We start from the raw sequence: 56,767 nt of genomic DNA, 5'->3' as shown, positions 1-56,767 counted from the left end.
AGCTTTCTGCAACAGGAGCTTCTGAGCGAGGCTGGCGGCCACCTGTTGGTGAAGCGTCCAGAGCTCGTCGAGGGAGAGCGAATTTAAATGCTCGGTGTTCATGGTTCGATCCAAACTCTTGGGTGAGGCCCAGGCAGACAAGTCGGGAATGACGAAGCACACAAGCGGTCAGTTAAAGTTTGTCGTACAATCCACATTTAAAACGAGGGAGGTTGCAGGGAGAAAGGCACGACAGCGGTAATATCGTGGCGAAGCATTTAATTTGATGCGAGTTGCGAAACGCAGATGGCTCGGTTGATTGCGCGCGCCGGGTGTCGCGCCCCAAAGGTGCTGGATGGGCTGATTAATTCGGCGAGGAGCACAATTAATCCATCTCGCGGTCAGATTTGGGCCGGACGCGGGCCCATGTTGCCGCGAAGGCTTATGCCCGGTTGGGGGGGCGCAACATCGGGAGAGTTTTCGATGTCCGGTCATTTGCGATCCTATTTCTCCTGTTTGGTCCTGGTTGGAAGTCTTTCGGCGGCACCTGCGTGCGCGAACCCTTTTGCTGACTTGTTCAACATTGCTCCTCGCGAGCCCGCAGCAACCCCGTCGGCGCAGCCGGAATGCATGCCGAGGCCCGGCAATTCGCCTGGTGTAGGCCAGCGCTGGGTGTATCGGCGCGACGGTCACCGCAAATGCTGGTTCCTGGCTGAGGGCATCCCAACGGTACGAAAGCCGGTTCATGGTCGTGTGACCAACCGCGCCGCCAGTCTAGACGACGAGGCCGCGCGGCGAGGGCGGAGCCCAATGATCGATGCGCGCGCGGAGTTGCCGAGCTCTTCGCCGGCTGAGAGGGCTCCGACGCCGCCGGTAGGCGAAGTCAAGGTGGCTGACGCCTCTTCTGTCTTCGATGCTGGCACGCCGGCCCTGATGCCGGCGGCACCCGTCACGGATCTTCCCAGCGGCCAGCTCACGCCCGAGCGCGCGGTGCCGCTCCTCGTGGAGGTGGAGAAGCTCTCTGAGTCCGCGAGAGCTGACTCACCAGCTGTGCCAATGGGTGCGCGCGATGAAGAGGTGCATGACGACGCGCGCAGCAGGATGGCAACCTGGCTAGGTGTGCTGCTGATGACGGTCGGGGGCTTCTCAATGTTGAGCTCGAGCCGCGCGCTTCGGCACGCAGTGAGATTACGGCACTGACGCGCTCAGCGCGCGACCGGTGAGCTCACGCTGGTATAGCCGAATTGCCACACGTACAATGTTCCGCCAGCCTGCAGTCAGTTTGTCACTGCCTGAGACAGACATTCGACTATGATGATGGTCCCCTTTGGGTGGGACGGCCATCATGCGGTACAAAGTGTTCGTGGTGGACAGCAACCGGCGAGTGATCTGCGCCGCAAAGCTTGACTGCATTGACGAAGAGGCGGCGAGACGTCGAGCGGAGCAAATGCAGGGCGAGCACGACGTGGAACTTTGGGCAGGTGATCGGCTCGTTGCGGTTTTTCAAGGTGCAACGTCGAACGCAAATCGGTGCAACCGCCTGTCCTGAGCGGACGGCCGGTCTCGCTGCCGAATTAGTTCACCGCTCTTGCTCTGCTGCCCGGACCGGCAAGCCGTCTTCTGCCGATTTTTCTCTCCTCTACACGTCGGAGCTTGCTTCGAAGCTTCTTCACTTCTATCAGCGCCGCCACGAGCGCTTGGCGTCGTTCACTCAGAACGGCACGGGCATAGATCTGACGCATACTGGTCATGACAGATCTCAATTGACTTAGAAGTCGACAAGAATGGGGAAGATAAATCGCTCGGCCGAACCTCAGTGATCCGAGGCGGCAGCCGCCAGATGCTCCCAATACTCTGCCTCAGCGAGCAGTTTCCAGCTTCTCTCCGGTTGGAGCGCAGCAGTCTGTCGGCAAAGCAACGCCATCGCGCGAAAGCGGCGGGCAGTTTCCATTCCAGCCTCCCATGTTTTGCCCAGCATATTTTTTAATTCTGTGATTGAGTCATCATGATTATCTCCTATAATCAAATTATAATCGAAGAGGCAGTTAATCAGCCTTTCGTTCCACGCGGCTGCAAGTAATTACTTTCGGTTGACCCTTGTCTCGAATGCTGCGTTACAAGGAGCTGTTGCGTTTTCCAAACGCGTTTCCACACAATCGCCTCGTGTCGAGTGCGCACGAAGCAGCAACACGATTGTGCGAAGCTATCGGAGGTAGAGCCCGTCCGTAAGCGTCCGTTCATCGCGGCTTAGCGCGACCATGGCCATGCGAACGACGGTTGCGGTTTTACAGCTTGTGGCTTGGCAATTGGCGCAGGCTTTGGCGCCTGGGCGACATTGGCCGACTGCCGCGGACGCGGCAATGGTATTTCAGGCATGACCCTTGGCTTTTCTGAGATCGTGTTCGTGACCTCAGGCATCATCTCCTTTGGCGCTGAGGCATTGGCCGTGACGCGGTCGAGTTGCTCTTGGTTTGCGTCGAGGCGATCGTTGAGCGTTTGGCTTTCGCGTGCCATCTGGGTCTGGATCGCTCTGACCTCGTCGATGACACGGCTGCTACCTGCGATTTCTTCCTGGCTCGCCCTAAGTTGGCGCGCGACATTTTCATTGTCGTGGGCCAATTTCTCTTGCACCACCTTCAGCTGTTCGACCGCTGTCCTCAAGGCAGCGAGATCGCGCGTCATCGACTGAAGCTGCTGCGCCAAGTCGGAAACCAACGCGATTGCAGACGGCGCCGCGTCTTTCGGCGGCGCGGCTTCTCCGGGGCCCCGCGTCAGAGGTGCAGGGTCCGGGGGTGCCGTCATCGCCGGATGCGCGGAGGACGACCACCACCACCAAGCAGCAATGGATGCTGCCAACAGAGAGCAGACGAAAGCCACGGGAGGCTGTTTCAGCGATTGATGGTTCTTTGTCGGCTGGGCGCGAGACGTCTCCATGGGCTGCCGGACCAAGGGACCGTCTTCCGCCTTGCGCGCCAAGTGCGAAAGTTCCTCCGCGATCTGCCGTTCCGCGACGCTGTCGTCCCGCGTGGAAGCCATTTGGTGCTCCATATGAATTCTTGACGACGGTGCCGAGTTTTATTTTTTAACACAATTTTAATCGCCGCGCTCGGGCTAGGCGTCGTCGGCAAATGGGTCCGATCGCCGAAAGTTCGAGGCCGATCGAGGGGAAAAGCGCCTAAACTGGCCCAGAATTCAATTGCGCTTTTGCTCCACGGACGAAGACGCCTCGGTTCGAGCCGAGAAGCTTTTAGGTCCACATCCTGCTGTCGAGGTCTAGGCGGGACCTCGAAGGGTCATCTGCGTAGTCTCGCGACTTGCGGCGGAGGAGGTGGCTTGAGGAGTAAGCCGCTACGTTTGGGGTGCAGCGGAGAGTCCCACACCTCGGCCGGTCAAACGCGACTGAGACACCCCTTCCGCCACGACTTGGAATGTCCAGCCCGGACACCGGTTCTTCGATCGTCACGACGCTCCGGTGAAGCAGCCCGATTGCGAACCAGCGAGACCGCGCGTCCGCAGTCATTGACTCTAGGCAGCCGGCTCCCGGGGCGGGGGCACCATGGCGAGCTGGTGTCTCACGCTCGGCCGCTGCTGCATTCTCGCGTACCAGGCCACAAGCGCCTCGCACTCGACAGGGACCGGCAGCTTCACAAGGCTCGCAAAAATCAGGCCGCCGACGACGGTGATGTCGGCCATCGAGAAAGCCTCACCGGCGACGAAGGGCTGTTGCCGCAGGACGGAATCGAAGTAGCGCATCCCCCTCACGGCCTTGTCGCGCTGACGCAGGCCCCATTCCTCGTTCTGGTAGATCTCAACCTGCGGGCCGAGCCCCGGCGTCGCGTGGTGGAAGTAGACGCTGATGGCATCCAGCAGCTCCAGCTCGGCACGCTTGTTCATCATGTGGATCACGCCCCTGTCACGCGGCGTAGTGCCCGTGAGAGTCTGGGCCGCATCGAGCGCGTCCAGATATTCGGTGATCGCCGTGCACTCGGCAATCAGCGTGCCGTCGTCAAGCTCGAGCACCGGAAGCGTGCCGGAGTAGTTTTTGGTGGCGAGGAAGTCGGCGGTCTTGTGCTCGCCTTTCCGCAGATCGACCGTCACGAACTGGACGGCCGATTGCAGGTTCTTCTCGGCCAGAGCAATGCGCACGCGGGCTGGATAGGGACCGGTCGGCCAGTCGTAGATCTTCATTAGAGCTCTTTCTTGTCTACCTGTCACTTGGTAGGTAAAGCTAGGCCTTGGGTTTTGTGGGGTCAAGCTCTATCTGTCAGTTGGTAGGCTGCTTCAAGCCGATGTGAGGAGACATGAGTTCAAGTGCCAAGGAGGCCATCCTCGCAGCGGCCAAGCAGACAGCGCAGGCCCACGGCTATGGCGGCCTGAATTTCCGCGATCTCGCCGAAGAGGTCGGCATCAAGGCCGCGAGCATCTACCATCACTATCCGAGCAAGGCCGAACTCGGCGCAGCGGTGGCAAAACGCTATTGGGAGGACACCGCGGCTCAACTCGAAGCGATGCTGAGTGACAGTCCCGATCCGCTACAGTGCCTCAGCCAATATCCAGGCCTGTTTCGCAAGGCCCTGACGCGCGACAATCGCATCTGCTTGTGCAGCTTCATGGCGGCCGAATACGACGACCTGCCGGCTGCAGTGAGAAAAGAGGTGCAGGCATTCGCCGAAGTCAACGTGGCGTGGCTGGTCAAGGTTCTGTCCGCTGCGGCCGTAGTTGGTCCGGAACATATCCAGGCGCGCGCTCGCGCCATCTTCGCAGCTGTGGCCGGCGCGCAGCTCATGGCCCGAAGTCGCTCGGATATCGCGCTGTTCGATACCGTGATCGAAAGCTATCGCGCCGCGGGCTTGTTGCCAGCATAGTTCCAAGGCAGCAGAGTGAGCGATGCGATGCGTCCGCCACCGCGACAATCGGCCATATCGCGATTGTTTCCGAATGTTTCGCGATCGTGTTAGCCAACGTGCACAATCAAAAATGTGCCGGGCCCACCCGAATGAAATTCGTCAAGAGAGTAGGGCGCAAGCTGTTCAAGCCTCGCGACGTCATCGCGGGATATGAAAACCCGGAACTGGTCGAAACGATCTTTCTCAAGACGGTCAACTACAAGCCGAGCAGCTCCGCCTGGCCGCTCGTCGTCGGCGCAAAGACGGTTCTCGATTTCGGAGGGGGCGCCGGTCTGCATTACAAGCTCGCGTGCCGGCAGTCCCAGGACATTCGATGGGCCGTGGTCGAGACCCCAGCCATGGTGCGGCGTGCGCGGGAGCTTGCCACCGACAGGCTGATGTTTTTCGACCGTATCGAGGAAGCGGCGGACTGGTTGGGCGGTGTCGACCTCGTGCATTCGAACGGGGCCATACAATACGTCCCGGACCCGCTGGAAACCGTCAAAGCGCTCTGCTCCGTCCGGCCGGCGATGTTGGCTTGGCATCGCGTCCCGATCAGCGACGAGATCAGGCGCGAGGTCCAGACCTCGTATCTGAGCGACAACGGTCCGGGAGAGGCACGCGCGTCAAAAGAGAAGCTTGTCAGATACGAGCGGACTTGGATCTCAGAGCAGGCGTTCATTGGAGCTCATGACGGCTTTCGTCTCACCGAGCAGAGTTCGGATCCCACGGAGCGGGGCACTCAGCAATTCAAGTTTGCGCGTCACGTACGTGCGGAGTGACTTCCTCGGTAGTGCCTCGCGCAGCGATCCCGCCCGGAAGATCGCTTCCTGACCACGCGTCCGGAGACGCCGATAACATGCCGGGCGCAGCAGGAACGCAAGCGGATCAGAAAACTTAGCCCGCGACGAAGCTTCAGAGCGGGCGACCATGTTCTTCCTTTTATCGAATCGTCTGGGATGTCTCGGCTCGCTGCTGATCTCCGGATTGGTCACCGTCGCGCTTCTTTTCCTGTTCGGGATCGTTCGGTTCTAAGCGCCAGCGCGTGCGTCCATTGATCCTGCGCGCCTTTGGGAACACTTCGGAAGCTTCAGGAACTTGCCTCTTTCTCGCCTGTTGTTCGCATTCTCGTCCATCCAGGGAGGGCGCTTTGGAAAGTACGATCATCGGGGAATTCGACACGCGCCGCGGCGCCGAGCTTGCGGTTGAGCATGTCGTGCAGGAATGCGGCGTGCCGCGAGGCGACGTCTTCGTCCAGCCCGTCGGCAACGCGAATACGGTGGGAACGCAGCCGTCAGGCAGTGACGTCAAGGCTGCGCCGACACCGGAGGGGCGACAGAAGCTGGAAGGTCCGATTGAGGTCTCCGTGGATTTTCACGGCGATGCTCCTGAGAAAATCGCGGACGCGTTGAGGAGTGTCGGCGCGAAGACTGTCCGCACTAGATGATGCCGATGCATCATGTGCCGGGATTCGGCAAACCTCTCGCATCCATACGCATTGAACCGCAGCCTTGAACGCTGGGAACCCCTTGAGCATCCAGCGCGTTTAGACGCAAACGCGATTTCTTGCGAGGTCATCCTGCTACAGAGTGCATCGACCCTGATTCCCGGCAACACCGTCTGGCGGCGGTGCAGGGCGCAGCGCGTCGCGGTTTTGAACGATGCTGCCGCCTATTTCGGCGCGTTGCGGGAAGCGCTGTTGGAGGCGCAGGAAATCGTCTACATCATCGGATGGGACATCCACAGCAGGACCCGGCTGGTCGGAGCGTCCGGACATGCGGATGACGGCTTGCCCGAGGAGCTGGGTCCGTTCCTGCGGGCGCTCGTTCAGCGCCGGCCCGCCTTACGCATCAACATTCTCGCCTGGGACTTCGTCTCGTTCTATGCCTCGGAGCGGGAGTGGAATTCGGCGGCGAAGTTCACCGCCGACACGGATGGCCGGGTGCGCTTTCATCTGGACGCTTCACTTCCGTTTGGTTCGGCCCAGCACCAGAAGATCGTCTGTGTCGACGGTTCACTGGCGTTCGTCGGTGGGCTCGATCTGACGATCAGGCGCTGGGACACCAGTGACCACCGCGCTGACAACTCAATGCGCTGCGATCCCCAGCGCAAGCCGTACCCGCCGTTTCACGACGTTCAGTGCCTGGTCGACGGGGACGCCGCAGAGCAGCTGTGCGAGCTCGTGGAGCAACGCTGGCGTGCGGCAGGCCAAAAGGTTGATGAGCGGTCTGCACCCAAGAGCAGTTGCTGGCCGGCGAGCCTGCCTGTCGAGGCCGAGCACGTGCCGGTGGGGATCGCCAGAACGGAGGTGGTCTGTCCTGCGGGATCGACGATCAGGGAAGTCGAGCGCTCCTTCATTGCGGCGATCCGCGCGGCGACGAGCTTCGTCTACATCGAAAATCAGTTCACCAGCGCAACCAGGATGGCGCGCGAATTGGCGGAGCAGATGTGCCGCGTGCCATCGCTTCGGGCCGTGATCGTCGCACCGAAGCTGCATTCCTCGTGGCTGGAATCCCAGGCCATGCAGAACGGCCGAGGTGCCTTCATCGACTGCTTCAGCGCGGCGGGTGTGGCCGATCGCATCCGCTTCGTCTACCCGGTCGCGCGCAGCGGGCATAAGGAAACCGCGGTGATGGTGCACAGCAAGCTCATGGTTGTCGACGACCGGATCTTGCGGATCGGCTCGGCCAATTTGAACAATCGCTCGATGGGCGCCGACAGCGAATGCGACCTGATCTTCGAAGCTGAATCCGAGGAGCATCGGGATTTCATCGCGTCGGTCCGCCGGCGCCTGATCGCGCATTTCTGCGACCTCGACGAACAGGCCATCACGCAGAACGAGCATCGGCTGTTCGCTCTGCTGGACGAGGTGTCGAAAGCCGGTGGAGCGAAGACACTGCGGAACGTGGAATCCTCGGTCCTGACCAGCACGCTGGCCAGCATGGTTCAGCCGGTGGCGGACCCGGAGTTGCCGCTCCATCTGGAGCGCGCGGCATCCCGCATGTGGAATACGAAGGCGATCATCGGGATCGCCTCGATCGCCGTGGCACTTTTTGGACTGGCGCTAGCCTGGTCGTACACGTCCTTGAGCGACTACGCCGACACTGGCCATATCTCGGCGCTCCTGTCGGCCTATTCGCAGTCCGTCTGGGGACCGCTATTTGCGATCGCAGCCTTCGTCCTCGGCGGACTGGTCATCTTTCCGGTCCTCGTGCTCATCGCGGCTACGGCTGCCGCACTTGGGCCATGGCTTGGCTTCGTCTCCGCAATGGCGGGCGTCCTGCTCAGCGCCCTGACCCTGTTTGCGATCGGGCGGTTCCTGGGCCGAGAACGCCTTCAGCGTTTGCTGGGACGACGTGCCGCGCGCATCCAGGAACGCGTCGTCGGCAAGGGGATTTTGGCCGTCGTCGTCATCCGGATGATTCCGATCGCACCGTTCTCGCTGGTGAACGTCGTGGCTGGCGCGAGCACGCTGCCTCTGCGTGATTTCATGGCCGGAACGCTGCTCGGCATGATGCCCGGTATCCTCGCCATGGCCGTTCTGGGCGCGCAGATCGCAGACCTCGCCCGGAATGCGTCCTTGAGCAGCATATTGCTGCTCGCCGTGGCGTTCCTGGGATGGCTTGGGGTCTGCGCCGGTGCGCAATTCGTCGCGACCTGGCTCGCCGGGAGACGCTGATGGCGCCGGTGCGCTTCATGACGTGGAATGTGCATGGCACCTTCAATCTCAATCCGAAGTTCGATCTGGAGGGGGTGTGCTCCATCCTGCGCAAATGGACGCCCGACGTCGTCGCGCTCCAGGAGGTGGATTCGCGGTCGCGGTCGGACGATCCGTTTGCGAAGCTGGCGAGCGTCGTCGGCGATCACCGCATCCATGCCAAGTCGATCGTCACGGAGGACGGCGACTACGGTCAGATGCTGCTGAGCCGCTTTCCGTTCTCCAGCATGCCCGAGATCGTCGATGTCTCGTATCAGGAGCGGGAGCCACGCCGTGCCATTGCCACGGATTTGCTCACGCCTGCCGGCGATCTCCGCGTGGTCGCCACGCATCTCGGCTTGAGCATCCACGAGCGCTATGCCCAAGCGCGGGCCCTGGTGAGCCTGGTGAAACCGGCAAGGACCGTCGTTCTCGGCGATTTCAACGATTGGTTCTGGATCAAATCGGTGCGGCGGGTGCTCGCGCAGGTCTGTCCGAACCGGACGCGGCTGCGGACGTTCCCGTCGCGCCTACCGCTCATGCGGCTCGATCGGATCTATGCAACGCCCGACAGCCCGATCGCGACGGTTTGGACCGACACCGAGGCGAGGGCCTATTCAGACCATTTGCCCGTGATTGCGGATATCGATATCTCCGCCGCGGGGACATGATCGTCGTGCATGTCCTTGTGCCGATGGTCAAAAACTAACTTAGGAATGTCCGAAGATTGCGAAATGCCACTGTTTTGCCCCACAGGTCAAGCGCGCTCGTAGGCTCCATGGAAAAGCTCTTGTGTTAGAATGGCTTGGCTACTGTGCATGGGGTTGTTTTCGCACACCTATTGAGGTGAAGGCTTTTGCCGCTTGGACGAATGCGGAACTTTTTCCTCGCCGCCAAGTTGTCTCGACATGACTGAAGACCTTTCATTCCGACGCAAACCCCTGACCCCCGAGCAGCGCCAGGCGCGCGATGCGGCACGCCGGATCGAGGCCGAGAAGGCCATGCGCGATCATGAAGAGGCGCAGAAGGCGTTCTACGCCAACAAAGAGCGGCTGAGAGCCGAGCGCCTCGCGCGCGAAGCGGCCGCACCCAAAGGCTGACGCGGCCGCCAATCTAATCTCTCGAAGAAGCCAGTTCTTGCTCCTCACTCGGCGTGCTTGTGCGTCCCGAATCGCCGAGCTTGTCGACATAGGCGATGCCGATCGCCGAGACGACGAAGGTGAGATGGATCAGCACCTGCCACATCACGCCGTTCTCGGTGTAGCCGGCACGGTCGGAGCCGAGATTGCCGGCCTCGATGAACGTGCGCAGCAGCGCGATCGAGGAGATGCCGATGATCGCCATGGCGAGCTTGATCTTAAGCACGCTCGCATTGACGTGGCCGAGCCATTCCGGCTCGTCTGGATGGCCTTGTAGCTCGAGCCGCGAGACGAAGGTCTCGTAGCCGCCGACGATCACCATCACCAGCAGGTTGGAGATCATCACGACGTCGATCAGCGCCAGCACGCTCATCATGATCTGCTGCTCGGTGAGGTCGAGCGCGTGCCAGGACAGGTGCCAGAGCTCCTTGAGGAACAGCGCGATGTAGACGCACTGCGCCACGATCAGCCCGAGATACAGCGGCAGCTGCAGCCAGCGCGAGCCGAAGATGATCATGGGCAGCAGGCGCAGGCGCGGCGAGGGCGGACGGGGTTCGGCGCGGGTCACTGGCTCGACCGACATTCGGGCAGCATCCTCGAAGCGAGATGATCTCGCCGTCCTGTAACCCGGCAAGATGGCCGGCGGAAGACGCAGCGCGCTCCTCTGCATGATGTCGTTTCATGCTACCGTGCCGCGCGGCCGGAAGCGGGAGGTGGGGAGTGTCTTGGAGCGGCTTTGGCAAGGGAGGCGGCGGCATCGCGCTCGCCGTCACGGTCGTGGCCAGCTTCGCCAGCGCAGGGGCATCGGCAGCCGCGCTGACGCCGTTTCGCTACGAGGCGCAGGCGCAGCGCCATTGTCCGCACGATCAGGTGGTCTGGCTCGATTTCAGGAAGGGCGTCTACTACACGAGGAGCCAGAGGCGATATCGCCAGGGCCTTGACGGCAGCTTCGTCTGTCTGACTGAAGCACGCGACGCCCGCTATCGCCGCTCGCTGCTTGGCGTGCGCTGAGCGGCGCGTGGCCGGGGTGCGAAGGCGGGCCGGACTATTTGCGGTTCGGCAGCTTCACCGGCACGTGCGGCGAGGTGCTGATGACCCGGGGGCTTCCATCCGGGTAGGTGCGATCGCCGCGGATCAGGGATTCCAGAACCAGGAAAAACTTCTCGGCAAGCATGGTAAGTCACCTTCGTTGGTGATGGCCTCTTGAAATGTAGGTCGAGGCGCCGAACGCGGAAATTCAATCAACTAAATGGGAGCCGGACAACTCCGGGCAAACACCTGCTCGCGGTGCAATGGTCGTCGTCGGGGAAGACGAGGAGATCTGTCTGAGCTTAGCCGAACGCCAGCGCCACGAGGCTCGAGCAGAGCAGTACGAAGCCGCCTGCGGTCAACACCAGGAAGCCGTCGGATACGAGGTCATGATTGCGCATGGGACACCTGCCGCTCTCGTCTTCGATGCTCGATCGGATCGATTAAATTGTCCGAACGTGTCGCCTTGAAAGAGGTGATGCTTGCCGTCCGCGCGAGTGCCGTCAGGCCCTCGTGCGGTAACCTTCGAACGCATGGGCCAGGAAGATCCCCGCGCTTACCAGACCCATCAGTGCCGAAACCGTCTCGATCATCGTTAACTTCCAAATCCCGCCCTTGCATCCGAGAGAACGCGTGCGGCCTTGCACAGTCAAAAGAATTTCGGTGAGCGGCGCGACAATGGGGGTGGGGTGAGGCTTCGGCGCAACAGAATGTCCAGCCTTGGTACAGAGCTTGGCACAGAGCAGGGGCCGCGCTCCGTAGATCGACGGAGAGAAGCGAACGTCCCGTTTACCATCCCGGCGGGATCGCTGCCGGCTCCCCATTTCCGCCGTGTTCGGGTTGCGTCATCGTTACCGCTTCCGATGCGGTGGTGGGCCGCCTCGGATCAAAGGACCGGACGGCGCTCCCGTAATCGACGCGGGTTGGGCATGCCGCCGGCGGAATGGTATTTGGGGCGAATGGGGATCCGACGGTCAGATTCGGTTTTGCGGGCCGCGCGTGGTGTCGCGGCGGTCGCGACCTGCCTTGCGCTCGCCAATTGCGCCTCCTCGAACAAGTTCGCCAGCCGCGTCGACCCGAAATACGGCGTGTCCTCGAGCCCCCGGGTGGTGGCCTTCGGCGATCCGGTCCCGAAGGGCGGCGGCACCTACCGCGTCGGCAAGCCCTATGTCGTGGCCGGCAAGACCTACGTGCCCGAGGAGGACGTCAACTATCGGGCTGAGGGCATGGCGTCCTGGTATGGCGACGATTTCCACGGCCGCCTGACCGCCAATGGCGAGGTGTTCGACATGACCTCGCTGACGGCGGCGCATCCGACCCTGCCGATGCCGTCCTATGCGCGGGTGACCAATGTCTCGAACGGCAAGTCGCTGATCGTTCGCGTCAATGACCGCGGGCCCTATCACGGCAACCGGCTCATCGACGTCTCGAACAAGGCCGCCGAACTGCTTGAATTCAAAGGCAATGGCGTCGCCAAGGTGCGGGTCGAATATGTCGGCCGGGCGCCGCTCGAAGGCTCGGACGACCGCCAGCTGATGGCGACGCTGCGCACCGGCGTTCCGGCGCCGACACCCTCCATGGTCCGGGTCGCCTCGGCCAAGCCCTTCGTGCCGGAATTGGCCTCGTCGAGCCGCGGTGCCATTCGCGGCGAGGTGCCGATGCCAGAGGGGCGCCCCTATAATCTCGGCAACAGCTCGGCCGATATGGCCTCGCTCAACGCGACCTCGGAAATGTCGGCATCGAGCCGCGGCCGGGGAAGGGCCCTTCAGAATGCCCGCGCGGTGTCCTATGACGAGGACGGCCGCTACGCGACCGAGCGCGCGCCGTCCGCCGCCTACAGCTCCGACGGTGCGGCCGAGGCTCGCAGCATCCTGAGCGGCCGCGGGCTCTACTGAGCCGCGCTTTCCTTCAGGAACGTCACCAGCGCCGCGTTCACCTCCTCGGGCCGTTCCTGCTGGACCCAATGGCCGGCGCCGTCGAGGATCAGCTTGCGCTTGAGATTGGGCAGCACGCGCTCGAGCTCGTTGACCCGCTTGGCCCCGATCAGGCCGGTGATGACGGCATCCTTCGAGCCGGCGATGAACAGCGAGGGCTGATGGATCTGCGCGTCCTGCCAGGGCGCCGTGAGCTCCCAATTGCGGTCGATATTGCGGTACCAGTTCAACCCGCCGCGGAAGCCGGTCTTGCGGAAGCTTTCGGTGAAATAGGCGAGGTCAGCCTCGCTCAGCCAGGCGGGCAGCGGCTCCTCGGCGCCAGCATGGCCGAGAAAGCCCCTGCCTTCCTGCACGAACATGGCCGCCGAGGGATCGGCCAGGCCGCGCCCGCCGAGCACGACGCGCATGGTGCGGGCCACGTCGCGCTCGAGCTCTGCCTCGGCGACGCCCGGCGTCTGGAAATACTGCCAATAGAAGTTCGTGATGCCACCCTGGCGCAGCAGGTCGAGCGGCTTGCCGCGGCCCCGGAACGGCGGCGGCACGCTCAGGCCCGCCACGGCCGTGAAGATGTCGGGGCGGAACAGCGCCGCGTGCCAGGCCACCGGTGCGCCCCAGTCGTGGCCGACCACCATCGCCTTGCTCTCACCCAGCGCCTGGACCAGGCCGACGACGTCACCGACGGTATCGAAGATGGAGTAGGCGGCCACGTCGGGCGGCGCTGCGCTCTGGCCGTACCCTCGCATGTCGGGGGCGACGACACGAAAGCCAGCCGCCGCCAGAGCCGGGATCTGATGGCGCCAGGAATAGGACAGTTCGGGCCAGCCATGACACAGCACCACGAGCGGCCCCTGACCCTGCTCGCGGAGGAAGAGCTCGACGCCGTTGGCTTTGATCATCCGGGTTGAGGACATTTTCGCTTTTCCGCCTTGTTTCAGGGGTTTGGTCGGGAAATGTGATGTGCCACGATAGGGGCGCGACGAGAATCGTGCAATCTCGGGAAGGCGCGGTCAACGCTGTGTTGTTCGCACCTGTTCCAACTGTTAGAACGCCGCTCTCAGGGCTAGGCCATGGCATTTCCTCTTTCCCAGCTTCGTCGCCCACGGCTCACCGCCGGTGCGCTGGCGCGCGGGCTGATCGCGGCGGTTCTGGTCATGGGCATCGGCTGGGGCGGGGCGATCTACGCCGCCAACCAGAGCGTCCAGGGCGCCAAGAAAGCGGAGGACGCAGGTTTCGACGGCGATGCCCCGACTGCGATCCTGATCGAGGCCTCCTCGGGCAGCGTGCTGTTCGAGAAGAACGCCGACGAGCTGCGCGCGCCCTCCAGCATGATGAAGCTGATGACCGCGGAGGTCGTCTTCAACGCCGTCAAGAAGGGCGACATCAAGCTGACGGACGAGTATCGGATCAGCGAGAATGCTTGGCGCAGGGGCGGGGCGCCCTCGGGCAGCTCGACCATGTTCGCCGCCATCAACAGCAAGGTCTCGGTCGACGATCTCCTGCATGGGGCCATCATCCAGAGCGGCAACGATGCCTGTATCGCACTCGCCGAGGCCATGGCGGGCAACGAGCGGATCTTCGCGGCCGACTTCATGACCAAGCGCGCGCGCGAGCTCGGTCTCACCCGATCGACCTTCGCCAACGCGAGCGGCTTGCCAGATCCCGGCAACAAGATGACGGTGCGCGAGCTCGGCATGCTTGCCCGGCATATCATCCTGGATTTCCCCGAGTTCTACAAACTGTTCGGCGAGAAGGAGTTCACCTGGAACAAGATCCGCCAGCCGAACCGGAATCCGCTGCTCAATTCGATGGAAGGCGCCGACGGCCTCAAGACCGGCTTCACCAAGGAAGGCGGCTACGGCATGGTCGGCTCGGCCGTGCAGAACGGCACGCGGCTGATCGTGGTCGTCAACGGATTGGACGATCCTGATGACCGTGCCACGGAAGCCAAGAAGATGCTGGAATGGGGCTTTCGCAATTTCGAGACCCGCACGCTGATCGCGGCCGAGCATGCCGTCGGTTACGCCAAGGTGTTCGGCGGCGAGAGCCGTTCGGTCAAGCTCGTCGCCAAGACGCCCGTGAAGGTGATGGTGCACAGGAACGGCAGCGACAAGCTGATCGCCCGCGTCGTCTATAGCGGCCCGGTGCGGGCGCCGGTCGAGGCCGGCCAGAGGATCGGCGTGGTCAAAGTCTGGCGCAGCGGCAACATTGCGGTGGAGACGCCGGTCTATGCCGCCGAGGCTGTTGGCACCGGCTCGACCATGCGCCGCGCGATCGACGGTGCCAGCGAGCTCGTGATCGGTATGTTCCGCGCAGGCGCCGAGAAGCTCTGACCATGAGTGAAAGTGCGGTACGCTGGCCGTCTGGACGCGGACGCTTCATCACCTTTGAAGGTGGTGAGGGAACGGGCAAGTCGACCCAGATCAAGAAGCTAGCCGATCGCCTCAAGGCGGCAAGGATGCGCATCCTGGTCACGCGCGAGCCGGGCGGCTCGCCGGGCGCCGAGATCATGCGCCATCTGGTACTGTCGGGAATGGGCAAGCTGCTCGGGCCCGAGGCCGAGACGCTGCTGTTCGCCGCAGCCCGCGACGACCATGTCCGCACGGTGATTCAGCCCGCGCTCAACCAGGGCGCCTGGGTACTTTGCGACCGTTTCGCCGACTCGACGCGGGCCTACCAGGGCAGCCTCGGCCGCGTGCCGGCTGGCCTGATCAACGCGATGCAGCGTGTCACGATCGGCGATCTCAAGCCGGACCTCACCATCATCCTCGACCTGCCGGTCGAGATCGGCCTGCAGCGCGCCGCCGCGCGCCGCGGCAGCGCCACGCCCGACCGCTTCGAGGGCGAGAACCTCAAGTTCCACCAAGATCTGCGCGATGCCTATCAGAAGATCGCTGCGGAAGAGCCCGCGCGGTGTGTGCTGATCGACGCCAACTCCGACCCCGATACGGTTGCCGGGCGCATCTGGACGGCGCTGCGCGAACGTCTCCTTCCGACGCCGGCATCGGTGCTATCGCGATGAGTCCGCGTCAGACCGAGCGCGAAACCGCCATTGCGCATCCGCGCGAAACGTCGAGGCTGTTCGGCCATCGCGAGGCCGAGGCGGCGCTGCTCGCGGCCTATCGCAGCGGGCGCATCCCGCATGCCTGGCTGATCGGCGGACCGCAGGGGATCGGCAAAGCGACGCTGGCCTACCGCATGGCGCGCTTCGTGCTCGCCCATGGTCAGCCGCTGGCGCCGTCGGTACAGCACGCAGAGGACCTTGCGATCGATCCCAATGATTCCGTGGCGCGGCAGGTCGCGGCGAGCTCGCATGGCGGCCTGCTGACGCTGGAGCGCACCGCCAACGACCGCGGCGTGATGCGCACCGTCATCACCGTCGACGAGACGCGCGAGACGATCGGCTTCTTCGGCTCCACGGCTGCCGCCGAAGGCTGGCGCGTCTGCATCGTCGACACCGTCGACGAACTCAATCCGAATGCAGCCAACGCGCTGCTGAAGATCCTCGAAGAGCCCCCGCAGCGATCGCTCTTCTTGCTGGTCAGCCACGCCCCCGCACGCGTGCTCGCCACGATCCAGTCGCGCTGCCGCAAGCTGCGGCTTCGCCCGCTCGCCACGGACGATGTGATCGGCGCTGCAGCCTCGGCGGCCGATCTCGATCCGAGCGATCCGGCGCTGCGCGAGGCGGCCGAGGCCTCGGAGGGCAGTGTTGCGCGGGCGCTGACGCTGCTCGGCGGCGATGCGCTCAAGCTCCAGCAGCGCACGGCGGCGCTGCTCGCGCGTCTGCCGCAGGTCGATCCGCGCGAATTGCACACGCTCGGCGATTCGCTTCCCACTAACGACCGCGTCGCGCTCGCGGCCTTCATCGATGGCATCGACCGCTGGATCGCGGAGCGTCTGCATGCGGACGACGCCAACGCCAACCAGAACCTGCCGCGCCTTGCGCGTCTAGCTGAGGTATGGGAAAAGATCGTCCGCGCTGCGCGCGACACCGAAACCTACAATCTGGAGCGCAAGCCCTTGGTTTTCTCGGTGTTCGGCTGGCTGGCGGACGCAACGCGCTAGGCGCAGAGCCGTTTCCAAATTTCGAGAAGCCGGTAAAGGAATTCGTGGTGGCAACGCGAGCTAAGAAAACCGTCAAACGCAAGAGCGGCAAGAAGGCTGCGAAGAAGGCCGCCAAGAAAACCGCGAAGAAGGCTGTGAAGGCGCTCGCGCTCAAAGCTGCGAAAAAGGCCAAGAAGGCTGCTGCCAAGAAGGGCATGAAGAAAGGCACTGCGAAGACGTCCAAGAAGACGGCTAAGAAGCATCCTGCCGCCAAGAAGGCGGTCAAGAAGGCGGCCAAGACACTGGCCAAGACACTGGCCAAGACACCGGCCAAGGCTCCGCCGAAGCAGGTGGCCAAGAAGGCCAGGGCGGCTGCGTCCGCCGTGACGTCCGCTCCGGCTGCCGTCGCTACGCCGCCGGAGACGTTGAAGTCCCAGGTGTCCAAGCCAAAAGTGTCCAAGCCAAAGGCACCCCGTGCGCCAAAGCCCGCTGCGGCTTCGCAGGTCACAGCGCCCGTCGCCGCTCCTGCGCGCGACAACGTCTTCTACATCACGACGGCGATCGCCTATCCCAATGGCAGCCCGCATATCGGTCACGCCTATGAGGCGATCTCGACCGACGTGCTGGCGCGCTTTGCGCGGCTCGACGGCAAGGACGTGTTCTTCCTGACGGGCACCGACGAGCATGGTCAGAAAATGGTTCAGACGGCGGCCGGCGAGAACATGTCCGTCTCCGCGCTGGCGGCCCGCAATGCCGGCCGCTTCAAGGAAATGGACCAGCGTCTGAACGTGTCGTTCGACCGCTTCATCCGCACCACCGAGGAGCAGCATCATCGCTCCAGCCAGGAGATCTGGCGGCGCATGGAAGCGAACGGCGACATCTATGCCGACACCTATGCCGGTTGGTACTCCGTGCGGGACGAGGCGTATTACGCCGAGGACGAAACGCGCGTGAACGAAGACGGCGTCCGGCTCGGCCCGCAGGGCACGCCGGTCGAATGGGTCGAGGAGAAGAGCTATTTCTTCCGCCTGTCGGCGTACCAGGACAAGCTACTGAGGCTTTATGCAGACCACCCCGAATTCATCGGGCCTGACTCGCGCAAGAACGAGGTGGTGAGCTTCGTCAAAGGTGGCCTGCGCGATCTCTCGATCTCGCGGACGACGTTCGATTGGGGCGTGAAGGTGCCCGGCGACGAAGAGCACGTGATGTATGTCTGGGTCGACGCGCTGACCAACTACATCACCGGCGTCGGCTTCCCCGACGAGCAGGACGCGAACTGGCGCTATTGGCCGGCCGACGTGCACATCATCGGCAAGGACATCATCCGTTTCCACGCCGTGTATTGGCCGGCGTTCCTGATGTCTGCGGGGATTCCGCTCCCGAAGCGGGTCTACGCCCACGGCTTCCTGTTCAACAGGGGCGAGAAGATGTCGAAGTCGGTCGGCAACACTGTCGATCCATTCAACCTCGCCGACCAGTACGGTGTCGACCAGTTGCGCTACTTCTTTCTGCGCGAGGTGCCGTTCGGCCAGGACGGCAATTACAACCACGAGGCCATCGTCGCGCGGATCAATGCCGATCTCGCCAACGACCTCGGCAACCTTGCGCAACGCTCATTGTCGATGATCGCCAAGCAACTCGGCGGCGTGCTGCCGGAGCCGGGCGAGTTCAGCGACAATGACAAGGCCATCCTGGCGATGGCCGACGGCATGGTCGCCGCATCGCGCGAAGCCATGGCAACGCAGCAGATCCATCACTGGCTCAATGCCGTGTGGGCGGTGGTCGCAGAGGCCAACCGTTATTTCGCGGGCGAGGCGCCATGGGCGCTCGCCAAAACCGACCCTGCGCGGCAGAAGACGGTGCTCTATGTCACCGCCGAGGTCGTGCGCCAGATCGCGATCCTGGCCCAGCCGGCGATGCCGACGGCCTCGGGATTGCTGCTCGACAGCCTCGGCATCCCCGCGGACGAGCGCAGTTTCGCGATGCTCGGCGGCGCCAAGCGGATCGCGCCCGGCTCGACCTTGCCGGCGCCGACGCCGGCATTCCCGCGCTACATCGAGCCGGCGGCCTGAAGGCGTTCGTGTGATGCTGGTCGACAGCCATTGTCATCTGGATTTTCCCGATTTTTCGGATGATCTCGACGGGATCGTCTCGCGCGCGCGGGCGGCCGGCATCACGCGCATGGTTACGATCTCGACGCGGGTGAAGAAGCTGAACCAGCTCCTGGGCATCGCCGCGCGCTATGACGACGTCTATTGCTCGGTCGGCACCCATCCCCACAACGCGGATGAGGAGGACGGCATCACGCCGGACGAACTGGTCGCGCTGACGGAGCATCCCAAGGTCGTCGCGCTCGGCGAAGCCGGGCTCGATTATTTCTACGACAACGGCTCACCCGACGCGCAGGCGAGGGGCTTTCGCGCTCACATTGCCGCGGCCCGCGCCACCGGCCTGCCGCTGGTGATCCACACCCGCGAGGCGGACGAGGACTGCGCGCGCATCCTCGAAGAGGAGGCCGGGCGTGGATCGTTTCGCGGCGTGCTGCATTGTTACACAGGCGGGCGCGAGCTTGCGCTGAAGGCGGTGGCGCTGGGGCTCTATATCGGTTTCACGGGCATCCTCACCTTCAAGAAATCGGAAGCCCTGCGTGCGCTGGCCGCCGAGCTGCCGTCCGACCGTATTCTGGTCGAAACAGATTCGCCCTATCTTGCGCCCGGGAAGTTCCGGGGCAAACGCAACGAGCCGGCTTATGTCGTCGAGGTCGCCAAGGTGCTTGCTGAAACGCGCGGCGTGTCGCTGGAAGAGATCTCGCGTCAGACCACCGACAACTTCTTCCGTTTGTTCTCCAAGGTGAAGGTTTCGGAAGGCGCATGACGCTGACGCTGACGATCCTGGGATGCGGCTCCTCCGCCGGCGTGCCGCGCCCGGCGCTCGGCTGGGGCGCCTGCAATCCCAACAACCCCAAGAACCGCCGTCGTCGCTGTTCGCTGCTGGTCGAACGCACCTCCGAGCACGGCACCACGCGTATCGTGATCGACACCTCCCCCGACCTGCGCGAGCAATTGCTGTCGGCCGATGTCGACCACATCGACGCCGTGTTCCTGACCCACGAGCACGCCGACCAGACCCATGGCATGGACGATCTGCGCTCGGTCGTCATGAAGATGCGTCAGCGCATCCCAACCTACCTCAATCAGTCGACCGCCAAGGATATCATGTCGCGGTTCTCCTATTGCTTCATCTCACCGGAAGGGAGCGATTATCCGCCGATCCTGACGCAGCATTCGATCGAGGCGGGCGAGAGCCAGACGATCGTGGGGAAGGGTGGTGCGGTGACGATGACCGCCTTTCTGGTGCAGCACGGCAACATTCCCGCGCTCGGCTACCGCATCGGGGATGCCGCCTATACGCCCGATCTCAACGACATTCCGCCTGAGAGCTGGGGCGCACTCGAAAACCTCGACCTCTGGATCGTCGATGGTTTGCGTTACACCACCCATTCCAGTCATTTCAGCGTCAACGACGCGCTGTCATGGATCGAGCGATTCAAGCCGAAACGCGCGGTCATCACCAACATGGCCTACGAGGTCGATTACGAGGTCCTCCGGCTGTCGCTGCCCGCCGGCGTAGTGCCGGCCTATGACGGGCTGCGCCTGGAGACGCGCTAAACCCGCGGCGCCAAGCTAGGCCGAGATCGCCTTCACCGATCCGACCTCGTTACGCAGCAGGAATTTCTGGATCTTGCCCGTCGACGTCTTCGGGATCGGCCCGAACACGATCGCCTTCGGGGTCTTGAATCCGCTCAGATGGGATCGGCAGAACGCGATGATCTCGGCCTCAGTTGCGCTGGCGCCATCCTTCAGCTCGACGAAGGCGCAGGGCACCTCGCCCCATTTCGGATCGGGTTTGGCAACCACTGCCGCGAACAGCACGGCCGGGTGCTTGTAGAGGATGTCCTCGACCTCGACCGAGGAGATGTTCTCGCCGCCTGAGATGATGATGTCCTTGGAGCGGTCCTTGATGATGACGTAGCCGTGCTCGTCGAGCACGCCGAGATCGCCGGTGTGAAACCAGCCGCCCTCGAAGGCTTCCCGGGTCGCCTTCTCGTTCTTGAGGTAGCCCTTCATCACGATGTTGCCGCGGAACATGACCTCGCCGATGGTCTCGCCGTCACGTGGCACTTGCCTCATCGTTTGCGGGTTGATGACGGTGACGGCTTCCTCGAGCGGATAGGGCACGCCCTGCCGGCGCTTCATGCGCGCGCGCTCGGCGGCGGGCAGGTCATCCCAGCCGGGCTGCTCGGCACAGACGGAGGCGGGGCCGTAGACCTCGGTCAGGCCGTACACATGCGTCAGCTTGATGCCGATGCTTTCGGCGCCTTCGAGCACGGCGACCGGCGGCGCAGCGCCAGCGATCAGGCCGACGACCCGGCGCGCGGCGTTGCCTTTGGGCGCATCGGGCGCGTTGATCAGAGTGTTGTAGACGATCGGCGCGCCGCACATATGGGTGACGCCATGCTGCTTGATCAGCTCGAAGATCTTGCTCGGCTCCACCTTGCGCAGGCAGACATTGATGCCCGCGGCCGCCGCAATGGTCCACGGGAAGCACCAGCCGTTGCAGTGGAACATCGGCAGCGTCCACAGATAGACCGGATGCTGGCCGAGATTGCCGGCGAGGATGTTGCTGACGGCGTTGAGGTACGCGCCGCGATGATGGGTGACGACGCCCTTAGGATTGCCTGTGGTGCCCGAGGTGTAGCTCAGTGCGATCGCGTCCCACTCCTCCTGCGGGAGGATCACGGTGAAGTTCGGATCTCCGAGCCCGAGCGCCGCCTCATATTCGATCTCGCCGATACGTTTGCCACCCTTGAAGGCGTCATCGTCCACGTCGATCACGAACGGCTTGGGCCCGGTCATCTGCGCCAGCGCGTCGCTGATGACGCCAGAGAACTCCGGGTCGACCAGGATGACCTTGGCGCCGCCATGATCGAGCTGGAACGCGATAGAAGGCGCATCGAGGCGGATGTTGAGGGCGTTGAGCACAGCGCCGGTCATGGGCACTGCGAAATGCGCTTCGTTCATCGCGGGGATGTTCGGCAGCATCGCGGCCACGGTGTCGCCGACGCCTATACCCTTACCCGCAAGATAGGATGCAAACCGTCGGCAGCGTTCATGAGTCTGCGCCCAGGTGAAGCTGCGGCCCTCATAGACGGTGCTGACGTGATCGGGAAAGACCGCGGCGCTGCGCGCGAGGAAGCTCAGCGGGGTCAGGGGCACATAGTTGGCGGGAGTCTTGTCGAGGCCGATATTGTACTGGTTCTGCCGCTCACTCATCGACACCTCCTGAAAACGCCTCAAAGGAATCCGATCGAGATCCAGGGGAAGATCGCGACGATGATCAATCCCACCAGCAGCGCTAGCAGATAGCCCCAGATCGGCCTGATGCCTTCGGCCGGATCGACGCGTCCGATGGCGCAGGCGGCATAATAGCCGACGCCGAAGGGCGGGGCGAATAGCCCGATACCCATGGCGAGAATGATCACCATGGCATAGTGCACCTCGTGCACGCCGACGGCGCGGGCGATGGGGAACAGCAGCGGCCCGAACAGCACGATCGCCGGGATGCCCTCCAGCACGCTGCCGAGAATGACGAAGGCCAGGATCGAGACGGCGATGAAGGTCGCCGGTCCCCCGGGCAATCCCGTCATGGCTGCCGCGAGCGAGCGCGAGAAGCCCGATTGGGTCAGGCCCCAGGCCATGCCGGTGGCGGTGCCGATGATCAGCAGGATCGCGCCCGACAGCGCCGCGGTCTCGACCAGCATCGGGAACAGCCGCCGCCAGTCGAAGCGTCGGTAGACGAGAAGGCCGACCACGGCGCCGTAGACGATGCCGATGGTGGAGACTTCAGTCGCGGTCGCGATGCCTTCGACGACGGCGTAGCGGATCACGAAGGGCAGCGCGAGCGCGGGCAGGGCGATGACGAAGGTCCTGCCGATCTCGGATGCCGTGGCACGGCGGACGTGGCTCATGTCCTCATGGCGGTAGCGCCACCACACCAGCATGCACAGCGTGATCGCGAGCACGACGCCGGGCAACAGGCCGCCGGTGAAGAGGGCGGCGATCGACACGCCGGTGACCGAGCCGATCGTGATCAGCACGAGGCTCGGCGGGATGGTCTCGGTCTGGGCACCCGTTGCCGCCAGAAGCGCGACGAGGTCGCCGGGCTTGGCGCCGCGCTGCTTCATTTCCGGAAATAGCACCGGCGCGACCGCGGCCATGTCGGCCGCCTTGGCGCCGGAGATGCCGGAGACAAGGTACATGGCACCGACCAGCACATAGTGCAGGCCGCCCCTGATATGGCCGAGCAGGCTGGCCAGGAACGCCACCATGGCCCGCGCCATGCCGGTCATCTCGATCAGCAGGCCCAGGAACACGAACAGCGGGACCGACAGCAGGATGAGGTGACTCATGCCCTCGTCCATCCGCCCGACCAGCACCATCACCGGCGTCCGCGTGGTCAGCGCCAGATAGCCGAAGATCGCAAGCCCAAAGCCGAACGCAATGGGAACGCCGGCAAAGACGCAGAAGCCGGCGACGCCGACGAAGAAGATGACGAGGTTGAGATTGCCGAGCGGCCGCAGCAGCGGCTCCGCCAGCCAGAACAGGCCGACCAGGACCGCGACCGACAGCACGGCGGCGGCGACCATCCGATAGTCGGCCGCGCGCAGCAACCGCAGCAAGGCAAAGGCCACCATCAGGCCGATGCCGGCCGGCAGCGCGGCGGCGCGCCACATGTTGGAAATCTGCAGCGCTGGAGTCGTGATGTAGCTTTCCTCATAGGCATAATCGCAGGACGGCCAGACGATCAGCGCCAGGAACGCCAGCGCCGCCGAGGTCGCGACCAGATCGAGATAGGCCCGCGTCGCCGGCCTGGCACTGGCGACCACCGCGGTCATGCGCATGTGCTCGGAGCGCCGGAACGCCACCGCCGCTCCCAGCATCGCCAGCCAGAGGAACAGGATCGAGGCCAGCTCGTCCGACCATATCAGCGGCCGGTGGAAGCCGTAGCGCGCGACCACGCCGGCGAACAGGATCACGATCTCGGCGACGACCAGGGCCGCCGCCGGAATCTCCACGAGAAGACCGAGTGCGCGCTCCAGCGAGCCCAGCAATGAAGGTCGGCGAGGGGACTGATTAGTCGCCTCGCCCGCTACGTTGATCACCTCGACCTCGGCATGAGCCATGACGGCCCCGACGCGCTACGACAGCTTGCCCACGGCCTTTTCCAGGTGGCCCCAGGCCTGGTCGCCATATTTGCCCTTCCACTCGGCATAGAAGCCGGCGGTGCGCAGCTTGTCGCGGAACGGCGCCACGGCTGGTTGGTTGAAGGCCAGGCCCTTGCCGGCGAGCTCCTGCTGGAGATTGGCGTTGAGCTTGGCGGTATCCTCGCGCTCCTTGACCGCGGCGGCGTTGATGTTCTTGGCGACGACGGTGCGCACGTCCTGGGGCAGCTTCTCCCAGGCTCTGCGGTTGGCCAGGAACCAGAAGCCGTCCCACATGTGGTTGGTCAGCGAGCAGTATTTCTGCACCTCATAGAGCTTGGCGGTCGAGATGATCGCCAGCGGGTTCTCCTGGCCCTCGACGATCCTGGTCTGGAGCGCCGAATAGACCTCGCTGAAATTGATCGAGGCGGGCGCCGCATCGAAGGCCTTGAACATCGAAGTCCACAGCGGCGACACCGGCACACGGATCTTGAAGCCCTTGAGGTCGTCGGGCCCTGTGATCGGCTTGCTCGACGACGTGGTCTGGCGGAAGCCGTTGTCCCAGATCTTGTCCATGACCTCGAGGCCCGCCTTCTTGATCTCGCCGCGGACATGGGCGCCGAGATCGCCGTCCATGGCCTTCCAGACCGTGTCGTAGTCCGGGAACGCGAAGCCGATGCCGTTGATCGAGGCCGCCGGCACCAGGGTCGACAGGATCAGGCCCGACAGCGTGAAGAACTCGACGCCGCCGGAGCGGATCTGGCTCAGCATGTCGGTGTCGGAGCCGAGCTGGTTGTTCGGGAAGATCTGGAGGTCGAACTTGCCGTTCGTCTCGGTCTTGATCGCCGCTGCCATCTCCTTGGCGCGCACGTTCAGCGGATGGGTGTCAGGCAGGTTGTTGGCATATTTGTAGGTGAACTCGGCGCTCTGAGCGCGGGCCACATGGGGCGCACCGATGCCGCCCAGAACCGCGGTCGCGGCGGAGGCCTTGAGAAGCGTGCGGCGGGAAAAGCGCGTTGAAAAGACCATGGGTCTGCTTCCTCGGAAGTTTGTTGTTGTTCTGAGATGCAAACCTATACGGACGCCAGGTCAGAAGGTCATCTGCGATCTCGCGAGGCCTCGCTTATTGCAGCCGGACAAGGTCACGGCAATATCGGCGTTCGCAGACTTGGGCGGATCCAAAACCTGAAAAACAACCCCATGCACAGTAGCCGTCAAGACCGCAGGCGACGATCGAGGCGCGAACCAGAATCTGGGCGGAGCAAACGTTCGATGGCAGGAATTTCGCCTAAATAATTGATCCAATTGTAGATAAAGATATTCCATAATATACCTTATGCGAATTATGGATATGGCCTGTCCGGACTGGGCCCGCTTGTCGTTGTCGTTCGCGTTTGAATTTGTCACTGGGGCCTCTGGTTGATTTTGTCACTCGCCTACTGATGCAATTGGCCTTTCTGGCCGGCGGCGTCTTCACGCTTGTCGCGGCTCGATCGGCCCCTGGTTCTGGAAGACTCAATTCTGTCACCGGCGGTGTTGGCGCTTCGAGATTCAATTTTGGCACTGAGCGATAGCTCGGCCTATCGCAGGATAACTTACACTGCGATAGGCCGAGCCACGCTGCGCTCGTCGACGGGATCTACCGGCCGTCATCGGGACTGGGTTTGGGCTGTTGCTGGCGCACCCTGAGCCTGTGCAGGCTGCGGCGCTTGATTGGATCGGCCTAGGGGCAAGCGCTCGGAGCGGTCATCCTCATGGGATGCTTGTCGTATCCGAACCAGAGTGTCTGCCTGGCGGACCGAAGCGCACGTCCCGTCGAAGTACCCTCTGTTGCTGGCGCACCCTGAGCCTGTGCAGGCTGCGGCGCTTGATTGGATCGGCCTAGGGGCAAGCGCTCGGAGGAGCGGTCATCCTCATGGGATGCTTGTCGTATCCGAACCAGAGTGTCTGCCTGGCGGGCCGAAGCGCACGTCCCGTCGAAGTACCCTGACGCTGGCGACGGGCTCGGCGGGCGTGTTCGTCGCGTCGCTCCCGACAATCACGCAGCGGCCACCAAACACGCAGTCGTCCTTTTTCCAGCGTCAGCCGTCCTCTTGGGCCTTCCCGTAGACGACGTCGCCGCCGGGAGCATTCAGCAACGGCGCTGCTGTGCGGTCAGCGCGAATTCCGCTCGCCGGGCGAGCGGGGTGCGGATTTGGGGGCGCCCCCCCCCCGCATAGGATCGACCTAGGCCGGCATAAGATGACCATCATCGGCGCAAACGGGCCGCGAAGCGCTGAAGCGTAACCCGATCGCCATCGGTCATCAGAAAGCCGCGTGATGGATAGTCTTCCGTGCCTCCATGAAGGACCCGTCTATCGTCGATCCGCGACACCAGGTAGGCGAAAGGTGGATTGAAGCGTCGAAGCGGCCAGCCGGAGGCCGCATGCAATTCTTCCGCATCGACAGTCCCGGTCCCAGATTTGTCGAGAGCAAGATCGACGAGCGCAACCACGTCCGTTTCGGGGGTGCTTTGCCCGGTATGGGGATCGAACGTGATAAAAAGCTCTGCGGTGGTGAACAAGCGTGTCGCAGCAGGCCAGCAAGGCCCGTGCGAACTGATCGCCGGCGTCCCGAACCCAATCGTCGCGTACGACGGTAGCGACCGGCCGCCGCGAATAGCTGTGTCGTTGCCGCATTTTCTCGCCCTGCCCGCCCTGCTCGCTGACTCCGAATTTGCGGCCATCGTCCCGCGTCCATTGGCCCGCGCCTTCGAACGCGCCCATGCCGTCACCACGTACGAGCTGCCTTACGCCACGACTCCGGTCGAAGTCCGGCTGTTATGGCACGAACGTATCGAGGGCGAGTCGGCACATGACTGGCTTCACGACATCCTCAGGCGCGCGACCGGGGACCTTCGGCGCGGACGCTAGTTGCGCGGACGGGTGCTCACGGCCAGTCGGCAAAATTCAGCGTCGGTCGCGACCGTCCGGCGCGCGCGCGGGCGGCGACGCGCTGGCGCCAGACGCCCGGCGCCTCGCCGGTGTGCTTGCGGAAGAAGCGGCTGAAATAGGCGGTGTCCTTGAAGCCGAGCGCGAACGCGATCTGCTTGACGGCGACGGTGCCGGCCTCGAGCCGCGCCGCGGCTTCCTTGACCACGCGCTGCTGGATCAGCTCGCTCGGCGAACGCTTCAGCTCGCGGCTGCAGAGGGCGTGGAGTCGGTCCGGGGTCATGCCGAGGAGGTTGGCGTAGTCGCTGACGCGCAGATGCTGCTGATAGCGCTCCTCCAGCAGCCGGCGGAAGCGGCTCAGGATCTCGGTGCTGGTGCCCTCCTCGTCCCGCTCACTGTCGCCGGCGAACAGCCGCCAGAAGCGCAGCACGCACAGCGTCAACTCGGCCGACATGATCGATGCCGCAGCGCTGCGTGCGGGCGATGCGATCGGCACCGCCGTGCGTGCCATCGCCGTCGATGCCAACGCCGCACGCCTCGTCGGGATCGACGTCGCCGCCTTGTCGGGGCTGGCATTTGCATTTGGCGGCGGCCTCGTCGCCGTCGGCGGCGTGCTGATCAGCATGTTCCTCACCTTCAACGCCGCCATGGGCGTGGTCTTCACCATGAAGGCGCTGGTCGTCGTCATCATGGGCGGCGTCGGTAATGTGATGGGCGCGCTGGTCGCGGGACTGCTGCTCGGTGTTGTCGAGACCGCGGTGGCGCGGCTGGTCGATCCGGGCCTGACGCTGGCCGCGACCTACGCGCTGTTCCTGGGCGTGCTGCTGATCAGGCCGACCGGCCTGTTCGGAAGGGCGGCGTCATGACCGGGTCGATGCGTGCATTGCTGTGGTGCGCCGGCCTCGCCTTGGCTGCGGCGGTTGTCACCTACCCTGTTTATGCCAACGGCTACTATCTCGCGCTCGGCATCAGTGTCCTCTATTTCACGATTCTGGCGACAGCCTGGGCGATGTTCTCAGGTCCCACCCGCTACATCTCGCTAGCGACCGTCGCCTTCTTCGGCCTCGGCGCCTACACCGCCGCGGTGCTCGGCGAGACCATGCCATGGCCGGTCGTGCTGCTGGCCGCAGCCGGCGTGGGTGCGCTCACGGCCGCGATCACCGGCCTCTCGACGCTGCGGCTATCGGGCATCTATTTCGTGATCTTCTCCTTCGGGCTTGCCGAGCTGATCCGGCAACTCGTGATCTGGTACGAGGTCAACATCCACAAATCCGTCGGCCGCTATCTCTTCAGCGGGGTGACGCAGGACATCCTCTATTGGCAGCTCCTGGGCTTGACCGCCCTCGTCTTCCTGGTCGGCTGGCTGCTCGGGCGCTCGCGCTATGGGCTGGCCCTGCGCGCCATCGGTGCCGACGAGACCGCGGCCAGCCATTCCGGCATCGACGCGACGCGGGTCAAGCTCGGCGTCTTCATTCTGAGCGCGACATTCATGGCGGTAACAGGCGCGGTGATGGCGCCGCGCTGGACCTATATCGATCCCGCCATTGCGTTCAATCCGACCATCTCGTTCCAGGTCGTGATCATGGCTCTGCTGGGCGGCGCGGGCTCGCTGTTCGGACCTGTACTCGGCGTCATTCCGCTGGTCCTGTTGTTCGAGGTGCTGACCGCGACGCTGCCCAACCATTTCAGCATCGTGCTGGGCCTCATCTTCGTGCTCATCGTCATGGCGCTGCCGAACGGGGTGATCGGACTGTTCGGGGCAGGCCGCTGGCGCGTCCCGCTCGGGCGGCCAGCGGCTGCTTCCGCCCGCACCATGGTGGCACCGCTGCTCGCGGTCGACGGCGTCGGCAAGTCGTTCGGCGGGCTGCGGGCCGTCGATGATGTCAGCTTCAAGGTCTCACCCGGCGAGATCATCGGCGTCATCGGGCCGAACGGCTCCGGCAAGACGACGCTGCTCAATACGCTGTCCGGCGCCTTGAAGCCCTCCTCGGGCACGATCCGGTTCGGCGGCGCCCTCCTCAATGGTCTGCGCGCGCACCAGATCGCGCGCCTGGGTCTTGCCCGTACGTTCCAGCTGGTGCGTGTGATGCCGGATCTGACCGTCGCCGAGAACGTCGCGGCGGCGCGGCTGTTCTCCACATCGGACGGGGCGGGCGCAACGGCAAGCGAGCTGCTCGATCTGGTGGGGCTCGGCACCATGCATGAAACGCCTGCGGGCGATCTGACCTATATCGACCAGAAGCGGCTGGAGCTAGCCCGCGCCCTGGCGCTGCAGCCGCGCCTCGTGCTGCTCGACGAATGGTTGGCAGGCCTCAATCCGAGCGAGCTCGAAACGGGCATCGCCCTGATCGCAAGACTGCGCGACCGCGGCCTCACCATCATCATGGTCGAGCACGTCATGGATGCCATCCGCGCGCTGTGTAGCCATTGCATCGTCATGAGCGCCGGCAGCGTGATCGCGCGCGGTACTCCGGACGAGGTATTGGCTGATCCAAAAGTCGTCGCCGCCTATCTCGGAGGTGAGGATGCTTGAGATCGCCGCCCTCTCCCACTTCTATGGCAAGCACCAGGCCCTCGCCGACATTGCGCTCGGCATCAATCAGGGCGAGATCGTCGCGATCCTTGGCGCCAACGGGGCCGGCAAGTCGACCCTGCTCAAGAGCATCGCCGGGCTGGTCAAGCCTGCGCCGGGCGCAACGATCCGGTTCCACGGACAGAGCATCGTCGAACCGCCAGCCCATCTGATCGTGGAGCGCGGCATCGCTTTGGTGCCCGAAGGCCGCGGCGTCTTCGGCGATCTGACGGTCGCTGAGAATCTGCAGCTCGGCGCCTATCCCGCGCGCGCCCGCGCCGGCGAAGCGGACCGGCTCGCGATGATCCTACAGCTGTTCCCGCGGCTGGCCGAGCGCATGCCCCAGGCCGTCCGCACCATGAGCGGCGGCGAGCAGCAGATGGTGGCGATCGGCCGCGCGCTGATGTCCAACCCGCTGCTGCTCCTGCTCGATGAGCCCTCGCTCGGCCTGTCGCCGCTGCTCAGCCGCGAGGTCTTCCGCGCGCTGACGCAGATCCGCAGCACCGGCCTCAGCGTGCTGCTGGTCGAGCAGAACGTGCGAGCGAGCCTCGACATCGCCGATCGCGTCTACCTGATCGAGTCCGGCCGTAACGCCGGCAGCGGACCGGCGGCTGCGATGAAGAACGATCCCGAGATCCAGCGCGCCTATCTCGGCAAGGCGCGCGTCGCCTCGACACCAACCTAATCCACCCAGCACCCATGGAGAGCGCCATGAACGCAATCGACCTTCTCATCGGCGGCAAGGACCAGTCGGCCAGCAACCAGCGCACCTTCCAGCGCCGCAATCCGATCTCGGGCGAGACCGCGACAACAGTGGCCGCGGCCTCGATCGACGACGCGATGCGCGCCGCCGATGCGGCTGCCGCTGCCTTTCCGGCCTGGTCGCAGCTCGGCCCTTCCGAGCGCCGCAAGCGGCTCAGCGCGGCTGCCGACATCCTGGCGCGCCGGGCGCCTGAGTTCACCGCGCTGATGGTTGCCGAGACCGGCGCCACCGCGGGCTGGGCCGGCTTCAACGTTCATCTCGCCGAAGGCATGCTGCGCGAGGCCGCCGCCATGACGTCGCAGATCTCGGGCGAGGTCATTCCGACCGACAAGCCCGACAATCTCGCGATGGCGTTCCGTCAGCCGGTCGGTGTTGTGCTCGGCATCGCGCCGTGGAATGCGCCGGTAATCCTCGGCGTGCGCTCCGTCGCGATGCCGCTCGCTTGCGGCAACACCGTGGTGCTGAAGGCCTCCGAGATGAGCCCGGGCGTGCACCGCCTGATCGGAAGCTGCCTGGCGGAGGCAGGGCTCGGCGACGGCGTCGTCAATGTCGTGACCAATGCGCCGGAGGATGCGCAGGCGGTCGTCGAGGCGCTGATCGCCCATCCCGCGATCCGCCGCGTCAATTTCACCGGCTCGACCCGGGTCGGCCGCCTCATTGCACTTGCCTGCGCCAAGCATCTCAAGCGCGCGCTGCTGGAGCTCGGTGGCAAGGCCCCGCTCGTCATCCTCGACGATGCCGATCTCGATGCCGCCGTGAACGCCGCCGCCTTCGGCGCCTTCATGAACCAGGGCCAGATCTGCATGTCGACGGAACGGATCGTCGTCGATGACAAGGTGGCGGATGCCTTCATGGCCAAGTTCAGCGCCAAGGCGAAGAGCCTGCCGCATGGCGATCCCGGCAAGGGCAATGTCGTGCTGGGCTCGCTCATCAGCAACGCGGCCTGCGACCGCGTCCGGGGCCTGATCGACGACGCCGTCGCCAAGGGCGCGGTGGTGACGGCAGGCGGGCACGGCAGCGGCACGATCATGCCGGCCACCATCGTCGATCATGTCACGCCGGCGATGCGTATCTATGGCGAGGAGAGCTTTGGCCCCGTCGTGACCGTGGTCCGCGTCAGCGGCGTGGACGAGGCGGTCCGCGTCGCCAACGACACCGAATACGGCCTCTCCTCCGCCGTGTTCGGCCGCGACATCGCGCGCGCCCTCGGTGTCGCCAAGCGGATCGAGGCCGGCATCTGCCACGTCAATGCGCCGACCGTGCATGACGAGCCGCAGATGCCGTTCGGCGGCACGAAGGCGTCAGGCTACGGCCGGTTCGGCGGCAAGGCGGCCATCGACGAGTTCACCGAGCTCCGCTGGATCACCGTGCAGACCGGACCGCGGCACTATCCGTTCTAAGCAGAGACCGCTCTAGCGCAGGGGCAGCAGCTCCAGCTGGCCCCGCGCCTTCTTCACCACCGCGGCGAACCAGCTTTGGCTCGGCGCTTCCTTGGCGAAGCACTTCGTATAGGCATCCATCGCCTGGTCTTCACGGGCCATGTCGTCCTGCGGGACCTTCCTGGCCATCATCTGCTTCCAGACTTTTTCGCAGGCCGGGATCTCCGCCGTCTTCACCGCGTCCGACGTGGCGATGAAGTAGACCTTGTCGCCCTGGATCGCGACCACGTCGATCTCATCCGGCGGCCCCTTCAGGCCGCCATTGCCGCGCATGCCCAGCACGGCCGCCGCAACACTTGCACCCGCGGGCTTGGTGATCGGCAGCTCTGCATAGATGGCGAAAGCGGCGTCCTGGATCGCATTGTAGTAGAACCGGTCCGACTTGAAGGCGGCGCCGATCTCCTGCGGCATGCCGTCCTCGCGATGCTCGCGCAGCCAGTGCTTGAGCAACGTCGTCGTGGTCACGACGGCCTGCGTCTTGTAGCCTTCCGAAGCGAAGCTGAGGCCGTCGAGATGGCCGAAGCCGATGTCGCCCTTGAACAGCGTGTCGACGTTCGACTTGCCCTCTGCCGGCAGCCCCTTGATCGTGACCGGCCCTATCAGGCCGCGCAGCACACCTGCCAGCTCCTTCAGCGCGGCATCATGCTGCTTGTAGATCGCCTCGCTCTCCTTGGCTTTGGAGAATTTTGCGATGTTGCGATCGCGCAGCTCGAGATAGGACTGCTCGGGCGTGGCCGCATGTGCGCACGAGCCGAACACGAGCAGGCAGAGCAAGGCAAGCGATCTCATGGCGATGTCCGGAAAGACTGGAAGCGATCTCCAGTCTTTGTGGCGACGCCAGGCCGGAAGGTTCACCCGCAACGGCCCGGCGGCCCCTACTCCGCCGGCGTGAGCTGCTGCTGGCTGAGCCGCACCGCCGCGGTCTCGCGCACGCGGACACGGGCGCGGCGCTTGCGCCACCAGATCACGACGCCCGTGACCGAGAGGGCGGCAACGACGAGGCCCATGATCGAGATCAGGATGCGGCCGAACAGCCCGACGATACGGCCCGAATGCAGCGGGAATTGCGCCTGCACGAAGATGTCGGCGGCGGTGCCGACCCAGGGCAGCCGCTCGCCGATGGGACGACCGTCCTCGCTGTCGTAATAAAGCTGCGCCGGGCCGACGCCGCCGGCGCCGTGGTCGTCGCCGGGATGGAAGAAGGCGGCCGCATAGACGCCATGGGCGGGGCCGTAACCGACCGCGCCGACCGGAATGGTCCAGCCACGTGCTTTGCCATCGGCGGCCGCGCGGGCAGCGATTTCGGCGAACGTCATCTTCGGCTCAATGGGGTCGTCGAGGTCGCGATAGGGTCGCTGCTCGTAGGGCGTCGGCGTGTAGTTCGACACCATCTTCATCAGCGGCGAAAATACCTCAAAATAGAGGTTCAGCGAAAACGCGGTGAACGCGATAACGAACAGCAGGCTCCAGGTCCACAGGCTGAAGGCGCGGTGGATGTCGAAATTGATCCGGTAGGCGCTGCCCGAGGTCTTGATGGTCCAGGCCGGCGCCCAGCGCGCCCAGAAGCCGCGCTCGAGCTGGCGCGCGACTTCAGGCGCCCGCGCCGCCTTGGCGCGTCGCCGCGAGGGCAGCGTCAGATAGAAGCCGACGAAGCAATCGATGGTCCAGATGATGGCGATGATGCCGAGCACGCGCATGCCCCAGCGGTCGCTGCCCCAGAACTCCGGGATGTGCATCGTGTAGTGCAGCTTGTAGAGGAACGAGACGAAGTTCTCTCGTGTGACCGGCCAGACCGCGCCCCAATAGCGCCGGCCGAGCTCCGCGCCGGTGTTGGGATCGAGGAACACCTGGTTGTAGTCGAGCGGGTAGCGCTTGCCGGTCGCGGGATCGATCCGTGGCATGACGAAGAACCACAGCGAGTGGCCCTCCTCCGGCGTCATGAAGAGATAGACGACACGCGCGCGGGGATCGCGCTGCTCGATCATCTTGGCGAGCTCGATCGAGGGAATCGCCGGGCCCTTGCTGCTGACGTCGAACAGGTGGCTGTTCAGGACGTCGTCGAGCTCGTGATCCCAGGAGATGATCGCGCCGGTGATGCCCGAGAAGAACAGGAACCCGGCCGTCAGAAGTCCCGCCCAGCGATGCAGCCGACCGAATATCGCTCTCATCGTCTTCCACTCTCATCCGTCAGGTCCGGCTGCCCATTGCCGGATCAAACTCAGTTCGAACTCACCAGCGGTAGGTCAGCTTGCCGATGGCCTTGCGCCCTTCCGCATAGAAGCAGCCCGACAGGCTGTAACAGGCAGCGACATAGCGCGTATCGGCAAGGTTGGTCACGTTCAAAGACAGGCGCCAATTGTCACGGGTGTAGGCGAGCAGCGCGTCCAGCACGGTCGCGGATCCCACCTTGAATGTATTGGCATCGTCGCCCCAGGTCGCGCCGACATAGCGGATGCCGCCGCCTAACTGCAAGCCTGCGAGCGCGCCATTCTGGAGCGTGTAGTCGCTCCACAACGAGGCACGGTTGAGCGGCACGACGACCGGCGCCTTGCCGACATTGACCGGATCCTGCGTGACCACGGCATCGACATAGGCATAGGCCGCGCGCAGGTGCCAGCCGTCGGCGAGCGACATCGAGCCTTCAAGCTCGATGCCGCGCGATTTCACCTGGCCGGTCTGCTCGGCGGTGTAAAGCGGTGGCGCGTAGGTCACGACGTTGTCGCGCGTCAGGTCAAAGGCGGCGAAGGTGAACAGCGCATTCCAGCCGATCGGCTGGTACTTGACGCCGACCTCATACTGGACGCCCGTCTCGGGATTGAGCATCTGCCCGGACGCCCCGGTGGCGAGCACCGGCAGGAACGACTCGGAATAGCTGAAATAAGGCGCGATGCCGTTGTCGAAATTGTACATCACAGCGGCGCGGCCGGTGAACGCCGAAGCATCCTTCGCGATGGTGGTGTTGGAGATGCCGCTGTCGACCTGCGTCGTCACGAAATCCTGGCGGCCGCCGAGCTGGAACGACAACCGGCCGAGCCTGATCTGGTCCTGCGCGTAGAGGCCGACCTGCGACTGCTTGACCTCGGTGTTGTCGCTCATCCCACCGATGGTCCAGTCGTAGCTGTAGACCGGGTTGAACACGTTGATCTCGGGTGCCGACGTCGTGACGCCAAAGGCGGTGTCGCGGAATCGAGTGTTGCGATAGTCGACCCCGACCAGCGTGGTGTGGCTGAAAATGCCGGTGACGAACTTGCCTTGCAGTTGATTGTCCACCGCGAAGGAGTTGATGTACGAGTTGCTGTAGCTGCCGGAGCGCGCGAGTTGCCCGGCCGCCTCATCCGTATAGCCGGCGCCGTAAAACACCTTCTCCTCGTTGTGCTGATAGGCGTAGCGCAGGTTCTGCCGGAACGTGATGTTGTCGGTGAAATTGTGCGAGAGCTGGTAGCCGGCGGTCGCGATCTCGGTGTTGAACGCGTTGAAGCTCGGCACGCCAGCGAAGAACGAGACCGGAATGGTGCGGCCGTTGTTCGGCCACACCGTGCCCGAGGCCGGCAGGAATTGGAGGCCCCACCCTGCCCGGTCGCGCTGATAATTGGCGAGCAAGGTGATGGTGGTGTCCTCGTTCGGCTTGAAGGTGACGGCGGGTGCGATGAAGACGCGGTTGTCCTTGGTGAAATCGACCTGGGTCTGGCCGTCGCGGACCACGCCCGTGAGGCGCCACAGCACGGTGCCTTCCTTGTTGGCCGGGCCGCCCATGTCGAACTGGCCCTGATAGCGGTTGAAGCTGCCGCCGGAGATCGAGGCCTCGCCGAACTGCTGCGCGGTCGGCAGCTTGGTCACGTAATTGAGGATGCCGCCGGTGCCGCTGCCGCCATACATTGCCGAGGACGGCCCCTTCAGCACTTCGAGGCGCTCTGCGCCATAGGGATCGAGGCCGTTGAAATGCACGTAGTTGCTGGAGGGAACCCGCAGGCCGTCGATGTAGAGGCCCGTCATGGTGGTGTCGAAGCCGCGGATCTGGAGGGCGCCGAAGCGGGTGTCCGAACCGCCATTGACGTCGCCGCTGACGCCGGCGGTGTAGCGCAGCGCCTCGCCGATCGAGACCGCGCCCTGGTTTCTGACCTGGTCGGTGGTGACCACGGACACCGATTGCGGGGTTTCGATCAGCGGCGTATCGGTCTTGGTAGCGGTGCCGCTCCGCGTGGCGACGAACCCGCGCACCGGACCATTGGCGCGTTCGCCCGTCGCGCCGTTCGATGATGCCGACTGCGTCGGCGCAGCCTGCTGCGCGGGTGTGCGACGATTGGCGCGCGCGGTGCGTGTCGCCGCCGACCTCCGCGAGGAGGCAATGGCCGCCGGACGGGCGCGTTGCGCCGGCGCTTCCACGGTGACGGCAGGAATCTGCGTCTGGGCTTGCGCGGAACTGAAGGGCACGGCGACAGCAAATGTGCTGACCGCACCGAAGAACATCACCTGGATTCGCTGACGATGCGTGTCGCCACGCGAAGGAAATTGGAAGTTTGTCACGTCTCGTAAAGCCCCACGCACTGCCGGCTTCGCCGGTACCATTCTTGATGCCCCGCCCTAACTCAGGCGGTTTCGCAGGGCGATAGGAACAACGTTAGAATTTCTCCAGAGATGTGCGCAGCGTGCGCGACCAATTCACTCATGGCGAATGAATCCGTTCGGCGCTGCGCAGCCGAATGTACGCGCGCAGCGATTGCAATTCTCGCCATGATCGTGCGTTTGGAATGCTTCTAGATAGAAATACTCGCTCGCTTGTCGGCAACGATCAGAAATGATCGTTGTTATCGCGGACCTATGGCTAGGCGGCGCCGCAGCACGATTCGCCGGCAGCATGACTCCCGCCCGCCAGCACGCTGCGGCTGTTGCGCTCGGGCGGGATGTCGCCGGCCGCGTTGGCGGCGAAGAAGCCGGTCGGCTTCAGCACGAAGCCGGCATATTCGACCGGCATGATCGGAAAATCCTCGGGCTTGCAGACATGGGTGTGGCCGAAGGAGTGCCACACCACGATATCGGCATTCTCGATGTTGCGGTCCTGCGCGGCATAACGCGGCAGGCCGTCGCCGCCGGCATGGACATTGGGGTAATCGCCGCTCGCATACTTCTCGGCGGGATCGAATGCCGTCACCCAGACGTGCTTGGTCGCGAAGCCGCCGCGCTTGTGCACGTAGCTGCCTTCCTGCGCCAGCATCAGCGGAGACGGATTGACGACGAGCTTGTAGGCCGGCGCATTGCCGACCGAATTAGTCTCGTTGGGATTGCTGATCTTCCAGAACCGGCCGGTTTCGCCCTTGGCGATTCCCGCCGCGCCACGCTCGCGCGACAGCACCCGCGTTGTGGTGTCGAACACGTTGCCATGCGGATTGTCATCGCCCCAGGGCCGCGGCACGAAATCGTGCTCGGTCACGGTGTTGCCGCCGCCATCGAGATCCATGTGCAGGCGGACGTTGAAGAAGTGCTGGTGGGTCGGTCCGCCCAGATTGTCGTCGACCATGCCGCCCCATTTGTATTTTTCGCCTGATGGCACGGCGGCGGTCTGGATGATGCCGGTGAGCTTGGTCTCCAGCTGGATCGTGCCGTCCTGGTAGAGATACCAGTAGAAGCCATAGTCGTAATTGCCGACCGTCGCGAAGAATGAGATCACCAGCCGCCGCGAACGGCGGACCTCGAACAGGCCGTTGCGAAACTCGTAGTGCTTCCAGGCGATGCCGTAGTCTTCCTCGTGCATGCAGATGGCGTTCTGCATGACGAAAGGCTCGCCCTTGCTGTCCGCGGCCGGCACATCGAAATAGTGAATGTTGCCGAGACAGTCGCAGCCGAGTTCGAGTGCGTTCGCGAGCATGCCAAGGCCGTATTCGCCGGCATCGAACGCCGACTTCCAGAAATGGTTCGCGGTCGGATCGGCGTAAGGCACCACCATCTCGGTGACGCTGGCGCGATGGATCAGGGAACGCTTGCGCGGGCCGTCCTGGTAGGCGAGTTGATGCAGCACCAGCCCTTCGCGCGGCGTGAAGCCGATGCGGAAGCTCCATTTCTGCCAATCGACCTTCCAGCCCTCGACGCGAAAGCTCGCGCCCTCGGGCTGCTCGATGTGCAGCGGCTTGATGTCGGTGCGCGGGTTCGCAACCTCGTGCGCGCCGTAGTTCCGCTTCTTGCGCGGGATCGGCACGATGGGATCTTCGTCGGTGAGGTCGATGACCTTGCCGCCGATGAGGTCGACGACGGCGACGACACCCTCGATCGGGTGCGCATAACCGTTGTCCTGGGGATGCTCGCGAAAATAGCTGACCGCGCGCACGATACGTGCGCCGCGCTCGAACTCCTTGTCGAAGAAGCCTGAGGAGAACGGGTCGACCTGGACGAGCTCGATTTCCTTGTCGCTGAGGCCGCGCCGCCGCATCGCCGCGCGCCAGCCGGCATCGGCCTTCACCACGGCCTCGCACTTGAAGAACTCCTCCAGCATCACCGGCGGCTGGCCATAGGGCGCTTCGCGGTTCGGGATGATCTTGCGCGTCACGATCTCGCTACGGCCGAGATTGACGACGTGCTCGATAGCTTCGCCCGTGGTTACATCCAGTGTCAGCACGAAGGCATGGCGCCCGGCTCCACCTGCGGCCAGCTCCTGCTTGGTCGGCTCTTCCAGCCGCACTGTCGGGAAGCGGCAGTTCTCCGGCGAGGTCGCCGCTGCACGCACCAACGTGCAGGCTGCGCGGATTTCCTCGATCGTCAGCGGATCGAGCGGATGTGGTCGGGTGGCTTGTGCGGGTGACTGGGCTTCGGCGGCGTCGAGCATGGGGTGTCCGTTCAGCGCGGGGCGACATGCGCGTTGATGGCGCGGAAGGCGGCGAGCCAGCGATGGTCAAGCGGCACGTCCATCGCCTTCGGCTGCGTGGCGAGCTTGACGATGACGGTGTCGGAGGCCGCGTCGATATAGAGCCACTGACCATGGATGCCGATCCCGGCGAGATCGTTGCGCGAAGGATCCATGGTGTACCATTTGCTGCGGTAGCGGGCGCCCGGAAAGATCTCGGCGAGGTCTCCATCGGCCCAGGCCTTGGGATCGCCGTTCTCGTGGATGTCGTCGATCCACCAGCCTGGCACCACCTGCCGCCCCTCGACCACGCCGCGGCAACGGATCATCTCGCCGAAGCGAACGAGATCGCGCGCGGTGACCGAAAGGCCACCGGCGATGCGGCCCATGCCGTGGCTGTCGAGCGTGAGCGAGCCGTCTTCCTCCGCCCCCATCGGCTGCCAGAGATATTCGGAGAGGATGTGATGGTAGGGCATGCCGCAGGCGCGCTCATAGACCCAGCCGAGTACCTCGGTATTGGTCGAGACGTAGTGGAACACCTTGCCGTGCGGCTTGCCTGTCCCACGCAACGTGGTGAGATAAGCCCGCTGGTGACTGGCCTCGACACCCGGAGGCGGCACGTCCCAGCCCGAGGAGAAACGGTAGCGCGCGACGTCGCCGGCGGGATCCTCGTAGTCCTCCTCGAACTTGATGGCGACCGCCATGTCGAGAACGTTGCGGACGGTGCAGCCGCCATAGACCGAACTCTCCAGCTCCGGCACGTAGCGCACCACCCTCGCCTCGAGATCGAGCAAGCCGCGCGCGGCCAGAATGCCGCCGAGCGTTCCCGCGATCGATTTGCTGATGGAGCAGATCAGGTGCGGCGTGGTCGCGCTCATGCCGTCACCGTACCATTCGTGGATCAGCGTGCCCCGGTGCATGACGAGCAGCGCATCGCCGAAGGTCTCGCGCAGCGTGGCCTCGACTGTCGTCGGCTGGCCATCCGGCGCCGTGAAGCCGAGCTTAGACAATTCGCGCGGCGCGCTGCGCATCGGCGTCGGACTAGCCGAGCGGCGGACCTCAGCGGTCGGCAGCACCTCCCGGGTGTGGGTGAAGCCCCAGCGGATCGCGGGAAAGCTGCGCCAGTTCGCGCGCGTCACCTGCGCCTCGGACGCGGGCGGGCTGCCCCGCATGATCTCGGTCGGTCGCATCTCGATCCCTCCGCGAAGCGGCCCCGACCCTATGTCGGGAGCACCGGGGCGGAAGACTGCATTGAAGGCTCCGGCCGGCGTTATCGAGATCCGGCAATATTTTGCTGGACAGCGTCCGTGGGCGTGCCAGTCTGGCGTGGTTCTTGCTGGCTGCTCGAGCGGGGAATTTGACGTATCGTCATGGCCTTAAGTGAAGTTCTTCCGACTCTGGACTCAGCTCACAATCTGCTTCAGGCGAGCAGTAGCGATGTCGACGAGCACTGCGCTTCGCTCGGCCGCTGGCGGCTGAGCTACGACCAGATCAGCGCCGGCGCCTTCAGCGGCAGTTTCACGCAACTCTCCCTGCCCCGGCTCGAAATCTTCCGCGAGATCACCAGCCAGCAGGTCCGCCAATACGGCCAGTTGGGAGCCGACAGTTTCGGCATTGCTCTGCCCTGGCCCGGTGACGGCGAGATCAATTGCAACGGCGCCAGCGTTGCAGGCGCCCAGGTGATTGCCTGCATCGACGCCGAGGTCGACATGTGCACCCCGAGATCGTTCGAGCTGCGCGGCGTCATCGCTAGTTCGGCGCTGATAAAGGATCTCGCGGCTCGATTCGATATCGAGCTGCCGCGCGGGGTCTGGCATCAGTTGCGGGTGATCGAGATGGCGCAGGCGCCGGTCTTGCGATTGCGAGCTCATCTTGCCGCGATCCACGAGACCATCGCGACGGCGCCCGAACGATTCGACGCCCCCGCCGTCCGGCAGGCGCTGGAAGACGCCCTGCTCGTCGAAATCATGGAGATGTTGCCGACCGCACGCCCAAGCTATCCCAGCCGCAGCGCCGCGGGGCGCAAGCGCACCGTCGATCGCGCGCGGGAGCTGATGCACGGCAGCGGCGAGCGGACGCTCTCGCTGCTGGAGGTCTGCCAGGCGGTCGGCGCCAGCCCGCGCAAGCTAGGCTATTGCTTCCAGGAGGTGCTGGGCACGAGCCCGATGCACTATTGGCGCGCAATGCGGCTCAACCGCGTACGGCGCGACCTGAAGCGTGCCGGCGGCACGGATGCCTCCGTCTACGACGTCGCCGTACAGCACGGCTTCTGGCACTTCAGCCAGTTCTCGCGCGACTACAAGCGCCACTTCTGCGAGTTGCCCTCGCAGACGTTGCGGCGCGCGAGGTGTGCGGCCTGAGGCGCGCCGCTCGCCTTTACCAGGTCGGCAGGTAGGTCCCCTTGAAGCGCGTCTCCAGAAACGCCTTCACGGGATCGGAGTGGTAGACTGCGATCAGCTGCTTCACCCACGGCTTGTCCTTGTCCTCTTCGCGGACAGCGAGGATGTTGACCCAGGGGCCGTCCGGGTTTTCGCGCGCGATCGCGTCGGTCGCCGGATTGAGACCGGCCTGCACGGCGTAATTGTTGTTGATCGAGACGAGGTCGACGTCCTGCAGCGCGCGCGGAAGCTGGGCGGCATCGAGCTCGACGAAGCGCAGCTTCTTCGGGTTGTCGGTGATGTCAGCGATGGTCGAGGAGACGTTGTTCGGGTCCTTCAGCTTGATCACGCCGTGCAGCGCCAGGATCATCAGGCCGCGGGCGCCGTTGGACGGGTCGTTGGCGATGGCGACGCGGGCGCCTTCGGGCAGGTCCGCGAGCTTCTTGTACTTCTGCGAATAAACGCCCTGCGGCGAGCCGATCGTGTTGGCGACCTTGACGATCTTCCAGCCTGTCTTGGAGATCTGGTTCTTCAGGTACGGCTCGTGCTGGAACGAGTTGGCCTCGAGATCCCTAAGCGCCAGCGCCTGGTTCGGAATCACGTAGTCGGTGAACTCGACCACCTTGATGTCGATGCCGCGCTCGGCTCCGACCTTCTTCACGACGTCGAGGATCTCGGCATGCGGGCCGGCGGTCACGCCGACGCGGATGGTTTCGGCGTGGGCATTGGCCGCAAGCAAGGCTGCAGCCGCAAGGGTTGCGATGAAACGCATTGATGTCTCCAGTTTCGAAAAATTCGGTTCAGCGATGCCGCAGCCGGCGGTTGACCCGGCGCGCCAGATAATCGCCCGCGCTCTGCACGATCTGCACCAGCGCGATCAGCACGACCACGACGGCCAGCATCATTTCCGGCATGAAGCGCTGATAGCCATAGCGGATGCCGAGGTCGCCGAGCCCGCCGCCTCCGACGGCGCCGACCATCGCGGAATAGCCGAGCAGGCTGACCACGGCGAGCGTCAGCGCCAGCAGCAGGCCCGGCAGGGCCTCCGGGATCAACACCTTGAGCACGATCTGGATCGGAGAGGCGCCGAATGAGGACGCGGTCTCGATCAGGCCGCCATCGACCTCGCGGATCGCCGCCTCGACCAGGCGCGCGATGAACGGCGTCGATGCAATGACCAGGGGTACGATCGCCGCCGTCGAGCCGATCGAGGTGCCGGCAATCAGCCGCGTGAACGGGATGATGGCGACGACCAGGATGATGAAGGGCGTGGACCGCGTGGCATTGACGACGATGCCCAGCACGCGATTGACGAAGGGAGCCGCAAACAGCTCGCCCTTGCGGCTGGTGGCGAGAAAGACGCCGAGCGGCAGGCCGAAGGTGGTGCCGAGCAGCGCCGCGATACCGACCATGTACAGGCTTTCGCCGGTGGCCTGGACGATCAAATTGATGAGTTCAGGCGACATGGCCGAGACGCTCCGCCGAGAATTGATATTGAGAGAGCCAGGCGAGCGTGCGCGTCACCGCGTCCTCGCCGCCGGGAATGCCAAGAACGAGCGAGCCGACGTGCTGGCCGCCGATCTCGTCGATGCGCGCCGCGAGCAGCGCGATGTCGAGGCCAAGCTTACGGGCGAGCCGCGCCACCACCGTGTCGCCGGCCCCTTCCCCGCGCACCTGAATGCGGATCACGGTCTGCCCGCCCACGACGGGCTCCGGCACGATTCGGCTTGCCAGCGAGACCGGCAGGCTGTCGCCAATCACTTCGGCGAGGAAAGACTGGGTGATCGGGTGCTTCGGATGGGTGAAGATGTCGGCGACATGGCCGCTCTCGACCACGCGGCCGGCATCGAGCACGACAACCTCCTTCGCAAGCTGGCGCACCACGGACATTTCGTGGGTGATTAGCACGATGGTTACCCCCAGCTCACGGTTGATGTTCGCGAGCAGATCGAGGATCGCGCGCGTGGTCTGCGGATCGAGCGCCGAGGTCGCCTCGTCCGACAGCAGCACGCTCGGCCGCGTCGCCAGCGCCCGCGCGATGCCGACGCGCTGCTTCTGGCCGCCCGAGAGTTCCGAGGGATAACGATCATGCTTGTCGGCGATGCCGACGAGCGCGAGCAGCTCGGCGACGCGCGTCTTGATGTCGGCTCTGGACCAGCCGGCGATCTCGAGCGGCAGCGCGATGTTGTCGGCGGCGGTGCGCGACGACAGCAGGTTGAAATGCTGGAAGATCATGCCGATCGAGCGCTGCGCCAGGCGCAGCTCGCGGCCCGCCAGAGCCGAGATATCGCGGCCGTCGACGATGACGCGGCCCGTGGTCGGCTTCTCCAGCCCGTTGATCAACCGGACGAAGCTCGATTTGCCTGCGCCCGAGCGGCCGATCACGCCGGTGATGGAACCGCGCGGTATGGCAAAGTCGATATTCTGTAGCGCGTTGACGCCGGGCTTGCCGCGGTAGGCGGGATAGGTCTTTGAGATCCCGTCGAAACGGACCATCGCGTCCGGTTCCGGCGCGACAGGTGAAATAGGTTCAGGCGGCGCAATCGGCTGTCCGACGGCAAGCGATTGGTGAGCGTTCATGGAGACGGCCTTCATGCACAATAGTTCTCTCGGCTGCCCGGAAGGCAAACCAGAGCCCGTCGCATCGGCGACTGGGAAGTGGAACAACAGCAAACCGCCTCAAGCGAGCGACGCGCTGCACCGCAGCACGCACCATTGCCTTTTCCAGTCTTTCTTGCAATTTCAGATATTTGCAGGGAGATGGACGAAGTTTTCCCAATCGCCCCCAGCTCAAGAAAATTCATCTGCCCGACTTCGACAACGCCGTGGGCTACCGCCCCTTGAACCGCGGCTTGCGGCGCGTCAGGAAAGCCTCGACGCCCTCCTTGTGGTCCTCGCTGAAGCCAGCGAGCGCGAACTGATCGACGTCCATGTGGCTGGCGAGGTCGTCCAGCGCATGCGTCAGCCGGTTGACGGTGAGCTTGGTCATGGCCACCGAGAGCGGCGGCTGCGCGGCGACCTTGCGGGCGAGATCCATCGCGGCCTCGAAGGCATGGCCGGGATCGACCACCTGCTCCACCAGCCGCCATTCATAGGCTTCATCCGCGCTGATGCGCTGATCGGCCAGGATCACCGCCTGCTTGGTGCGCGCCGGACCCATCAGATGCAGCATGCGTGGGATGCTCTGCCAGCTCATGTTCATGCCGAGCCCGATCTCGGGCACGCGCAGATGCGCATTGCGTCCCATGACGCGGAAGTCGAGCGCCACCGCCAGCGCGACTCCGCCGCCGACGCAAAAGCCCTCGATCGCCGCGATCGTGATCTGCTCCATCTCTTGCCAGGCGTGCGTCAGGCGCGGCCCAAGCTTGAGATGCCGCCGCAGCGCGCCGAGATCCATCTCCTTGCGCGAGCGCCCTTCGGCGTCCTTGAGGTCGAAGCCGGCGCTGAATGCACCCGAGCTGCCGGTCAGGACCACGACCGATGTCTCGGCGTCGTCCTCGAAGCTGCGCGCCGCTGCGGTCAGCTGCCGCATCGCCTCAGGTGATAGCGCGTTGATGCCGTCGCCGCGATCGAACCGCACCACCGCAATCCGTCCCTCGGGCCCGAGGCCCTTCTCGATCTTCACGTAGTCCGTCACCAGTGTCTCCTCATCGCTTTTGCGGCGATGCTAACCTACAACCGACCTCACGAATATGGGACCCGGACGCGCCGCAACGCGTACTCGACAGGTCCGGGCCATTGCGCCTATCTTCGCCGTCATGAGCCACGATCACGACCATCATCATCACGATCACGATCATTCCGAGCTGTCGGACACCGAGCTGCGCGTGCGCGCGCTCGAGACGATCCTGACCGAAAAAGGCTATGTCGAGCCGGCCGCGCTCGACGCCATCATCCAGGCCTACGAGACCAAGATCGGCCCGCACAACGGCGCGCGCGTCGTCGCGAAAGCGTGGACCGATCCGGCGTTCAAGCGGGCGCTACTGGAGGACGGCAGCAAGGCGATCGGCACGCTCGGCCATGTCAGCCGCGTCGGCGACCACCTCGTCGTGGTCGAGAATACGCCGGAGCGCCACAACATGGTCGTGTGCACGCTGTGCTCCTGCTACCCCTGGGAAATGCTCGGACTGCCGCCGGTCTGGTACAAGGCCGCACCCTACCGCTCACGCGCGGTCAAGGACCCGCGGGGCGTGCTCGCCGATTTCGGCGTCACCGTGCCGAAGGACATCGAAATCCGGGTGTGGGATTCCACGGCCGAGACGCGCTTCCTGGTGCTGCCGATGCGCCCCGCAGGCACGGAGGGCTGGAGCGAGGAGCAGCTCGCCGAGCTGGTCACGCGGGATTCCATGATCGGCACCGGTTTCCCGAAGACGCCGGGAGCGCCATCGTGAACGGCGTGCACGACATGGGCGGCATGGATGGGTTCGGCAAAGTCGAGCCCGAGCCGAACGAGCCGATGTTCCACGAGGAGTGGGAGTCCCGCGTTCTGGCCATGGTGCGTGCGATGGGCGCGGCCGGCGCCTTCAACATCGACACCTCGCGCTTCTATCGCGAGACGCTGCCGCCGCACGTCTATCTGTCGAGCTCCTATTACAAGAAATGGTTCCTCGGGCTCGAGGAGATGCTGATCGAGAAGGGCTATCTCACGCGCGAGGAGGTCGCCGCCGGCCATGCGATGCAGCCGGGAAAGGCGCTCAAGCACGGCAAGTTCGATCGCGCCAATGTCGAGCGCATCATGGTGCGCGGCCAGTTCGCCCGCCCTGCCCCGGCCCCGGCGAAATTCAACATCGGCGATCGCGTGCGTGCCAGGAACATTCATCCGGCCACGCATACGCGGCTGCCGCGCTATGTCCGCGGCCATGTCGGCGTGGTCGAGCTCAACCATGGCTGTCACGTATTTCCCGACACCGCGGCGGTGGAGCTCGGCGAGAACCCGCAATGGCTCTACACGGTCGTGTTTGAGGGCCGTGATCTCTGGGGTGAGGATGGCGATCCGACCTTGAAGGTCTCGATCGACGCGTTCGAGCCCTACCTGGACCCGGCGTGATGAGTGGGAGCGCTGCTGCGGCTGCGACCGCCGCCATTCCCAGCATTCCGCGCGATGACGACGGCCCGGTGTTCCGCGCGCCCTGGGAGGCCCACGCGTTCGCAATGGCGCTGACGCTGCACGAACGCGGCGTGTTCACCTGGCCGGAATGGGCCGCCGCCTTGGCCGACGAGATCAAGCGCGCGCAAGCCGCGGGCGACCCTGACACCGGCGAGACCTACTATCTGCACTGGCTCGCCACGCTGGAAGGCCTCGTCGCTCGCAAGGGCGTCGCCTCCAAGGAGACCCTGCACCGCTACCGCGACGCATGGGACCACGCCGCCGATCGCACGCCCCACGGCAAGCCGATCGAGCTGCGGGACGAGGATTTTGCTTGATAACCACCTGCGCGTTGCGGGCACCGTTTCCCCAAACACTGCTGTCATCACCCGCGAAGGCGGGTGATCCAGTATTCCAGAGACGTTTGTGAGATACGGAGAAGCCGCGGCGTACTGGATTCCCCGCGTTCGCGGGGAATGACAGCGGAGATCGGAGCGCTATTTGCGTTCCGCCACGAACTCCCGCCACCCCTTCGCCCGCAGGCTGCAGGCCGGGCACTCGCCGCAGCCATAGCCCCAATCATGCTGCGCGCCGCGCTCACCGAGATAGCAGGTGTGCGACTGCTCGCGGATGAGGTCGACCAGTCCCTCTCCGCCGAGGTCCTGCGCCAGTTTCCAGGTCGCGGCCTTGTCGATCCACATCAAGGGCGTATGCAGCGCGAACGTCCTGGCCATTCCGAGCGAGAGCGCCGCCTGCATGGCGCGGATGGTGTCGTCGCGGCAATCGGGATAGCCGGAATAATCGGTCTCGCACATGCCGCCGACGATGTGGGTGATGCCGCGTCGATACGCCAGCGCCGCGGCGAAGGTCAGGAACACCAGGTTGCGACCGGGCACGAAGGTGTTGGGCAGGCCGTCGGCGCCCATCGCGATCGCGACGTCGCGGGTCAGCGCCGTTTCGGAGACGGCGGCCAGCGTCGGGATCGACAGCGTATGGCTTTCGCCGAGCTTTTCAGCCCAATCCTCGCGAAGGCTCTTGATGCCGTCGACAAGGCGGTCGCGGCAGGCGAGCTCGATGGCATGGCGCTGGCCATATTCGAACCCCAGCGTCTCCACTCGCGCGAAGCGGCTGAGCGCCCAGGCGAGGCAGGTGGTGGAATCCTGGCCGCCGGAGAACAGCACCAGCGCGGTCTCTGATGAAAATGCGTCGTTCATGGCCCGCGCTTTAGCACCGTGGGGGCGGCCCGCCAATCGGTGGAAACCGGACTGTTCCGCACAGCTAGGCTGGGATCGACGGCCCGCTTTTGGCATAAGGCTGGAGCCCCAGGAGAACGGCCCGCAATGACCCCTTCCCGCGATATTTCCCGCCTGATCGAGATCATGGCGGCGCTGCGCACGCCGGTGACCGGCTGCCCCTGGGACCTCGAGCAGAATTTTGCGACGATCGCGCCCTACACGATCGAGGAAGCCTATGAGGTGGTGGACGCCATCACCCGCGGCGATCTCGACGATCTCAGAGAGGAGCTCGGCGACCTGCTGCTCCAGGTCGTGTTCCACGCCCAGATGGCCTCCGAGCAGAACGCCTTTGCGTTCGGCGACGTGGTCGACGCCATCACCCGGAAGATGATCCGGCGCCATCCGCACGTCTTCGCCGACAAGGACGGAAATCTCGCCTCGCATCACGTCAAGGAAGTCTGGGACCGCATCAAGGCCGAGGAAAAGGCCGAGCGTGCCGCGCGCCGGCCGCCGGAGGAAGCGCCATCCCACAAATCGCTGCTGTCAGGCGTGAAGGCAGGCCAGCCCGCGCTCACCCGCGCCATGGAGCTGCAGCGGAAGGCCTCCACCGTCGGCTTCGACTGGAACGACCCGCGCGCGGTCTTGCAAAAAATCCGCGAGGAAGCCGACGAGATCGAGGCCGCACTTGATCGCAACGACAAGCAGGAGCTTGCCGAAGAAACCGGCGACCTGATGTTCGCGCTGGTCAACCTCGCCCGCCATGTCGATGCCGATCCGGAAGCGGCATTGCGCGCGACCAACGCCAAGTTCGAGCGGCGGTTTGCCTATATCGAGCGCGCGCTGGAGGCCAAGGGTCGCACACTCGAACAGGCGTCGCTGGAAGAGATGGACGCGCTCTGGAATGCAGCGAAGGGTGATGAGAAGCGGGCGGCAGAGGGGCGCTGGGAAGCTCGCCGATAACTCTGCTGTCGTCCCGGCCTTCGTTGGACGGCAGCCGCTATGTTTCCGACAGATGCGGCACCGCATCAAACCTCGACACCACGATGTCCCGCTTGGTCTCGTCCACTCGCACGGTCATGTCGAAGCGGCCGTCGTGCAGCTCTTTCGCCAGCACCTCGGAATTTCGATGCAGCCAGCTGATGCCGGCGCCGTCGGCGGCGTCGATGGAGAGATCGAGCGTGGTGCGCTTGGCCGCTAACCGCTCCTCGATTGCGGCAAGCAGCGCGCCGATGCCCTCGCCCGTGACGGCGGAGACCAGCATCGCCGGGTGATCTTCCGGCCGGCGTGCGGCAATGTTCAGAAGCTCTTCGCGTTGTTCGGCGTCATAACGGTCGATCTTGTTCCAGACCTCGATGATGCGACCGGAATCGTCGGGATTGATGCCGAGCTGGCGCAGCACGGCGTCGACGTCGCTTTGCTGCGCCTCGGCATCCTCATGGGAGATGTCGCGCACATGCAGGATGACGTCAGCCTCCAGCACCTCCTCCAGCGTGGCGCGGAAGGCGGCGACGAGCTGGGTCGGCAAATTGGAGATGAAGCCGACCGTGTCCGACAGCATCGCCTTGCCGCCATGCGGCAAAGTGAGTGCGCGCAAGGTCGGATCGAGCGTGGCGAACAGCATGTCGGCGGCCTGCACGTCGGCGCGCGTCAGGCGGTTGAACAGCGTCGACTTGCCGGCATTGGTGTAGCCCACCAGCGCAACGACGCGATACGGCACACGCTGGCGTCCGGCACGATGCAGACGTCGAGTCGCCTGCACCTTCTTCAGCTCGCCCTCGAGCTTGGAGATGCGCTCCTGGATCAGGCGGCGATCGGCCTCGATCTGCGTCTCGCCGGGACCGCCCATGAAGCCGAAGCCGCCGCGCTGGCGTTCGAGGTGGGTCCATGACCGCACCAGGCGCGAGCGCTGGTAGTTGAGATGCGCGAGCTCGACCTGGAGCGAGCCTTCCCTGGTCTTGGCGCGGCGGCCGAAGATTTCCAGGATGAGCCCGGTGCGATCGAGCACCTTGGCATGCAGCTCCTTCTCGAGATTGCGCTGCTGGATCGGCGCCAGCGCGCAATCCATCACGACGAGCTCGACCTCGAGACTCTTGATGAGCCCGGCCATCTCCTCGACCTTGCCCTTGCCGATATAGGTGGCGGGCCGGATCTGGCTGATTGGTGCGATGATCGCGTCCGCGATGACGAGATCGATCGCGCGCGCGAGACCTGCGGCTTCATCGAGCCGGGCCTCGGCGTCGCGCAAGACGTAACTCTCCGATTGCGCATCGGAACTTGCCGCGCGCACTCGCAAGTAGGGGCCGATGACCAGCACCCGCCCCGTCTGCTTAGCCCCAGCCGACCGCGGACGGTCGGCATCCCCGTCGAAATTCCGGGGTTCCAATCAGATCACTCTCAAGCCGGCTGATCCTCGCCGCCTTCGAACAACTGGATCGGTGCACCCGGCATGATGGTCGAGATCGCATGCTTGTAGACGAGCTGCGAATGACCGTCGCGCCGAAGCAGCAAACAGAAATTGTCGAACCAGGTCACGATGCCCTGGAGCTTCACTCCGTTGACCAGAAAGATCGTCAGTGGCGTTTTGGTTTTGCGAACGTGATTAAGGAAGGTGTCCTGTAGGTTTTGTGCGCGGTCTGCCGCCATTTTTTTTCTCGCTTTGAGTTTCTTGTTATTGCGCCGGTTGCGCCCCTGTTTTGGTTGTGCGGGGCCTTTCCCGGTTGCTGTTCCTCATGAGATCCCCCTCGGAAGGAACGACTGAATGATTAGAGGACAGGTGAGCTTATTAGGCAAGCCGCTTCACGCGGCAGCCCACGCCGTATTGCCCCGAAAGACTACGGAAATCGATGATTTCCCTCACTTATCTCGCAGGTATGGCCCGGAATGTCGCGGCGCCGGCATCTCGTCGTCATGCGTCCGCTGTATGCGGACCGGTATCCAATCCGCTCGGAATTGCTTCAGCCGACACCGAGCGCTTTCAGCTTCCGGTGCAGTGCCGAACGTTCCATGCCAACAAACTCGGCCGTACGAGAAATATTTCCTGAGAACCGGCTGATCTGTGCAATCAAATAGTCGCGCTCGAACACTTCGCGCGCCTCGCGCAGCGGCAGGCCCATAATGTGCTCGCCATTGTTGCTGGTGGGCATGGCCGGCACCATGGATCCGACGTCCTGCGGCAACATGTCGGCGGTGATGATGACCTCAGGCCCGCCCGCGGCCAGAATCATGACTCTTTCAACGTTGTTTCGGAGCTGGCGCACATTGCCCGGCCAGACATGCGATTGCAGCACCGCCATCGCGTCCTGTCCGATCTGGCGCTTCGGCAGGCCGCTGCCGGCCGAGATCTGCTCCATGAAGTAGTCGATCAGCTCCGGAATGTCCTCCCGCCGCTCCGAGAGCGCGGGCACGCGGATCGGCACCACCGAAAGGCGATGATAGAGATCCTCGCGGAAATGGCCGGCCGCGATCTCCTCTTCGAGGTTGCGCGCGGTGGAGGAGATGATGCGGACGTCGACCTGCACCTTGGAGGTGCCGCCGACGCGCTGGAACGACTGCTCGACCAGAACGCGCAGGATCTTGTTCTGGGTTTCGCGCGGCATGTCAGCGATCTCGTCGATGAACAGCGTGCCGCCATGGGCCTCCTCGAGCGCGCCGGGCTTGCGCGGCTGTTCGCCGTTGGATTGCTCGACGCCGAACAGCTCATGCTCCATCCGCTCCGGCGTGATCGCCGCGGCGTTGATGACGACGAAGGGGCCGTCGGCGCGGCCCGAGGCCGTGTGCAGCGTGCGTGCCGTCAGCTCCTTGCCGGCGCCGGCGGGACCGACGATCAGGATGCGGCTGTTGGCCTTGGCTGCGCGCTCGATGGTCTGGCGCAGCTGGTTCATGCTGGGCGAACGGCCGACGAGCTGGCTGGCGCTCGGCGCGAGCTGCTTCAGCTCCTTGACCTCGCGCTTGAGCCGCGAGTTCTCCAGCGCTCTCGTCGCGACCAGGATCAGCCGGTCGGCCTTGAACGGCTTCTCGATGAAGTCGTAGGCGCCGCGCTTGATCGCGGCGACCGCGGTCTCGATGTTGCCGTGGCCGGAGATCATCACGACCGGCAGATCGGCGTTGTCCTTCTTGACCTGCTCCAGCAGCTGCAAGCCGTCGAGCTTGGAGCCCTGGAGCCAGATGTCCAGGAACACCAGATGCGGCCTGCGGTTGGCGATCTCGGCGAGTGCCGAATCGCTGTCGCGTGCAGTCCTAGTGACGAAGCCCTCGTCTTCGAGAATACCCGCAACGAGATCCCGAATATCGGCCTCATCATCGACAATCAGAATTTCACTTGCCATCGGTTGCGCCCGCCTTGTCAGCTGCCTGTTGAGGCTTCGATTTTCGTTGAATCATTGGTCTTTTCAGCCGGCTCTTTGGTTTCGGCGGCCGGCTCTTTTGTTGCCAGATCCTGACTGGATTGCTTGACGTCCGGCCTGGCCGCGTCTTGGGCCGCCGACGTCGCTCCGTCGGATTTCGCGGGTTGCCCGGAGATCGCAAAGCGCATCCGCATCCATGCGCCGCGCTGGCCTTCGCGGAAGTCGGCGGCGTCCTTCAGTTCGATGCGTCCGCCATGGTCCTCCAGCACGCGGCCGACGATTGCAAGGCCGAGGCCGGTCCCTTTGGCGCGCGTCGTGACATAGGGCTCGAGCAGGCGCGAGCGCGCCACCTTGGGCAGGCCGATGCCGTTGTCGATGACGTCGATCAGCACGTCATCGCCCTCGCGCGACACCACGACGTCGATACGGCCTTTTCCGAGTTCTTCGGGCGGCACCTGCTCGATAGCCTCGGTGGCGTTCTTGACGATGTTGGTGACGGCCTGGGAAATCAGCCGCCGGTCGAACTGCGCCCGTAGCGGGTCCTGCTTGAACTCGACCTCGATGTCGATTTCGGGGTGGGCGACCTTCATCAGGAACACGGCCTGTCGCACCGTGTCGGCGACGTCCTCGCCCTCCATCACCGGCTTCGGCATCCGCGCGAACCGCGAGAATTCGTCGACCATGCGCCTGATGTCGTCGACCTGGCGCACGATGGTGTCGGTGCACTGGTCGAAGATCTGCTTGTCCTTGTCCTCGGTGATGGTCCTGCCGAACTTGCGGCGGATGCGCTCGGCCGAGAGCTGGATCGGCGTCAGCGGATTCTTGATTTCGTGGGCGATGCGCCGCGCCACGTCGCCCCAGGCCGAGGTGCGCTGCGCCGAGACCAGCTCGGTGATGTCGTCGAGCGTGATGATGTAGCTGTCGTGCGGCTGGTTCTTCTCGGCGCTGACGCGGACCGACAGATTGCGTTCCTGCCCGTCGCGGTTGATCGTGATCTGGCCCTGCACCAGCCGCTGGGTCCCTTCCCGCGCCGTCTTCATCATCTCGTCGAGCTCGGGCAGGACGTCGGACAGCGGATGGCCGAGCGTCTCGGCCTCGGAGTGTCCGATCAGCTTCTCGGCCGAGCGGTTGAGGATGCCGACGCTGCCCGACGCGTCGACGCCGATGATGCCGGCGCTCGCCGAGGACAGCACGGCCTCGATGAAGCGGCGGCGGCTGTCGATGAGATCGCTGGCGTTGACGAGCTCGTCGCGCTGGCTGCGCAATTCCTGCGTCATCTTGTTGAAGGTCTCGCCGAGTTGGGCGAGGTCGCCTTCCGACTGATACACGGGCACCTTGACGTGCAGATCGCCGGTCGAGACCGTGTGGGCCGCGTTCATCAGCCGCCGGATCGGTGAGACCAGCGAGTTGGCGAAGTTGAGGCCGATCAGCACCGAGGCCATCAGGATGGTCAGCGCGATCACCGCGAACATCAGCGCAAAGGCGACCTGGATGCCGAGCCGGCGCGACTCGATCTGGGCGTATTCCGCGACGCTGACCTCGGTCTGCTTGAGCTGGTTGACGACGTTCGGATCGAGTGGCCGCGCGACATAGAGGAACGTGTCGTTGAAGGCGCGCAGGCGGATCACAGCGGCGACGAAGCTCGCATCCGGCAGCACCGCGATCTCGGGCTCGTTCTCGTTGACGTTGCTGAGGAAGTCAGGCGCCGGCGGCGAATAAGCGAGCCGCATGCCGGTGTCGGCGGACTCCAGGATGTTGGTGTTCTTGTCGATGATCATCGCACCGGGCAGATTGCGCGAGCCGGCGCTGGCGGTCAGCATCTCCCGGAACGAGCGGCGGTCCTGGTCGTAGAGCGGCCGGGCGTGCGCGATGTCGTTGGCCATGCCGAGAATGTCGCCGCGGATCAGCTGCGCATGGTCCTGCATGTAGGCCCGCGCGATTGTCAGCGAGTTCTGGATCACCTCCCTGGTCGGCCCGGAGAACAGCCGGTCGAGGCCGCGCTCGATGGTGACGTTGGCGACGACCGACACCAGCACGGCCGGCAGCACCGCCACGATCGAGAACAGGCTGACGATCTGGACATGGAGCCGGGCTGCCGCCCTGCCCCGGCGCCGCGCCAGGATCAGCTGCCAGAGCTCCCGGACAATGATCCCGACCAGGAGCAGGATGGTCGCGGCGTTGATCAGGTAGAACGAGCGGACCACCTCCGGCGTCGGCTCGATCTTGGTGAGGCCGGTCAGGACCAGGAAGGTCACAAAAGCCGACCCCAGTGCCAAGGCCACGGCAACGGGCGCCAGCCAGCGCCGCAGCGACCAGCGCCTGGGCTCTTCGGCTGGGGCCGTGTCAAAGGATGCGGCCGAGGTATCTGCGCTGGTCATTCCGGCAATGGGGGTGCTGAAAACGGGTCCGCAGACGCGCGGATACTGATGTATTCGTACCACATTGTTGCCGAATTGCGACAATTCCGCGGCGTCTGCCCCGCGCGGAGCGGCGCGATCCACAGGCACATGCCACTTGATCGGGAACGGATTCCGCCATCCCGGCTTGACCCGGCATGGATAGGATTTGTCTCGCAACGATGGTTTCAGCCGTTCTGCTGCTGATCGTGGCCGCCGACCTCCTGGTCAACGGCCTCGGCGTTCAGCCGCCGCTGGTGAAGGTCGCCAGCGTGACGCCGGCATCCGGCGGACTGGTCAGATAGACGTGATGCCGCACGTTGCGGCCGAATCAACGATTTTGAAGGTGCGCGCGGAACATTTCGGTTCTGTCCGGACTTCTGCTCACCGCGTCAGCCACAACGGCCAGCGCGATCCGGACAGGCTCAGCTCTGCCTTGGTAGGGGGAGCTGAGCCACCGGCCCCCGCAAAGTGTTTGGTGCTTGTCGCGGGAATCAGCCCCCGCTCCGATACACCTGGATGTCGAGGTCCCGGATCTTCTTCCGCAACGTGTTGCGGTTGAGGCCGAGCAGGTCCGCGGCGCGGATCTGGTTGCCGCGGGTGGCGGCCAGGGCCGCCGTGAGCAGCGGCACCTCGATCTCCTTGAGGATGCGGTGATAGAGGCCCGGCGGCGGCATGCCGTTCGGGAAGCCCTGGAAGTGCGTGGACAGGTAGGCCTCCACCGCGCCGCCGAGATTGTCGACGCCCTGCTGGACCGCCGCGCCCGGACTGACCGAGGGCGGCGCGAGTTCGCCGTCGATGACCGAGGACGTGATCACGTCCTGCGGGTAGAGCGCGGCGAGACGCCGGGCGAGGTTTTCGAGCTCGCGCACGTTGCCCGGCCAGCGATGCTGCTTCATCCGCTCCAGCGCCAGCGTGTCCAGCTTCTTCGGCGGCAAGCCGTCCTTCTCGGCCAGCGTGAAGAAGTGCCGCACGAGGTCCGGCAGGTCCTCGATGCGCTCGCGAAGCGGCGGCAGCCGCAGCGGCACGACGTTGAGGCGGAAGAACAGATCCTCGCGGAACAGGCCCTGCTGGATCAGGACGCGCAAATCCTTGTTGGAGGCCGCGACGATGCGCACGTCGGTCTTGATCGGGGTGCGGCCACCGACGGTGGTGTATTCGCCCTGCTGCAGGACGCGCAGCAGGCGGGTCTGTGCTTCCATCGGCATGTCGCCGATCTCGTCGAGGAACAGCGTGCCGCCCTCGGCCTGCTCGAACCGGCCGGAGGCGCGAGTGTTGGCGCCGGTGAAGGCGCCCCGCTCATGGCCGAACAATTCGGATTCGATCAGGTCGCGCGGGATCGCTGCCATGTTGACGGCAACGAACGGGCCGTTGCGGCGCTTGCCGTAATCATGCAGCGCGCGCGCCACCAGCTCCTTGCCTGTGCCGGACTCGCCCGTGATCATCACGGTGAGATCGGTCTGCATCAGACGCGCCAGCACGCGGTAGATTTCCTGCATCGCCGGCGAGCGCCCGACCAGCGGGATCGCCTCCATCTCGGCGTCCTCGTCGGGCGTCGACGTCCGCTCCTTCGGCTCGGCGAGCGCGCGGCCGACGATGGCGATCAGCTCCTTCAGGTCGAAGGGCTTCGGCAGATATTCATAGGCGCCGCGCTCGGAGGCGCGGATCGCGGTCATGAACGTGTTCTGCGCGCTCATGACGATGACGGGCAGATTCGGCCGCATCTTCTTGATCCGCGGCAGGAGGTCGAACGCGTTCTCGTCGGGCATCACTACGTCGGTGATGACGAGATCGCCCTCCCCCTGGCTGACCCAACGCCACAGCGTTGCGGCATTGCCGGTGAGCCTGACTTCGTAGCCGGCGCGGGAAAGTGCCTGATTGAGAACGGTGCGGATGGCGGTGTCGTCGTCCGCTACGAGAATGCTACCTGCGGGCATCGCTAATCCTCATTTTGCCCCCTGTGATGCAGGCGACGGCTTCCCGGCAGAGTCGGCGCGGCTGCTTTGATCGGCATGTTTCACCGATGTGGAATACATCGGCATCAGCACGCGGAAGGTGGTCTTCCGCGGCTGAGATTCGCATTCGATGATGCCCCCGTGATCGCCGACGATCTTGGCGACCAGCGCAAGGCCCAGGCCCGAGCCGGTCTGCTTGGTGGTCACGAAGGGATCGAACAGGTTGGGCAGAAGGTCGTCCGGCACGCCTGGTCCGTTGTCTTTCACGCAGAACTCGAGCGGCAGGGATACCCGGGATTTTTGACCGGGGACTGACAGGCGCACGCCGGGGCGGAACGCGGTGGTGAGCTGGATCTCGGCGTCGGGAACGTCGATCAGGGCTTCGGCGGCATTCTTCACGAGATTGAGGAACACCTGGATCAGCTGATCCTGGTTCGCCAGCACCGGCGGCAGCGAGGGATCGTAATCCTCGATGAAGCGGATGTTGCGGGCAAAGCCGGACTGCGCAAGGCGCTTCACGTGGTCGAGCACGGAATGGATGTTGACGGGCCCGCGCACCACGGGGCGCTCGTCGCCGAACACCTCCATGCGGTCGACCAGGGTCACGATGCGATCGGCCTCGTCGCAGATCAGGCGCGTCAGCATGCGGTCTTCGGACGACGCCTGCTGCTCCAGGAGTTGCGCCGCGCCGCGGATGCCCGACAGCGGGTTCTTGATCTCATGCGCCAGCATCGCGGCGAGCGCGATCACCGAGCGCGCGGCGCTGCGATGGGTGAGCTGGCGGTCCATCTTGTCGGCGATGGACCGCTCCTGCAGCATCACCACGATATGACCGGGCCGCTCCGTGAGCGGGGCGACATGCAGGTCGACCT

At 64.5% G+C, this 56,767-nt stretch carries 52 protein-coding genes and 1 pseudogene (2 of these 53 cut by a window edge); 26 read left to right on the top strand and 27 right to left on the bottom strand.

Annotated features, from left to right (window positions below; all coding sequences use genetic code 11):
- On the bottom strand, positions 1-102 hold the beginning of the coding sequence (locus LPJ38_RS24745) for an H-NS histone family protein (RefSeq protein ID WP_145633734.1). 219 nt of this gene lie to the left of the window's left edge; the window shows 102 of its 321 coding nt (coding positions 1-102); its start codon is at positions 100-102; its stop codon lies off the left edge, out of view.
- Positions 103-789: 687 nt separating this feature from the next.
- Between LPJ38_RS24745 and LPJ38_RS24740 the strand changes: the two genes are divergently transcribed.
- Positions 790-1,179, top strand: a complete 390-nt coding sequence (locus tag LPJ38_RS24740; protein ID WP_231088397.1) for a hypothetical protein — start codon at positions 790-792, stop codon at positions 1,177-1,179.
- 1,047 nt (positions 1,180-2,226) lie between these two features.
- Here the strand turns inward: LPJ38_RS24740 and LPJ38_RS24735 are convergent.
- Together LPJ38_RS24735 and LPJ38_RS24730 are read right to left on the bottom strand one after the other, a co-directional pair.
- Positions 2,227-3,015: a hypothetical protein gene (locus LPJ38_RS24735; protein ID WP_145633724.1), complete on the bottom strand. Its 789-nt coding sequence runs from the start codon at positions 3,013-3,015 to the stop codon at positions 2,227-2,229.
- Positions 3,016-3,504: 489 nt separating this feature from the next.
- Positions 3,505-4,167 carry a glutathione S-transferase gene (locus LPJ38_RS24730; RefSeq protein ID WP_167520484.1) on the bottom strand — a complete coding sequence of 221 codons (663 nt, stop codon included), beginning with the start codon at positions 4,165-4,167 and terminating at the stop codon, positions 3,505-3,507.
- A 113-nt stretch (positions 4,168-4,280) separates the two neighbouring features.
- Here LPJ38_RS24730 and LPJ38_RS24725 point away from each other — a divergent pair, with 113 nt between their 5' ends.
- The 6 genes from LPJ38_RS24725 to LPJ38_RS24700 all read left to right on the top strand — a co-directional run bounded on the left by LPJ38_RS24725 (position 4,281) and on the right by LPJ38_RS24700 (position 9,662).
- On the top strand, positions 4,281-4,844 hold the full coding sequence (locus LPJ38_RS24725; RefSeq protein WP_145633721.1) for a TetR/AcrR family transcriptional regulator: 564 nt from the start codon (positions 4,281-4,283) through the stop codon (positions 4,842-4,844).
- Between the two features lie 131 nt (positions 4,845-4,975).
- Entirely contained in the window at positions 4,976-5,647 is a 672-nt protein-coding gene (locus LPJ38_RS24720) for a class I SAM-dependent methyltransferase (RefSeq protein WP_145633718.1), read from the top strand.
- Between the two features lie 272 nt (positions 5,648-5,919).
- A complete protein-coding gene (locus tag LPJ38_RS24715) occupies positions 5,920-6,312 on the top strand; it encodes a hypothetical protein (RefSeq protein WP_231088396.1) in 393 nt (130 codons plus the stop codon).
- 51 nt (positions 6,313-6,363) lie between these two features.
- Positions 6,364-8,544: a VTT domain-containing protein gene (locus tag LPJ38_RS24710; protein WP_231088395.1), complete on the top strand. Its 2,181-nt coding sequence runs from the start codon at positions 6,364-6,366 to the stop codon at positions 8,542-8,544.
- The gene (locus LPJ38_RS24705) at positions 8,544-9,233 is read left to right on the top strand and encodes an endonuclease/exonuclease/phosphatase family protein (protein WP_145633715.1); all 690 of its coding nucleotides are present in this window, start codon (positions 8,544-8,546) and stop codon (positions 9,231-9,233) included. The genes LPJ38_RS24710 and LPJ38_RS24705 overlap by 1 nt, the downstream gene beginning before the upstream one ends.
- 237 nt (positions 9,234-9,470) lie before the next feature.
- A complete protein-coding gene (locus tag LPJ38_RS24700; RefSeq protein ID WP_008559453.1) occupies positions 9,471-9,662 on the top strand; it encodes a hypothetical protein in 192 nt (63 codons plus the stop codon).
- Between the two features lie 13 nt (positions 9,663-9,675).
- On the opposite strand, the gene LPJ38_RS24695 is transcribed toward LPJ38_RS24700, so the two are convergent.
- Positions 9,676-10,284, bottom strand: coding sequence for a TIGR00645 family protein (locus LPJ38_RS24695; RefSeq protein WP_145633712.1), 609 nt, complete (start codon positions 10,282-10,284; stop codon positions 9,676-9,678).
- Between the two features lie 137 nt (positions 10,285-10,421).
- Here LPJ38_RS24695 and LPJ38_RS24690 point away from each other — a divergent pair, with 137 nt between their 5' ends.
- Positions 10,422-10,712, top strand: a complete 291-nt coding sequence (locus tag LPJ38_RS24690; RefSeq protein ID WP_145633708.1) for a hypothetical protein — start codon at positions 10,422-10,424, stop codon at positions 10,710-10,712.
- Positions 10,713-10,746: 34 nt separating this feature from the next.
- On the opposite strand, the gene LPJ38_RS38010 is transcribed toward LPJ38_RS24690, so the two are convergent.
- Complete coding sequence (locus tag LPJ38_RS38010; RefSeq protein ID WP_283806240.1) at positions 10,747-10,875, bottom strand: hypothetical protein; 129 nt, start codon at positions 10,873-10,875, stop codon at positions 10,747-10,749.
- A gap of 814 nt (positions 10,876-11,689) precedes the next feature.
- On the opposite strand from LPJ38_RS38010, the gene LPJ38_RS24685 reads away from it, so the two are divergent.
- Positions 11,690-12,625, top strand: a complete 936-nt coding sequence (locus LPJ38_RS24685) for a septal ring lytic transglycosylase RlpA family protein (protein ID WP_145633705.1) — start codon at positions 11,690-11,692, stop codon at positions 12,623-12,625.
- Here LPJ38_RS24685 and LPJ38_RS24680 read toward each other — a convergent pair.
- Positions 12,619-13,575 (bottom strand): alpha/beta fold hydrolase, encoded by a 957-nt coding sequence (locus tag LPJ38_RS24680; protein WP_145633702.1) that lies wholly within the window; start codon positions 13,573-13,575, stop codon positions 12,619-12,621. The two genes, LPJ38_RS24685 and LPJ38_RS24680, sit on opposite strands and share 7 nt — an antisense overlap.
- A gap of 156 nt (positions 13,576-13,731) precedes the next feature.
- Here LPJ38_RS24680 and LPJ38_RS24675 point away from each other — a divergent pair, with 156 nt between their 5' ends.
- The 6 genes from LPJ38_RS24675 to LPJ38_RS24650 are packed head-to-tail and all read left to right on the top strand — an operon-like array spanning position 13,732 to position 20,373.
- On the top strand, positions 13,732-14,994 hold the full coding sequence (locus tag LPJ38_RS24675) for a D-alanyl-D-alanine carboxypeptidase family protein (protein ID WP_145633699.1): 1,263 nt from the start codon (positions 13,732-13,734) through the stop codon (positions 14,992-14,994).
- Positions 14,995-14,996: 2 nt separating this feature from the next.
- On the top strand, positions 14,997-15,683 hold the full coding sequence (tmk, locus tag LPJ38_RS24670; RefSeq protein WP_145633696.1) for a dTMP kinase: 687 nt from the start codon (positions 14,997-14,999) through the stop codon (positions 15,681-15,683).
- Entirely contained in the window at positions 15,680-16,726 is a 1,047-nt protein-coding gene (locus LPJ38_RS24665) for a DNA polymerase III subunit delta' (protein WP_145633694.1), read from the top strand. Before tmk ends, LPJ38_RS24665 begins: the two co-directional genes overlap by 4 nt.
- Before the next feature lie 47 nt (positions 16,727-16,773).
- A complete protein-coding gene (gene metG, locus LPJ38_RS24660) occupies positions 16,774-18,777 on the top strand; it encodes a methionine--tRNA ligase (RefSeq protein ID WP_145633691.1) in 2,004 nt (667 codons plus the stop codon).
- Positions 18,778-18,790: 13 nt separating this feature from the next.
- A complete protein-coding gene (locus tag LPJ38_RS24655) occupies positions 18,791-19,579 on the top strand; it encodes a TatD family hydrolase (protein WP_145633688.1) in 789 nt (262 codons plus the stop codon).
- Positions 19,576-20,373, top strand: coding sequence for an MBL fold metallo-hydrolase (locus LPJ38_RS24650; RefSeq protein WP_145633685.1), 798 nt, complete (start codon positions 19,576-19,578; stop codon positions 20,371-20,373). The genes LPJ38_RS24655 and LPJ38_RS24650 overlap by 4 nt, the downstream gene beginning before the upstream one ends.
- Before the next feature lie 15 nt (positions 20,374-20,388).
- Here LPJ38_RS24650 and LPJ38_RS24645 read toward each other — a convergent pair whose 3' ends face one another.
- From LPJ38_RS24645 to LPJ38_RS24630, 4 genes are all read right to left on the bottom strand, one after another.
- Positions 20,389-22,038: an acyl-CoA synthetase gene (locus LPJ38_RS24645; protein ID WP_167520482.1), complete on the bottom strand. Its 1,650-nt coding sequence runs from the start codon at positions 22,036-22,038 to the stop codon at positions 20,389-20,391.
- Between the two features lie 20 nt (positions 22,039-22,058).
- Positions 22,059-23,948 carry a TRAP transporter large permease gene (locus LPJ38_RS24640; protein ID WP_145633683.1) on the bottom strand — a complete coding sequence of 630 codons (1,890 nt, stop codon included), beginning with the start codon at positions 23,946-23,948 and terminating at the stop codon, positions 22,059-22,061.
- 15 nt (positions 23,949-23,963) lie between these two features.
- Positions 23,964-24,995, bottom strand: coding sequence for a TRAP transporter substrate-binding protein (locus tag LPJ38_RS24635; RefSeq protein ID WP_145633680.1), 1,032 nt, complete (start codon positions 24,993-24,995; stop codon positions 23,964-23,966).
- 1,219 nt (positions 24,996-26,214) lie between these two features.
- A complete protein-coding gene (locus tag LPJ38_RS24630; RefSeq protein ID WP_145633676.1) occupies positions 26,215-26,529 on the bottom strand; it encodes a hypothetical protein in 315 nt (104 codons plus the stop codon).
- Here LPJ38_RS24630 and LPJ38_RS24625 point away from each other — a divergent pair.
- A complete protein-coding gene (locus LPJ38_RS24625) occupies positions 26,522-26,878 on the top strand; it encodes a type 2 periplasmic-binding domain-containing protein (protein ID WP_231088394.1) in 357 nt (118 codons plus the stop codon). The two genes, LPJ38_RS24630 and LPJ38_RS24625, sit on opposite strands and share 8 nt — an antisense overlap.
- 16 nt (positions 26,879-26,894) lie before the next feature.
- Here the strand turns inward: LPJ38_RS24625 and LPJ38_RS24620 are convergent, their stop codons facing one another.
- Positions 26,895-27,350, bottom strand: coding sequence for a helix-turn-helix domain-containing protein (locus LPJ38_RS24620; protein WP_231088393.1), 456 nt, complete (start codon positions 27,348-27,350; stop codon positions 26,895-26,897).
- A gap of 37 nt (positions 27,351-27,387) precedes the next feature.
- Between LPJ38_RS24620 and LPJ38_RS24615 the strand changes: the two are divergent.
- The 4 genes and pseudogenes from LPJ38_RS24615 to LPJ38_RS24600 form a co-directional block, all read left to right on the top strand.
- Positions 27,388-27,762, top strand: a pseudogene (locus tag LPJ38_RS24615) (ABC transporter permease subunit); the annotation flags it as partial.
- Entirely contained in the window at positions 27,759-29,429 is a 1,671-nt protein-coding gene (locus tag LPJ38_RS24610) for a branched-chain amino acid ABC transporter ATP-binding protein/permease (protein ID WP_231088392.1), read from the top strand. The pseudogene LPJ38_RS24615 and the gene LPJ38_RS24610, both read left to right, overlap by 4 nt.
- The gene (locus LPJ38_RS24605) at positions 29,422-30,153 is read left to right on the top strand and encodes an ABC transporter ATP-binding protein (protein ID WP_145633674.1); all 732 of its coding nucleotides are present in this window, start codon (positions 29,422-29,424) and stop codon (positions 30,151-30,153) included. Before LPJ38_RS24610 ends, LPJ38_RS24605 begins: the two co-directional genes overlap by 8 nt.
- Positions 30,154-30,179: 26 nt before the next feature.
- The gene (locus LPJ38_RS24600; protein ID WP_145633671.1) at positions 30,180-31,631 is read left to right on the top strand and encodes an aldehyde dehydrogenase; all 1,452 of its coding nucleotides are present in this window, start codon (positions 30,180-30,182) and stop codon (positions 31,629-31,631) included.
- A 12-nt stretch (positions 31,632-31,643) separates the two neighbouring features.
- Here LPJ38_RS24600 and LPJ38_RS24595 read toward each other — a convergent pair whose 3' ends face one another.
- The 5 genes from LPJ38_RS24595 to LPJ38_RS24575 all read right to left on the bottom strand — a co-directional run bounded on the left by LPJ38_RS24595 (position 31,644) and on the right by LPJ38_RS24575 (position 39,692).
- Positions 31,644-32,459 carry a hypothetical protein gene (locus LPJ38_RS24595; RefSeq protein WP_145633669.1) on the bottom strand — a complete coding sequence of 272 codons (816 nt, stop codon included), beginning with the start codon at positions 32,457-32,459 and terminating at the stop codon, positions 31,644-31,646.
- Between the two features lie 86 nt (positions 32,460-32,545).
- Complete coding sequence (fsrB, locus tag LPJ38_RS24590) at positions 32,546-33,838, bottom strand: siderophore utilization protein FsrB (RefSeq protein WP_145633666.1); 1,293 nt, start codon at positions 33,836-33,838, stop codon at positions 32,546-32,548.
- A gap of 61 nt (positions 33,839-33,899) precedes the next feature.
- Positions 33,900-35,888, bottom strand: a complete 1,989-nt coding sequence (locus tag LPJ38_RS24585) for a TonB-dependent siderophore receptor (protein WP_167520495.1) — start codon at positions 35,886-35,888, stop codon at positions 33,900-33,902.
- A gap of 604 nt (positions 35,889-36,492) precedes the next feature.
- Positions 36,493-38,484, bottom strand: a complete 1,992-nt coding sequence (locus LPJ38_RS24580; RefSeq protein ID WP_145633663.1) for a primary-amine oxidase — start codon at positions 38,482-38,484, stop codon at positions 36,493-36,495.
- 11 nt (positions 38,485-38,495) lie between these two features.
- Entirely contained in the window at positions 38,496-39,692 is a 1,197-nt protein-coding gene (locus tag LPJ38_RS24575) for a serine hydrolase domain-containing protein (protein WP_145633661.1), read from the bottom strand.
- Positions 39,693-39,872: 180 nt separating this feature from the next.
- Between LPJ38_RS24575 and LPJ38_RS24570 the strand changes: the two genes are divergently transcribed.
- Positions 39,873-40,862 carry a helix-turn-helix domain-containing protein gene (locus LPJ38_RS24570; protein ID WP_145633658.1) on the top strand — a complete coding sequence of 330 codons (990 nt, stop codon included), beginning with the start codon at positions 39,873-39,875 and terminating at the stop codon, positions 40,860-40,862.
- Positions 40,863-40,878: 16 nt separating this feature from the next.
- Here LPJ38_RS24570 and LPJ38_RS24565 read toward each other — a convergent pair whose 3' ends face one another.
- The 4 genes from LPJ38_RS24565 to LPJ38_RS24550 all read right to left on the bottom strand — a co-directional run bounded on the left by LPJ38_RS24565 (position 40,879) and on the right by LPJ38_RS24550 (position 44,517).
- Positions 40,879-41,652 (bottom strand): MetQ/NlpA family ABC transporter substrate-binding protein, encoded by a 774-nt coding sequence (locus tag LPJ38_RS24565; RefSeq protein WP_145633655.1) that lies wholly within the window; start codon positions 41,650-41,652, stop codon positions 40,879-40,881.
- Positions 41,653-41,680: 28 nt separating this feature from the next.
- A complete protein-coding gene (locus tag LPJ38_RS24560) occupies positions 41,681-42,346 on the bottom strand; it encodes a methionine ABC transporter permease (protein ID WP_145633653.1) in 666 nt (221 codons plus the stop codon).
- Complete coding sequence (locus LPJ38_RS24555; protein ID WP_208750549.1) at positions 42,336-43,475, bottom strand: methionine ABC transporter ATP-binding protein; 1,140 nt, start codon at positions 43,473-43,475, stop codon at positions 42,336-42,338. The genes LPJ38_RS24560 and LPJ38_RS24555 overlap by 11 nt, the downstream gene beginning before the upstream one ends.
- A 235-nt stretch (positions 43,476-43,710) precedes the next feature.
- The gene (locus LPJ38_RS24550; protein ID WP_145633647.1) at positions 43,711-44,517 is read right to left on the bottom strand and encodes an enoyl-CoA hydratase/isomerase family protein; all 807 of its coding nucleotides are present in this window, start codon (positions 44,515-44,517) and stop codon (positions 43,711-43,713) included.
- 121 nt (positions 44,518-44,638) lie between these two features.
- Between LPJ38_RS24550 and nthA the strand changes: the two genes are divergently transcribed.
- From nthA to LPJ38_RS24535, 3 genes are read left to right on the top strand one after another with little or no spacing between them, the layout of a single operon-like run.
- Positions 44,639-45,271: a nitrile hydratase subunit alpha gene (gene nthA / locus LPJ38_RS24545; protein ID WP_145633644.1), complete on the top strand. Its 633-nt coding sequence runs from the start codon at positions 44,639-44,641 to the stop codon at positions 45,269-45,271.
- Positions 45,268-45,927, top strand: a complete 660-nt coding sequence (gene nthB / locus LPJ38_RS24540) for a nitrile hydratase subunit beta (RefSeq protein WP_145633641.1) — start codon at positions 45,268-45,270, stop codon at positions 45,925-45,927. Before nthA ends, nthB begins: the two co-directional genes overlap by 4 nt.
- Positions 45,927-46,304, top strand: a complete 378-nt coding sequence (locus LPJ38_RS24535; RefSeq protein ID WP_167520480.1) for a nitrile hydratase accessory protein — start codon at positions 45,927-45,929, stop codon at positions 46,302-46,304. Before nthB ends, LPJ38_RS24535 begins: the two co-directional genes overlap by 1 nt.
- Before the next feature lie 159 nt (positions 46,305-46,463).
- On the opposite strand, the gene queC is transcribed toward LPJ38_RS24535, so the two are convergent.
- On the bottom strand, positions 46,464-47,180 hold the full coding sequence (gene queC / locus LPJ38_RS24530) for a 7-cyano-7-deazaguanine synthase QueC (protein WP_145633635.1): 717 nt from the start codon (positions 47,178-47,180) through the stop codon (positions 46,464-46,466).
- 126 nt (positions 47,181-47,306) lie between these two features.
- On the opposite strand from queC, the gene mazG reads away from it, so the two are divergent.
- Positions 47,307-48,161 (top strand): nucleoside triphosphate pyrophosphohydrolase, encoded by an 855-nt coding sequence (gene mazG, locus LPJ38_RS24525; RefSeq protein WP_145633632.1) that lies wholly within the window; start codon positions 47,307-47,309, stop codon positions 48,159-48,161.
- A 37-nt stretch (positions 48,162-48,198) separates the two neighbouring features.
- Here mazG and hflX read toward each other — a convergent pair whose 3' ends face one another.
- The 4 genes from hflX to LPJ38_RS24505 form a co-directional block, all read right to left on the bottom strand.
- The gene (hflX, locus tag LPJ38_RS24520) at positions 48,199-49,584 is read right to left on the bottom strand and encodes a GTPase HflX (protein ID WP_167520479.1); all 1,386 of its coding nucleotides are present in this window, start codon (positions 49,582-49,584) and stop codon (positions 48,199-48,201) included.
- 11 nt (positions 49,585-49,595) lie between these two features.
- Complete coding sequence (gene hfq / locus LPJ38_RS24515; RefSeq protein WP_007591126.1) at positions 49,596-49,844, bottom strand: RNA chaperone Hfq; 249 nt, start codon at positions 49,842-49,844, stop codon at positions 49,596-49,598.
- Between the two features lie 311 nt (positions 49,845-50,155).
- Positions 50,156-51,526 (bottom strand): nitrogen assimilation response regulator NtrX, encoded by a 1,371-nt coding sequence (gene ntrX / locus LPJ38_RS24510; RefSeq protein WP_060736040.1) that lies wholly within the window; start codon positions 51,524-51,526, stop codon positions 50,156-50,158.
- A gap of 17 nt (positions 51,527-51,543) precedes the next feature.
- Positions 51,544-53,922, bottom strand: coding sequence for a sensor histidine kinase NtrY-like (locus tag LPJ38_RS24505; RefSeq protein ID WP_145633627.1), 2,379 nt, complete (start codon positions 53,920-53,922; stop codon positions 51,544-51,546).
- Positions 53,923-54,122: 200 nt separating this feature from the next.
- Here LPJ38_RS24505 and LPJ38_RS38005 point away from each other — a divergent pair, with 200 nt between their 5' ends.
- Positions 54,123-54,245 carry a hypothetical protein gene (locus LPJ38_RS38005; protein ID WP_283811472.1) on the top strand — a complete coding sequence of 41 codons (123 nt, stop codon included), beginning with the start codon at positions 54,123-54,125 and terminating at the stop codon, positions 54,243-54,245.
- 189 nt (positions 54,246-54,434) lie between these two features.
- Here LPJ38_RS38005 and ntrC read toward each other — a convergent pair whose 3' ends face one another.
- Together ntrC and LPJ38_RS24495 are read right to left on the bottom strand one after the other, a co-directional pair.
- Positions 54,435-55,877 (bottom strand): nitrogen regulation protein NR(I), encoded by a 1,443-nt coding sequence (ntrC, locus tag LPJ38_RS24500; RefSeq protein ID WP_060736038.1) that lies wholly within the window; start codon positions 55,875-55,877, stop codon positions 54,435-54,437.
- Positions 55,878-55,886: 9 nt separating this feature from the next.
- On the bottom strand, positions 55,887-56,767 hold the 3' portion of the coding sequence (locus tag LPJ38_RS24495; RefSeq protein ID WP_145633625.1) for a two-component system sensor histidine kinase NtrB. The gene runs 289 nt beyond the window's last position; only the last 881 of its 1,170 coding nucleotides appear in the window; the start codon falls outside the window, past its right edge; its stop codon occupies positions 55,887-55,889.

This window comes from Bradyrhizobium daqingense (assembly GCF_021044685.1).
In the GTDB taxonomy this organism is placed as follows: domain Bacteria; phylum Pseudomonadota; class Alphaproteobacteria; order Rhizobiales; family Xanthobacteraceae; genus Bradyrhizobium; species Bradyrhizobium daqingense.
This window is presented reverse-complemented; position numbering and strand designations above follow the sequence as displayed.

Coding starts and splice junctions, on each gene's coding strand:
- LPJ38_RS24505 (WP_145633627.1), bottom strand. CDS start 53,922: ATGACCAGCGCAGATACCTCGGCCGCATCCTTTGACACGGCCCCAGCC.
- LPJ38_RS24650 (WP_145633685.1), top strand. CDS start 19,576: ATGACGCTGACGCTGACGATCCTGGGATGCGGCTCCTCCGCCGGCGTG.
- LPJ38_RS24725 (WP_145633721.1), top strand. CDS start 4,281: ATGAGTTCAAGTGCCAAGGAGGCCATCCTCGCAGCGGCCAAGCAGACA.
- LPJ38_RS38005 (WP_283811472.1), top strand. CDS start 54,123: ATGGTTTCAGCCGTTCTGCTGCTGATCGTGGCCGCCGACCTCCTGGTC.
- LPJ38_RS24665 (WP_145633694.1), top strand. CDS start 15,680: ATGAGTCCGCGTCAGACCGAGCGCGAAACCGCCATTGCGCATCCGCGC.
- LPJ38_RS24640 (WP_145633683.1), bottom strand. CDS start 23,948: ATGGCTCATGCCGAGGTCGAGGTGATCAACGTAGCGGGCGAGGCGACT.
- tmk (WP_145633696.1), top strand. CDS start 14,997: ATGAGTGAAAGTGCGGTACGCTGGCCGTCTGGACGCGGACGCTTCATC.
- LPJ38_RS24645 (WP_167520482.1), bottom strand. CDS start 22,038: ATGAGTGAGCGGCAGAACCAGTACAATATCGGCCTCGACAAGACTCCC.
- LPJ38_RS24605 (WP_145633674.1), top strand. CDS start 29,422: ATGCTTGAGATCGCCGCCCTCTCCCACTTCTATGGCAAGCACCAGGCC.
- LPJ38_RS24735 (WP_145633724.1), bottom strand. CDS start 3,015: ATGGCTTCCACGCGGGACGACAGCGTCGCGGAACGGCAGATCGCGGAG.
- LPJ38_RS24635 (WP_145633680.1), bottom strand. CDS start 24,995: ATGGTCTTTTCAACGCGCTTTTCCCGCCGCACGCTTCTCAAGGCCTCC.
- LPJ38_RS24610 (WP_231088392.1), top strand. CDS start 27,759: ATGACCGGGTCGATGCGTGCATTGCTGTGGTGCGCCGGCCTCGCCTTG.
- LPJ38_RS24555 (WP_208750549.1), bottom strand. CDS start 43,475: ATGAAGGCCGTCTCCATGAACGCTCACCAATCGCTTGCCGTCGGACAG.
- LPJ38_RS24535 (WP_167520480.1), top strand. CDS start 45,927: ATGAGTGGGAGCGCTGCTGCGGCTGCGACCGCCGCCATTCCCAGCATT.
- LPJ38_RS24695 (WP_145633712.1), bottom strand. CDS start 10,284: ATGTCGGTCGAGCCAGTGACCCGCGCCGAACCCCGTCCGCCCTCGCCG.
- nthA (WP_145633644.1), top strand. CDS start 44,639: ATGAGCCACGATCACGACCATCATCATCACGATCACGATCATTCCGAG.
- queC (WP_145633635.1), bottom strand. CDS start 47,180: ATGAACGACGCATTTTCATCAGAGACCGCGCTGGTGCTGTTCTCCGGC.
- LPJ38_RS24730 (WP_167520484.1), bottom strand. CDS start 4,167: ATGAAGATCTACGACTGGCCGACCGGTCCCTATCCAGCCCGCGTGCGC.
- LPJ38_RS24720 (WP_145633718.1), top strand. CDS start 4,976: ATGAAATTCGTCAAGAGAGTAGGGCGCAAGCTGTTCAAGCCTCGCGAC.
- LPJ38_RS24620 (WP_231088393.1), bottom strand. CDS start 27,350: ATGTCGGCCGAGTTGACGCTGTGCGTGCTGCGCTTCTGGCGGCTGTTC.
- LPJ38_RS24570 (WP_145633658.1), top strand. CDS start 39,873: ATGGCCTTAAGTGAAGTTCTTCCGACTCTGGACTCAGCTCACAATCTG.
- fsrB (WP_145633666.1), bottom strand. CDS start 33,838: ATGAGAGCGATATTCGGTCGGCTGCATCGCTGGGCGGGACTTCTGACG.
- mazG (WP_145633632.1), top strand. CDS start 47,307: ATGACCCCTTCCCGCGATATTTCCCGCCTGATCGAGATCATGGCGGCG.
- LPJ38_RS24575 (WP_145633661.1), bottom strand. CDS start 39,692: ATGCGACCGACCGAGATCATGCGGGGCAGCCCGCCCGCGTCCGAGGCG.
- LPJ38_RS24595 (WP_145633669.1), bottom strand. CDS start 32,459: ATGAGATCGCTTGCCTTGCTCTGCCTGCTCGTGTTCGGCTCGTGCGCA.
- LPJ38_RS24705 (WP_145633715.1), top strand. CDS start 8,544: ATGGCGCCGGTGCGCTTCATGACGTGGAATGTGCATGGCACCTTCAAT.
- LPJ38_RS24580 (WP_145633663.1), bottom strand. CDS start 38,484: ATGCTCGACGCCGCCGAAGCCCAGTCACCCGCACAAGCCACCCGACCA.
- LPJ38_RS24675 (WP_145633699.1), top strand. CDS start 13,732: ATGGCATTTCCTCTTTCCCAGCTTCGTCGCCCACGGCTCACCGCCGGT.
- ntrC (WP_060736038.1), bottom strand. CDS start 55,877: ATGCCCGCAGGTAGCATTCTCGTAGCGGACGACGACACCGCCATCCGC.
- LPJ38_RS24600 (WP_145633671.1), top strand. CDS start 30,180: ATGAACGCAATCGACCTTCTCATCGGCGGCAAGGACCAGTCGGCCAGC.
- LPJ38_RS24685 (WP_145633705.1), top strand. CDS start 11,690: ATGGGGATCCGACGGTCAGATTCGGTTTTGCGGGCCGCGCGTGGTGTC.
- LPJ38_RS24565 (WP_145633655.1), bottom strand. CDS start 41,652: ATGCGTTTCATCGCAACCCTTGCGGCTGCAGCCTTGCTTGCGGCCAAT.
- LPJ38_RS24560 (WP_145633653.1), bottom strand. CDS start 42,346: ATGTCGCCTGAACTCATCAATTTGATCGTCCAGGCCACCGGCGAAAGC.
- LPJ38_RS24740 (WP_231088397.1), top strand. CDS start 790: ATGATCGATGCGCGCGCGGAGTTGCCGAGCTCTTCGCCGGCTGAGAGG.
- LPJ38_RS24680 (WP_145633702.1), bottom strand. CDS start 13,575: ATGTCCTCAACCCGGATGATCAAAGCCAACGGCGTCGAGCTCTTCCTC.
- LPJ38_RS24655 (WP_145633688.1), top strand. CDS start 18,791: ATGCTGGTCGACAGCCATTGTCATCTGGATTTTCCCGATTTTTCGGAT.
- LPJ38_RS24700 (WP_008559453.1), top strand. CDS start 9,471: ATGACTGAAGACCTTTCATTCCGACGCAAACCCCTGACCCCCGAGCAG.
- hfq (WP_007591126.1), bottom strand. CDS start 49,844: ATGGCGGCAGACCGCGCACAAAACCTACAGGACACCTTCCTTAATCAC.
- ntrX (WP_060736040.1), bottom strand. CDS start 51,526: ATGGCAAGTGAAATTCTGATTGTCGATGATGAGGCCGATATTCGGGAT.
- LPJ38_RS38010 (WP_283806240.1), bottom strand. CDS start 10,875: ATGCTTGCCGAGAAGTTTTTCCTGGTTCTGGAATCCCTGATCCGCGGC.